General features: G+C 49.6%; 49 protein-coding genes and 1 riboswitch (2 of these 50 only partly in view). Of the genes, 14 read left to right on the top strand and 35 right to left on the bottom strand.

The window, feature by feature from the left end:
• The 3 genes from DFR27_RS02370 to DFR27_RS02360 all read left to right on the top strand — a co-directional run.
• On the top strand, positions 1–565 hold the 3' portion of the coding sequence (locus DFR27_RS02370) for a helix-turn-helix domain-containing protein (RefSeq protein WP_121875849.1). 263 nt of this gene lie to the left of the window's left edge; 565 of the gene's 828 nt are visible here — the last part of the coding sequence; its start codon lies off the left edge, out of view; it ends in the stop codon at positions 563–565.
• Positions 566–778: 213 nt separating this feature from the next.
• The gene (locus DFR27_RS02365) at positions 779–2,383 is read left to right on the top strand and encodes an AMP-binding protein (RefSeq protein WP_121875848.1); all 1,605 of its coding nucleotides are present in this window, start codon (positions 779–781) and stop codon (positions 2,381–2,383) included.
• A gap of 2 nt (positions 2,384–2,385) precedes the next feature.
• Complete coding sequence (locus tag DFR27_RS02360; protein ID WP_121875847.1) at positions 2,386–3,450, top strand: SMP-30/gluconolactonase/LRE family protein; 1,065 nt, start codon at positions 2,386–2,388, stop codon at positions 3,448–3,450.
• Positions 3,451–3,494: 44 nt separating this feature from the next.
• On the opposite strand, the gene DFR27_RS02355 is transcribed toward DFR27_RS02360, so the two are convergent.
• From DFR27_RS02355 to murQ, 4 genes are all read right to left on the bottom strand, one after another.
• A complete protein-coding gene (locus tag DFR27_RS02355) occupies positions 3,495–4,418 on the bottom strand; it encodes a DUF808 domain-containing protein (RefSeq protein ID WP_121875846.1) in 924 nt (307 codons plus the stop codon).
• Between the two features lie 145 nt (positions 4,419–4,563).
• On the bottom strand, positions 4,564–5,226 hold the full coding sequence (gene trhA, locus DFR27_RS02350; RefSeq protein ID WP_121875845.1) for a PAQR family membrane homeostasis protein TrhA: 663 nt from the start codon (positions 5,224–5,226) through the stop codon (positions 4,564–4,566).
• A 95-nt stretch (positions 5,227–5,321) separates the two neighbouring features.
• Complete coding sequence (locus tag DFR27_RS02345; protein ID WP_121875844.1) at positions 5,322–6,707, bottom strand: Na+/H+ antiporter NhaC family protein; 1,386 nt, start codon at positions 6,705–6,707, stop codon at positions 5,322–5,324.
• A gap of 36 nt (positions 6,708–6,743) precedes the next feature.
• A complete protein-coding gene (murQ, locus tag DFR27_RS02340; RefSeq protein WP_211327536.1) occupies positions 6,744–7,676 on the bottom strand; it encodes an N-acetylmuramic acid 6-phosphate etherase in 933 nt (310 codons plus the stop codon).
• Between the two features lie 94 nt (positions 7,677–7,770).
• Here murQ and DFR27_RS02335 point away from each other — a divergent pair, with 94 nt between their 5' ends.
• The gene (locus DFR27_RS02335; protein ID WP_121875843.1) at positions 7,771–8,979 is read left to right on the top strand and encodes a dipeptidase; all 1,209 of its coding nucleotides are present in this window, start codon (positions 7,771–7,773) and stop codon (positions 8,977–8,979) included.
• 143 nt (positions 8,980–9,122) lie between these two features.
• On the opposite strand, the gene DFR27_RS02330 is transcribed toward DFR27_RS02335, so the two are convergent.
• A complete protein-coding gene (locus DFR27_RS02330) occupies positions 9,123–9,965 on the bottom strand; it encodes a hypothetical protein (RefSeq protein ID WP_147434500.1) in 843 nt (280 codons plus the stop codon).
• Positions 9,966–10,112: 147 nt separating this feature from the next.
• Here DFR27_RS02330 and DFR27_RS02325 point away from each other — a divergent pair, with 147 nt between their 5' ends.
• On the top strand, positions 10,113–10,724 hold the full coding sequence (locus DFR27_RS02325) for a LysE family translocator (protein WP_281269002.1): 612 nt from the start codon (positions 10,113–10,115) through the stop codon (positions 10,722–10,724).
• Positions 10,725–10,827: 103 nt separating this feature from the next.
• Here the strand turns inward: DFR27_RS02325 and DFR27_RS02320 are convergent, their stop codons facing one another.
• From DFR27_RS02320 to DFR27_RS02305, 4 genes are all read right to left on the bottom strand, one after another.
• On the bottom strand, positions 10,828–12,537 hold the full coding sequence (locus tag DFR27_RS02320) for a SulP family inorganic anion transporter (protein ID WP_121875840.1): 1,710 nt from the start codon (positions 12,535–12,537) through the stop codon (positions 10,828–10,830).
• A 3-nt stretch (positions 12,538–12,540) separates the two neighbouring features.
• Positions 12,541–14,142 carry a bifunctional protein tyrosine phosphatase family protein/NAD(P)/FAD-dependent oxidoreductase gene (locus DFR27_RS02315; RefSeq protein WP_121875839.1) on the bottom strand — a complete coding sequence of 534 codons (1,602 nt, stop codon included), beginning with the start codon at positions 14,140–14,142 and terminating at the stop codon, positions 12,541–12,543.
• Between the two features lie 13 nt (positions 14,143–14,155).
• On the bottom strand, positions 14,156–15,037 hold the full coding sequence (locus DFR27_RS02310; protein ID WP_121875838.1) for an MBL fold metallo-hydrolase: 882 nt from the start codon (positions 15,035–15,037) through the stop codon (positions 14,156–14,158).
• 140 nt (positions 15,038–15,177) lie between these two features.
• Complete coding sequence (locus DFR27_RS02305) at positions 15,178–16,188, bottom strand: alpha/beta hydrolase family protein (RefSeq protein WP_121875837.1); 1,011 nt, start codon at positions 16,186–16,188, stop codon at positions 15,178–15,180.
• A 91-nt stretch (positions 16,189–16,279) separates the two neighbouring features.
• Here DFR27_RS02305 and DFR27_RS02300 point away from each other — a divergent pair, with 91 nt between their 5' ends.
• A complete protein-coding gene (locus DFR27_RS02300) occupies positions 16,280–17,281 on the top strand; it encodes a nuclear transport factor 2 family protein (RefSeq protein ID WP_121875836.1) in 1,002 nt (333 codons plus the stop codon).
• 134 nt (positions 17,282–17,415) lie between these two features.
• Here DFR27_RS02300 and DFR27_RS02295 read toward each other — a convergent pair whose 3' ends face one another.
• The 6 genes from DFR27_RS02295 to DFR27_RS02270 form a co-directional block, all read right to left on the bottom strand.
• The gene (locus DFR27_RS02295; protein WP_121875835.1) at positions 17,416–17,940 is read right to left on the bottom strand and encodes a hypothetical protein; all 525 of its coding nucleotides are present in this window, start codon (positions 17,938–17,940) and stop codon (positions 17,416–17,418) included.
• A 45-nt stretch (positions 17,941–17,985) separates the two neighbouring features.
• Entirely contained in the window at positions 17,986–19,503 is a 1,518-nt protein-coding gene (locus tag DFR27_RS02290) for a S10 family peptidase (RefSeq protein ID WP_121875834.1), read from the bottom strand.
• A gap of 63 nt (positions 19,504–19,566) precedes the next feature.
• Positions 19,567–20,409: a mechanosensitive ion channel family protein gene (locus DFR27_RS02285; protein ID WP_245962584.1), complete on the bottom strand. Its 843-nt coding sequence runs from the start codon at positions 20,407–20,409 to the stop codon at positions 19,567–19,569.
• 126 nt (positions 20,410–20,535) lie between these two features.
• Positions 20,536–22,557: a PKD domain-containing protein gene (locus DFR27_RS02280; RefSeq protein WP_121875833.1), complete on the bottom strand. Its 2,022-nt coding sequence runs from the start codon at positions 22,555–22,557 to the stop codon at positions 20,536–20,538.
• A gap of 285 nt (positions 22,558–22,842) precedes the next feature.
• The gene (locus DFR27_RS02275; protein WP_121875832.1) at positions 22,843–24,804 is read right to left on the bottom strand and encodes an amidohydrolase; all 1,962 of its coding nucleotides are present in this window, start codon (positions 24,802–24,804) and stop codon (positions 22,843–22,845) included.
• Between the two features lie 62 nt (positions 24,805–24,866).
• Complete coding sequence (locus tag DFR27_RS02270) at positions 24,867–26,228, bottom strand: APC family permease (RefSeq protein ID WP_121875831.1); 1,362 nt, start codon at positions 26,226–26,228, stop codon at positions 24,867–24,869.
• An 82-nt stretch (positions 26,229–26,310) separates the two neighbouring features.
• Between DFR27_RS02270 and speB the strand changes: the two genes are divergently transcribed.
• Positions 26,311–27,240 carry an agmatinase gene (gene speB, locus DFR27_RS02265; protein WP_121875830.1) on the top strand — a complete coding sequence of 310 codons (930 nt, stop codon included), beginning with the start codon at positions 26,311–26,313 and terminating at the stop codon, positions 27,238–27,240.
• A 66-nt stretch (positions 27,241–27,306) separates the two neighbouring features.
• On the opposite strand, the gene DFR27_RS02260 is transcribed toward speB, so the two are convergent.
• Both DFR27_RS02260 and DFR27_RS02255 read right to left on the bottom strand, forming a co-directional pair.
• The gene (locus tag DFR27_RS02260; protein ID WP_121875829.1) at positions 27,307–28,002 is read right to left on the bottom strand and encodes a hypothetical protein; all 696 of its coding nucleotides are present in this window, start codon (positions 28,000–28,002) and stop codon (positions 27,307–27,309) included.
• Positions 28,003–28,404: 402 nt separating this feature from the next.
• A complete protein-coding gene (locus DFR27_RS02255) occupies positions 28,405–30,729 on the bottom strand; it encodes a TonB-dependent receptor (RefSeq protein ID WP_170150751.1) in 2,325 nt (774 codons plus the stop codon).
• A gap of 336 nt (positions 30,730–31,065) precedes the next feature.
• Between DFR27_RS02255 and DFR27_RS02250 the strand changes: the two genes are divergently transcribed.
• The 4 genes from DFR27_RS02250 (at position 31,066) to DFR27_RS02235 (ending at position 34,823) form a co-directional block, all read left to right on the top strand.
• Entirely contained in the window at positions 31,066–31,743 is a 678-nt protein-coding gene (locus tag DFR27_RS02250; protein ID WP_121875827.1) for a GntR family transcriptional regulator, read from the top strand.
• Between the two features lie 128 nt (positions 31,744–31,871).
• Positions 31,872–33,245, top strand: coding sequence for an aspartate aminotransferase family protein (locus DFR27_RS02245; RefSeq protein ID WP_211327535.1), 1,374 nt, complete (start codon positions 31,872–31,874; stop codon positions 33,243–33,245).
• A 79-nt stretch (positions 33,246–33,324) separates the two neighbouring features.
• On the top strand, positions 33,325–33,468 hold the full coding sequence (locus DFR27_RS02240) for a hypothetical protein (protein ID WP_211327534.1): 144 nt from the start codon (positions 33,325–33,327) through the stop codon (positions 33,466–33,468).
• The gene (locus DFR27_RS02235) at positions 33,465–34,823 is read left to right on the top strand and encodes a Na+/H+ antiporter NhaC family protein (RefSeq protein ID WP_121875826.1); all 1,359 of its coding nucleotides are present in this window, start codon (positions 33,465–33,467) and stop codon (positions 34,821–34,823) included. Before DFR27_RS02240 ends, DFR27_RS02235 begins: the two co-directional genes overlap by 4 nt.
• On the opposite strand, the gene DFR27_RS02230 is transcribed toward DFR27_RS02235, so the two are convergent.
• Together DFR27_RS02230 and DFR27_RS02225 are read right to left on the bottom strand one after the other, a co-directional pair.
• Positions 34,816–36,057 (bottom strand): sterol desaturase family protein, encoded by a 1,242-nt coding sequence (locus tag DFR27_RS02230; RefSeq protein ID WP_121875825.1) that lies wholly within the window; start codon positions 36,055–36,057, stop codon positions 34,816–34,818. The genes DFR27_RS02235 and DFR27_RS02230 overlap by 8 nt on opposite strands.
• Positions 36,058–36,210: 153 nt before the next feature.
• Positions 36,211–36,561, bottom strand: a complete 351-nt coding sequence (locus tag DFR27_RS02225) for a hypothetical protein (protein WP_121875824.1) — start codon at positions 36,559–36,561, stop codon at positions 36,211–36,213.
• 50 nt (positions 36,562–36,611) lie between these two features.
• A riboswitch (SAM-I-IV-variant riboswitch) is annotated at positions 36,612–36,717 on the bottom strand.
• Positions 36,718–36,825: 108 nt separating this feature from the next.
• Between DFR27_RS02225 and DFR27_RS02220 the strand changes: the two genes are divergently transcribed.
• Positions 36,826–38,649, top strand: a complete 1,824-nt coding sequence (locus tag DFR27_RS02220; RefSeq protein WP_121875823.1) for a DUF885 domain-containing protein — start codon at positions 36,826–36,828, stop codon at positions 38,647–38,649.
• Between the two features lie 123 nt (positions 38,650–38,772).
• On the opposite strand, the gene DFR27_RS02215 is transcribed toward DFR27_RS02220, so the two are convergent.
• On the bottom strand, positions 38,773–40,680 hold the full coding sequence (locus DFR27_RS02215) for an autotransporter domain-containing protein (RefSeq protein ID WP_121875822.1): 1,908 nt from the start codon (positions 40,678–40,680) through the stop codon (positions 38,773–38,775).
• Positions 40,681–40,924: 244 nt separating this feature from the next.
• On the opposite strand from DFR27_RS02215, the gene DFR27_RS02210 reads away from it, so the two are divergent.
• Both DFR27_RS02210 and DFR27_RS02205 read left to right on the top strand, forming a co-directional pair.
• On the top strand, positions 40,925–41,455 hold the full coding sequence (locus tag DFR27_RS02210) for an NADPH-dependent FMN reductase (RefSeq protein WP_121875821.1): 531 nt from the start codon (positions 40,925–40,927) through the stop codon (positions 41,453–41,455).
• 236 nt (positions 41,456–41,691) lie between these two features.
• Complete coding sequence (locus DFR27_RS02205) at positions 41,692–42,993, top strand: NAD(P)/FAD-dependent oxidoreductase (RefSeq protein WP_211327533.1); 1,302 nt, start codon at positions 41,692–41,694, stop codon at positions 42,991–42,993.
• A gap of 96 nt (positions 42,994–43,089) precedes the next feature.
• Here the strand turns inward: DFR27_RS02205 and DFR27_RS02200 are convergent, their stop codons facing one another.
• The 15 genes from DFR27_RS02200 to DFR27_RS02130 form a co-directional block, all read right to left on the bottom strand.
• Positions 43,090–44,181, bottom strand: coding sequence for an alkane 1-monooxygenase (locus DFR27_RS02200; protein WP_211327532.1), 1,092 nt, complete (start codon positions 44,179–44,181; stop codon positions 43,090–43,092).
• A gap of 10 nt (positions 44,182–44,191) precedes the next feature.
• Positions 44,192–44,749: an acyloxyacyl hydrolase gene (locus tag DFR27_RS02195; protein ID WP_121875819.1), complete on the bottom strand. Its 558-nt coding sequence runs from the start codon at positions 44,747–44,749 to the stop codon at positions 44,192–44,194.
• Positions 44,736–45,965, bottom strand: a complete 1,230-nt coding sequence (locus tag DFR27_RS02190) for a beta-ketoacyl-ACP synthase (RefSeq protein ID WP_121875818.1) — start codon at positions 45,963–45,965, stop codon at positions 44,736–44,738. The genes DFR27_RS02195 and DFR27_RS02190 overlap by 14 nt, the downstream gene beginning before the upstream one ends.
• Positions 45,965–46,690 carry a 3-ketoacyl-ACP reductase FabG2 gene (locus DFR27_RS02185; RefSeq protein WP_121875817.1) on the bottom strand — a complete coding sequence of 242 codons (726 nt, stop codon included), beginning with the start codon at positions 46,688–46,690 and terminating at the stop codon, positions 45,965–45,967. Before DFR27_RS02185 ends, DFR27_RS02190 begins: the two co-directional genes overlap by 1 nt.
• A gap of 1 nt (position 46,691) precedes the next feature.
• Positions 46,692–47,126, bottom strand: coding sequence for a hotdog family protein (locus DFR27_RS02180; protein ID WP_121875816.1), 435 nt, complete (start codon positions 47,124–47,126; stop codon positions 46,692–46,694).
• Positions 47,126–48,295, bottom strand: a complete 1,170-nt coding sequence (locus tag DFR27_RS02175) for a beta-ketoacyl-ACP synthase (protein ID WP_170150750.1) — start codon at positions 48,293–48,295, stop codon at positions 47,126–47,128. The genes DFR27_RS02180 and DFR27_RS02175 overlap by 1 nt, the downstream gene beginning before the upstream one ends.
• A 64-nt stretch (positions 48,296–48,359) precedes the next feature.
• A complete protein-coding gene (locus DFR27_RS02170) occupies positions 48,360–48,878 on the bottom strand; it encodes a hypothetical protein (RefSeq protein WP_147434499.1) in 519 nt (172 codons plus the stop codon).
• The gene (locus tag DFR27_RS02165) at positions 48,865–50,115 is read right to left on the bottom strand and encodes an NAD(P)/FAD-dependent oxidoreductase (protein WP_121875813.1); all 1,251 of its coding nucleotides are present in this window, start codon (positions 50,113–50,115) and stop codon (positions 48,865–48,867) included. The genes DFR27_RS02170 and DFR27_RS02165 overlap by 14 nt, the downstream gene beginning before the upstream one ends.
• Complete coding sequence (locus tag DFR27_RS02160) at positions 50,105–52,363, bottom strand: MMPL family transporter (RefSeq protein WP_121875812.1); 2,259 nt, start codon at positions 52,361–52,363, stop codon at positions 50,105–50,107. The genes DFR27_RS02165 and DFR27_RS02160 overlap by 11 nt, the downstream gene beginning before the upstream one ends.
• On the bottom strand, positions 52,360–52,905 hold the full coding sequence (locus tag DFR27_RS02155) for a LolA family protein (protein WP_121875811.1): 546 nt from the start codon (positions 52,903–52,905) through the stop codon (positions 52,360–52,362). Before DFR27_RS02155 ends, DFR27_RS02160 begins: the two co-directional genes overlap by 4 nt.
• On the bottom strand, positions 52,898–53,332 hold the full coding sequence (locus DFR27_RS02150; RefSeq protein ID WP_121875810.1) for an acyl-CoA thioesterase: 435 nt from the start codon (positions 53,330–53,332) through the stop codon (positions 52,898–52,900). The genes DFR27_RS02155 and DFR27_RS02150 overlap by 8 nt, the downstream gene beginning before the upstream one ends.
• Positions 53,332–54,876, bottom strand: a complete 1,545-nt coding sequence (locus DFR27_RS02145; RefSeq protein ID WP_121875809.1) for an HAL/PAL/TAL family ammonia-lyase — start codon at positions 54,874–54,876, stop codon at positions 53,332–53,334. Before DFR27_RS02145 ends, DFR27_RS02150 begins: the two co-directional genes overlap by 1 nt.
• Position 54,877: 1 nt before the next feature.
• Entirely contained in the window at positions 54,878–55,786 is a 909-nt protein-coding gene (locus DFR27_RS02140) for a lysophospholipid acyltransferase family protein (protein ID WP_121875808.1), read from the bottom strand.
• Entirely contained in the window at positions 55,786–56,514 is a 729-nt protein-coding gene (locus tag DFR27_RS02135; protein ID WP_211327531.1) for a glycosyltransferase family 2 protein, read from the bottom strand. The genes DFR27_RS02140 and DFR27_RS02135 overlap by 1 nt, the downstream gene beginning before the upstream one ends.
• 4 nt (positions 56,515–56,518) lie before the next feature.
• A protein-coding gene (locus DFR27_RS02130; RefSeq protein WP_121875806.1) for an ApeI family dehydratase crosses the window boundary here: on the bottom strand, positions 56,519–57,671 show its 3' portion. The gene runs 419 nt beyond the window's last position; only the last 1,153 of its 1,572 coding nucleotides appear in the window; the start codon falls outside the window, past its right edge — the gene reads right to left on this strand; it ends in the stop codon at positions 56,519–56,521.

Here is a 57,671-nt window from a genome sequence, read left to right as displayed (position 1 = left end):
CTACAAATGGCTTCGCAGCGCCATGCATCGTTCCGTTACGGCTCTAGATCCGCACCCCGCCGCGCTGATAAATCGTTATGGCGAAATATTGATGGTTAATCGTGCTTGGGTGGGATTGTATCGGCAGCTGTTCAGTGAAGAAGACCTTAATCATCAAGCTAATCACTACGATCTGCTGTTTGCAGGACAAGCTAAGGCCGGAAAATCAGCCCTGGGCGACAACGCTATGGCGCTGGTCATTATGGCACTTCAACAGGAGGCGCTTATCAGTGGCGATGTGCGCTACCAACCGGTTCTCCAGCGCCTTGTGGAAAATCAAAATACACCTGCCAACTGGGCCGAATTGGCAGCAAAACTGGACCCCATGGCCAGTTATCGTATTCAGCTTCCTGTTGGCGCCGAGCTTGCTACCTTCTTCGCGGTCAATCAAACGGTTGGCGCTACCGGTCCCGCGAGCTATGTATCAGAACCTCGTTTAACCATCGTCACGTTGTATCCAGAAAACCTCAATACGGACATTTCGGGTTTCGGCAGCCATTGCTACAGCCACCCGCTTCTCAGTTAAATGCCGCTATCCGAGATCAACCACGCCCCCTTTTTAGCGGCCATTTAACCGTCACGATCCAGGCCGTTGTCTCCCCAGAGACAAGATGGAAGTGTCGCGCTTGCTATGGTGCGATGATAGACAATAATAACGATATCTGTGTATTTTTAGTGCAGCAAGACAAAGCTTCTTCAGCTACCTTCACAGTATCAAACTGGGATTAAGATTCGCATTATGAAAAACGCCATTCCTTCATACAGCCAAGCACAGCTTGATCAAATCAATACTGAAGGCTATCGCAGCCTCGCCGATGTTTTTTCATTTGCCACGGCTACCTATCATGATCGCATTGCCTTTAGCTGCCATGGCGACGAACTTAGCTTCGCCGAGATCGCGTCCAAAAGCGCAGCACTTGGCGCCTATTTAATTAACAATCTGGGGCTCGTAGCCGGAGATAGGGTTGCCATTCAGATGCCCAATATCAACGCCTACCCTATTGCGGCCTGGGCCGCCCTGAGAACGGGCTTGATTATCGTCAACACCAACCCGCTCTACACCGCTCGTGAGTTAGTGCATCAGTTCAACGATTCCGGTGCCAAAGCGCTCGTCATAGCAGACAAATTAGCGGCCTCTACGGCGTCCATTTTAGACCAGACTTCCATTAAGCATGTGATTGTAGTGGGCGAAACCGACAACCCCACTTTTCATAGTTTTAGCGAAGCGTTGGAGCAAGGGGCTGAGCAGTTTATGCCTGCCGCTGAACTTAATATGAACTCCACGGCAGTGTTACAGTATACCGGTGGCACTACTGGCTTATCGAAGGGCGCTGTGCTTACTCACGGCAACCTCTTTGCGGCCATGAATATCACTCGGGATATGTTTCCGTTAGTTGATAATAATCAAGAAATCGTCATCGCCCCTATGCCGATCTATCATATTTACGGCTACCTCATGTCTGTGATTGCCACGTTCTTGAACGGCGGTCTTAGCGCTCTTATCCCAAATCCGCGCGATATCGGCAGTATGATAGGCGAAATGAAACGCTACTCTGGTACAGGGTTAGCGGGCGTCAATACCCTCTTCCAAGGCTTAATGGCCCACCCTGAATTCGATCAAGTTGACTTCTCTCGCTATAGCTCGATCATTGCTGGCGGCACGGCCCTCATCAAGGAAATAAGTGACGAGTGGAGCCAGCGCACCGGCACGCAAATTTTTGAGGGCTACGGTCTCTCGGAAACGGCTTCGGCGTTGACCGTCAACGCGCCAGGCAAACAAAAGCTAGGCACCGTAGGCCAGTCGGTAGATCACTCAGAAGTTAAAGTCATTGATGAAGCCGGCAAGATCCTGCAGCAAGGTGAATCGGGTGAAATCTGTGTACGTGGGCCTCATGTGATGGTCGGCTATTGGAATCGCCCAGAAGCAACCGCTGAAGTACTTGATTCGGATGGCTGGTTCCGAACTGGCGATATCGGCTTTGTTGACGAAGAAGGCTTCATTAAGATTGTCGATCGCCTCAAGGACATGATCATTGTATCAGGGTTTAATGTTTACCCTAATGAGGTGGAAGCGGTAGTCTACGGGCACCCTGAGGTAGTTGAATGTGCCGCGGTTGGCGTGCCAGATGAAAACACGGGCGAGGCTATTCGGTTGTATGTTGTCACAAAAGACTCTACCTTAGATGCAGCAGCGCTTCAGGCATTTTGCCGTGAGGGCTTAACCGCCTACAAGATCCCCAAGCAGATCTGTTTTGAAGCGGATCTACCAAAATCCAATGTCGGCAAGATTCTACGCCGCGAGTTAAGAGACCGAGCGCGAGCGGAGGTGTCAGGAGAAGCCTAGCTATGAAGACAGCATTGCAAGCAACGAGCCTAGCCATCATGATCATTGTAGTGCTAGGCATCACGCTCTTTGCTGTCTCTCCGGTTCGCCCTGAGCTATTCAAACCCGACGCTATCCAACCGCTCACGGGCGTCTATGCACCCCAACTTAGTCTAGATCAAGCAAATTTGGTTGACGTAGGTGCCGAGGGACCCGAGGCGGTAGCCATTGATCAACAGGGCCACCTTTACACCGGACTAGCTAATGGCGACATCGTTAAAGTAGCCCACCCCGACTTAGCGGTGACGATCCTTGCAAACACCGGCGGACGACCGCTAGGACTCACCTTCGATACCCAACAACGACTACTCATCGCCGACGCGGTAACCGGTCTACTTCGCCTTGAGTCGGATGGCACTATTACTACGCTCATTAATTCGCAGCAAAATCCCAATTTCGGTTTCTTAGACGACGTTGCTGTCTCAGAGGACGGCGTGATTTGGGTCACTCAAGCATCTCAACGCTTCCCTTTTGGTGAGCATATTCGTGATTTCTTTGAAGCGTCTATGACGGGCCGCCTACTGCGCTATGACCCAATATCTGAGGAAGTATTGGTGGCAATGGACGGGCTCTTTTTCGCCAACGGCGTGACCCTCTCACCCAACGAAGACTTCCTACTTATCAATGAAACCGGCAAGGCTCGTATCCTTCGCTACTGGTTACGCGGAGAGCAACTCGGCCAAAGCGAAGTGTTTATTGATAGCTTGCCGGCACTACCCGACAATATCCGTGCGGATCCACAATCTGGCTACTGGGTGGCGCTGGTCAGCTTGCGTACGCCCGAACTTAGCCAACTCTACAACAGCCCTACCCTGTTACGAATCTTAGGCGCCCTACCTCCCAAGTGGGTAGAACCTCCACAGCACTACGGTTTGATTGCCAGAATTGATGAGCGAGGAAGAGTTGTTGAAACACGACATTCGGCGAATAAGCTTACCCTTCTAACCAGTGTTATCCGGCGCGATCAGCAACTCATTATTGGCTCCCTAACCGGCAACGAGCTTGCGATCGTTGACCTGAACGAATGACGAGCACTTGGCGTTGGTGTTGGTGTTGGTGTTGAATTAGCTTGCTAGGAAGCTGGCCTCACTAAACGATAGACTTTTCTGGCGCTGGACATCAGCATCACAGCAACGGCACCAACAATCAGCCCCACTAACCCCTGCATCAGTGCATTACTGACCATTGATAGAGGCAGATCAAGGCCGTGTATCGCCTGCTCAATCATCGGAATACCGTGCGCAATGATGCCACCGCCAACGAGGAACATCGCAACGGTTCCAACCACAGATAACGACTTCATGAGCCATGGGCAGAAAGCTAAAATGGCCATTCCGACTTGCTTCTGTAAGCCGCCAAAGAAACCTTCGCTGGCCGAATTCACCATATGCAGGGCCATGTCATCGAGCTTAACGATAAAGGCCACTAATCCGTATACACCCACGGTCATAGCAATGGCGATTAGTGATAGGACGAGAGTTTTATTTAAGAGTGTGGCGGTGGCGACAGTACCAAGCACAATGACAATAATCTCAGCTGAAAGGATGAAGTCCGTGCGAATCGCTCCACGAATCTTCTCGCGTTCGAGGACCGCCAAGTCAATTTCCGGATGACGCAGTGCCGAAGAGAGAACCGCCTTGTCTTTTTTACGCTCATCGCGGTGAGCAAGAAAATGCCAAATCTTTTCCGACCCTTCGTAGCAGAGGTAGAGGCCCCCTAGCATCAATGCAGGCAGAATGAGTTGAGGTAGTAGGGCGCTGATAATTAGTGCCGTTGGCACGAGGATCAGTTTGTTCAGCATTGAACCTTTGGCGACCGCCCAGACTACAGGTAGCTCTCGCTCAGCTCGAACACCACTCACCTGTTCGGCATTCAAAGCCAAGTCATCGCCCAATACCCCGGCAGATTTTTTAGCGGCTACCTTAGTCATCATTGCCACGTCATCTAACACTGCTGCGATATCATCAAATAATGCAAAGAGGCTTGCGCTGGCCATATCATGTATTCCAAGACAAGAAGTTAATTTGACTATTTAAGCATGGTCCGATGCTGGGGGCTACCAGTGATCACATTAGCGGGCGAAGTATTACGCGCCACCATTGAGCGGCCGTGAATCTGTGAGCTAAACGGCTTCCATGACATTACGGCGTGATAAGAATGTATTCATAAACCGTTATGAATTGGAAAACCGTCCCGAGCACTACAAACACATGAAATAGTGCATGGTTGAGCGGCAAGCGCTTAACACTATAAAGCAATGCACCAACTGTGTAGCTAATCCCTCCCGCTACTAACCACTGTATGCCGGCTTCAGGTAGCCCCTCTGACAGCGGTTTAATGGCGAAGACAATAAGCCATCCCATGAGTACGTAGATAGCAGTTGAAATTTTATCGTAACGGCCAGTAAAGAAGATTTTTAGTATAACCCCCGCTAGGGCCATTCCCCACACAATGCCAAACAGGGTCCAACCTACCCACCCCTCAAGGACCACCAGCGTGAATGGCGTATAGCTCCCGGCTATTAATACATAGATAGCGGCGTGATCAAAAACCTTTAAGCGCCGGCGAGCAACCGGAGTAGTAGCTGAGTGATAGAGTGATGAGGCGGCATAGAGTATAACCATACTCGCCCCATAAACGCCGAAACTGACGATATGCACTGTGGAGCCAAAGCTCACGGCTTTGACGAGTAACAGTAACGTCCCAATGGCCGCAAGTAACACTCCCAGTGCATGGGACAGCACATTGAGGCGCTCCTCAACAATGCTATATTCGCTTACACGTTGTGTTTTTGGGGTCGCCATTCGTTATTACCTCTGCTCAGCGAATCGTTTAGATACGCTAATAGTAGTGGAGCACTGTTAACAAAACATGACCCAATGCGCCATAGAAGTCACTCTCAGATGGTGACAATACCTGCAACAATGTATGCCACAAATGCGGCAGCTCCGCTCGTTAGTGCATAGGGCATCTGCGTTTCAACATGCTCTAGCAGATCACAGCCCGATGCGACCGAACTGACGGCGGTGGTATCCGATATCGGCGACGCGTGATCGCCAAAGATGCCGCCGCCCAGAATGGCCGAAAGCACCAGTGCCGCATCAAGGTCTAAGTTAATGACCAAGGGCATGCCTATGGGCACAAGAATGGCGAAAGTTCCCCAAGACGTGCCGGTTGTGAAGGACATAACCGCCCCAGCAACAAACAACAGCGCTGGAATGATAAACAGTGGCAGGTTGGCCGAAATAATACCCGCGATAAACTCGCCAGTACCAAGCGCTCGAAGGCTAGCGCCTAAAGCCAGCGATAACAGGACAATCACCACTAACGGTAGCAATTCAGACATCCCGTCGAAAGCCATCTTCAGTAGCCCTTGGTGGCGGTAGCCGCCGCCAAAACGAAGCAGAATATAGGCCACCAGTAAGGCCAACAGGGTAGCATAAAGTACCGACTGAGAACCCGAGCCCTGGGTAATGTTGCCGTTCCCCGTCATGAGCATGAAGCCAATCATGCCGAAGATCATAGTAGCTAGCGGCAAAAGCATATAGCGCACTTTCGTGGCTTCAACTTGGAGAATCTCGGTGTTGTGATGAGTGCTCAGCTTCTGTTCTGACGTCTTCATTGGTCCATGCACGCGCCCAGTGATAACGGTGTAAAGCACTAGGATCAACGTGAACCACGCGTAGAAGTTGAGGGGAATGGTTCCGATTAATACGCTAACGGAAGATTCGCCTAGGTCGTAGCTACTAACCAGACCTAATACATAGGCCCCCCAAGCGTTGAGCAGAATCAGGATACAGATAGGGGCACTGGTACTGTCAATGATGTAGGCCAATCTTGCACGGCTCATTTTGAATCTATCAAACAATCCCCGCGAGATAATCCCCGCTGTTAATACACTAAGGTTAGACTCGATAAAAACGAACACGCCGGTGAAAAACGTTAGCAATCCAGTTCTACGAGGTGTAGAGGCAATTCCCCTGTTGACCAAAAGACTCACAAACGCACTCACCCCACCTGACTGACGCATAAACGCAAGTAATGCCCCCACCAACAGTGAGAACACTAAAATACGAGCGTTACCCGGTGAGCCCAGCACCTCAATAGTACTCTCGATGGACCCTAGTAGCCCGCCCAATAGCGACGTGATGGGCGACGAACCAGCAAGCAACAGGGCAATAACTTCGGAGCTGATCAATGCCGTCACCAGTGCCAAAATGACTTCTCGGCGCCAAAGGACAACAATGATTGCTAAGATAGGGGGTACAACACTAAACCAAGACATACTTCATCCACGGGCTCGAAGGCGCGTTAGTTATCATTATAGGTAAACAGCATCATTCAAGTGGCCGCTGCTTAATTCCAAGCGTGCTTCAGCGTCGTCAGCTGAAAGGTTGCAGAGTATCATTAATATGGCCACTTTAGCACGATAACCGCTAGCGAGCAGCGCCGCCTTAGCGACCTCGTACTCACATTCAGTTGCCAACATAACAATTCGTGCTGCACGAGCATAGAGCTTCTCGTTTGACGCCGACACATCAACCATCAAGTTTTGATAGACCTTGCCTAGTTTTACCATGGTTGCGGTGGATAGCATATTCAGAGCAAGCTTCTGTGCCGTTCCAGCTTTCAAACGTGTGGATCCCGTTAGTACTTCGGGCCCCACGTTCAGCGCAATGGCAACGTCTACCTGATGCAAAATAGGGCCATTAGGATTACAACTCATTGCCACGGTTTTGGCGCCAATCTCGTTCGCATAACTTAGCCCGCCTAACACGTAAGGAGTTCGGCCACTCGCGGCAATGCCCACCACGCAGTCCTTGGCAGTTAGTTTCAATTCGGCTAAATCGCGCGCTCCTAATTCAACACTATCCTCAGCACCCTCAACGGCTTTAAACATTGCGCCCTGTCCGCCAGCGAGTACGCCAACTACTAGGCCATGTGGTACCGAAAATGTAGGGGGACACTCTACTGCGTCTAACACCCCAAGACGGCCACTGGTGCCGGCACCAAGATAAATAAGCCGGCCACCCTGTTTGATAGCTGTTACGGCAGCATCAACTGCTTCGGCTACCGCTGGCAGAACCTTCGCAACCGCTGAGGCAACCGTTGCATCTTCACCATTTATGAGCGTCACGATATCCAAGCTGCTCAGCTGGTCTAAGTGGGCCGATTTATCATTGCGACGCTCGGACACCATGTTCTCCAGCTGCAAAATTAGCTCTTTTTCGCGTTGTTCGGTCAGTTGAATCATGTCACCTCGTTATAAGCTGGCGCCGTTGTGCTGCGAACCCTAACTGCGCTATGGTAGTTCTCATCATAATAACTACCTGCGAGTATGACGCAACATGAAAACCTCTTTAGCTTTAACTGCCGCTACGCTTTCTTTCGCTCTTATTGGTTGCCAGTCAGAGCAAACCGCCACCGAAACAACTGCTTCATCCAGCCCTGACCCCGTTGCGCTGGCACACGAGATGATTATTGCAGATACCCACGTAGACCTCCCCTATCGACTTGAGGCCCACTACGAGAATGTATTGGAATCCACCGTCACCGGCGATTTCGACTTCCCGCGCGCACGATCCGGTGGGTTGAACGCGCCCTTTATGTCCATCTATACGCCAGCGGGATTGGAATTTGAGGAAGTAGATACTTCTAAGCAGAATGCGGATCAGCTCATCGATATGATTGAATCCCTCGTGGCACAAGCACCTGAGCAGATGGCCATTGTTCGCTCTTGGTCCGAGCTCGAAGCAGCCGTTGACGAAGGTAAGCTAGCGCTGCCTTTAGGAATGGAAAATGGCTCACCAATTGAAGGCGATTTAGCCAACCTCCAGCACTTCTATAATCGAGGAATTCGCTATATCACACTTGCGCATTCTCGGAGTAATCACATCGCCGACTCAAGCTATGACTCGGAGAGGCCTGCCGGTGGTCTCACTGAATTTGGCGAGTTGCTAGTGTTAGAAATGAACAAGCTGGGTATTATGATTGATATCTCGCACGTCTCCGACGACGCCTTTTACGATGTGCTGCGCGTTACCAAGAAACCCGTCATTGCTAGCCACAGCTCTGCTCGACATTTTACCCCTGGTTTCGAACGCAATATGTCAGACGAGATGATCAAGGCGCTTGGTGATCAGGGTGGTGTTATTTTCATTAACTTTGGCAGCGCTTTCCTGACTGAAGCGGCGAACAACTATGGTCCTCAGCAACGCGAATTCCTTCGTGCTGCAGGTATGACTGATGCCGACTCTGAAGAGGCCAACGCGTTACTAGAAGAGTGGCGCCTAGCCAATCCCTATCCCTACGCTACGCTTGCTGATGTCCTAGATCACATTGATCACGCTGTTAGTCTGGCTGGTATTGACGCAGTAGGAATTGGCTCTGACTATGATGGCGTAGATGACACGCTACCAATAGGCTTAAAGGACGTCTCCAGCTATCCAAACCTCATCGAAGGCTTGCTGGGTCGTGGCTACAGCGTCGCCGATATTGAAAAGATTATGAGTGGCAATCTGAAGCGTGTTTGGCTTGAGGTAGAACAAGGGGAATAGCTTCTTAATCGCCATCGTTAGCAGCCGTTTGGGTACTAACGATAGTCAGCTACTCACGCAAGGCGCTAGGCATCTTCGCAGAGTTGACGCCTGGCATGTGCTAATAATAGGTGCCCAATACGCGAAGCCCCTTCGTGAGGAGCTTAAAAGGGTAAGTCAATGCCAAAGGTTAATGCCTTTACACCGCTTCCTCGTGTTATCCCTAGGTAGACTCGATCGAACTCGGAGCCCAAAATTTCCAATGGTTCTTCGAATCCAAAAGTAAGGCCCGCCTGATAGAGATTATCGACATTAATACCATTTCGATAGTCTCTGGTAAAAACCAGTTGGTTGGGGAAGTGCTGCCACATTACGTAAGTACTTAGGCCGACCTCTCTACCCCAGAGTTCGAAGCCAAGATCACGCCGAAAATCAAAGCCCAGCTGAATCAATGATAAACTCGAGGACTCCTCATCAGCTTTTTGATTTTCGTTCGCATAGACGAACTTCTGCGAACTACGAATATCCCAAACTTCATTGGGCTTCCATTCATTTTGGACCTTAAGACCAACCTGCCAGAATGTTACCATTTCATCACTACCGAAATCATAACCTACGCCGGCATTCATGAAGGGCCGCAGTCGAAATGTTTCACTGACTGGATAGACGTATTCAATTCCAGGGAGAAAGCTTAACGTTGCAAATTCCTTGGGAATCCACTCAGTTACGATGTCTTCACCCATACTCTTATAGCCAACCTGAAGTGGAAGTAGCAAACGCCAATTCGGTTCGGTACCCTCCCAATCAGTCAGATCTATTGAGAGCGGGACATTAACGACAACAACTCGCTCGTCATGAACCGAGTAGATGCCCGAGCCCAAGACCGTCGCATAGATATACTTTGCATCGATTTCTTTTTCCGCTGCCGGAGCAGGGTCAACATGATCGGGCTGGGGAGGCGCCTGAGCGAATAATGGTTGGGAGTTGACAGCCGATAATAGAGTCACTACACAAACACATAAAGTAATAAGCTTATTATTCATAATGTCTATTACAAACTATTCGAGCGCAGTTCGCTAGCACTTTTCGCCATCGACTTTTTGATGTTAATTATGGTAGTTTTGCCTCCATAAATTTCTCAAAGAGCATAAACTTTGGACTGGCAGATAGCTTTAGTATTTTTCCCTACTTTTTTCCTAGTCTCCATCACTCCAGGATTGTGCATGACGCTCGCGCTCACCTTGGGTATTCGCTACGGAGTGAGACGCACGCTGTGGATGATGTGGGGTGAATTATTAGGCGTTGCGCTGGTTGCTATCTCTTCCGTCATGGGCGTAGCGGCGTTACTTTTAAGCGTCCCAATTGCCTTTACTATTCTAAAAATACTAGGCGGCGGATACCTTATTTTCCTTGGGATAAAGAGCTGGCGTCAGTCGGCGACTGAATTTCATCTAGCCAGTACCTCAGTTAGTTCGGCTAAAGCACTTTTCAGCCAAGGATTTATTACCGCCATTGCCAACCCCAAGGGATGGGCCTTTATGGTAGCTTTGCTACCGCCCTTTATTAGCGAAACCAAGCCATTAGCACCGCAACTAACTACTCTAGTTTTGGTTATTTTTTGTACCGAGTTCATTTCGCTTCTTGCTTATGCTTCTGGCGGCCGCAGCTTGCGCAAGCTATTAGAGAAGCCCGGCAATGCTCAGCTACTGGAAAGGGTTTCCGGCACGGTCATGATTGCGCTGGGTATTTGGCTATTCGCCACCTAACCATTCCAAGTTACTTAGCTTTAACTTCGCGACCAAAAAACTATCGCTTTAACTTCGCGACCAGAAAACCATCACTTTTAACTTTCGATCAGAAGACACGATCCTAGCGAACCGTTCGTAGCGCCGAGAACGCCTCAAATTGGGTTAGGAAAATCTGCCCCGAGAGCTCTTCCACCAGCCCACTTGCCGTTAGCGTATCTAACACCGGGCCTTTCACTTCAGCTAAATGCAGCTTTATTCCCTGATCAAGTAGTGAATGGTTTAAGCTCTCTAGCATCTCAAGTGCGCTAAAATCTACCTCATTGACGGCGGAGCAAAACAGAATGACATGATGAATTTCGCCACGCTGATAAATAGCGTCGTTAATCATTTCATCAAGGTAGCTGGCATTTGCAAAGAACAGGCTTTCATCGGGTCGAACTGAGTAAATCGTTGGGTCCGTCATTACACGGTAACGATTGACGTTGCGAAAGTGCTCTGTACCCTCAACCAAACCCACCTCAGCCACGTGTGGCTTCGACGTCCGATAAAGATGCAGTGCAATTGAGATCACAACACCACTTGCAACCCCCACCTCAACACCCCAGACCAAGGTGATTAATACGGTTCCCAGCGCTGCCCAAAAGTCGCTCCTCGCGCAGCGCCAAGTCTTACGAAAAATACTAAAATCAATCAGACCTAGTACCGCTACGATAATGGTGGCCGCTAACGCCGCCTTGGGAAGGTAATAGAGTGTTGGTGTGAGTAACAGCGAGGCCAGCGCTATACCTAACGCTGTATAGAGACTCGCGGCTTGTGTTCTTGCGCCGGCATCGAAGTTCACGACAGAACGAGCAAACCCACCCGTGACGGGAAAACCTGATGAAATTGAACTAGCGACATTGGCCATTCCCAAGCCAATTAACTCCTGGTTTGGCGTAATCTTTTCGCGCCGCTTCGCCGCTAAAGTACGCCCCACTGAAACTGACTCCACATAGCCAATAATGGAGATCAACAAAGCGGGTAGCCACAACTGCTCCACCAACTCAAGCGAAGGAATGGTCAGGTTTAACGGCGGTAAACCACTCGGGATTTCGCCCGTAATAGCCACGCCATGCTGAGTTAATCCACCTAGAAACACCACAGCTATGCTACCAACCACAGCCAATATAGGCGTTGCTCTTGATACCGCTGCTGCCGAAGCTGAAGAAAGCCGAAAGAAACGCTGGAGTAACCTAGCCGTATGGGCTTTATTCCAATAAAGAAAGGCGATAACCGACACACCAATGGCCGCCGTCAACCAGTTGATATTGGCGAGTGAACTCCAAAGTGAAGGCAGAATGGCCGTTAAACTAGCGCCAGTGCCGTCAATGCCGAAAATATGCCGTGCCTGCCCAAAAGCTATAATAAGCCCTGACGCGGAAATAAATCCCGAGATGACCGCATGTGAGAGGAAGTGAGTCACCATCCCCAAGCGAAGCAGTCCCATAACAAGGAGAAAAATACCACTCAAAAGTGCTAGGGTGGCCGCCGCAACCAAGTAATGGGCCGTACCCGAGTCAGCCACTTCACCGAGTGTTGCGGCGGTCATTAAACTGACGACGGCAACTGGGCCCACGCTGAGCGTACTACTAGTTCCCCATAAACCGTAGGCTACCAAAGGAAGGATACTAGCGTAGAGCCCCACTTCCGGCGGAACACCGGCCAGCATTGCATACGCCAAACTTTGAGGGATCAGCAAGATAGTGACGATGACCGCAGCAATCATGTCGCCGCTAAAGTCGGCCCTACTGTAAGCAGAAATCCAGTGTCGAGCGGGAAGCCAATCCATCATTCGTTAGCGCTTTTCCGGGTTGGTTTTAGTGAGCCACTCTCGCCCCTTCACCATTAAATTCCAGTAAACCCAGGGCATAATTCGCTTCTTGAGTAACCAACCAAAGCGGGTTGCCGAGGTGGCCCTATTGAGCCACGCGGGGAATGTAGGTAACAGTCGACCTCCATAGCCAAACTCGGCTAGCACTACCTTGCCCTGAGCAACCGTGAGTGGACAGGCACCATAACCGTCATACAAAGTACTGCTCGAAGTCGCTGAGCGCCGCGCGATGATTTGATCTGCCACCACAACCACTTGCTTGCGAGCGGCCGCCATCGTTTTGGCATTCGCTGCACTAATGACATCTCCTGCGCCCCAGATATTTTCGTCTACGGTTGACTGTAGTGTTTCAGGATCAACGGACAACCAGCCTCCCGAATCGGCCAAGCCACTCTGCGCTACAAAGCTAGGGGCCATTTGTGGAGGGCAAACGTGAAGCATATCGAAGCGCTCTTCGCGCAGTCCCTTACCGCCCTCGCTGAGGTCTTCGAACCAAGCTATCTGCTGTTCTCCGTCAACTTTAACCAGCCTACTCTGGGTATTGACCTGCGCATCATACTGGGTGCAAAACCCCTTCAATGCGGGGACGAAGTCAGCGACGCCAAATAAACCAGGGGTTACGGTGTGAAATTGCACCCCAATTTGGGGCAAAACGCCGTTTCGACGCCAATGGTCTGCCGATAAATACATTGCCTTTTGCGGCGCTCCAGCACACTTAATAGGCATCGCCGGTTGCGTAAACAACGCTACACCCTGTTTTAGGCTGGAGACCAACTCCCAGGTATACGGGGCGAGGTCATAGCGGTAATTAGAGGTCACACCATTGCGTCCTAGGGCTGTGGCTAAACCTTCAACCCCATCCCAATCAAGTACCAAGCCAGGACAAACAACTAGCTGCTGGTAAGCCACTCGGCTACCGTCATCAAGCTCAACCACTTTTTCATCGGCGGTGATCTTAACGACCGCCTGTTTCCGCCAGGTAACACCTTTAGGAATCACATCCCTAGTCTCACGACGCGTGGACTCGGCACTCATCTCACCGGCTCCAACCAACGTCCAGCCCGGCTGATAAAAGTGTTCCGAAGCAGGGTCAATAATGGCGATACGCAACTGCGCCGAACGTTTCAACAAGCTTGCGGCGACACTAATTCCCGCCGAGCCTGCGCCGACAATAACCACATCATAGTGCGGCATTGCCGCTTGAGTCTGCGGCTGATTAGCAGCAGCGGTTTCAGCCATAACTCCCAAGGTTGCCTGAAAAAGATTCTGACAGCGATTACCCGTCCGACAGTACATATGCATTCGTTTTTCACTGGCCAAGATTGGCGCAAAGGCATCCACATGCGCTTTCGATAAGCCGCTACCCGAAAAAGGTATGTGGTGAATAGCGATACCATTATCACGCGCTACCGCCTCAATCTCCGCAAAGGGTGTTTGATCTGAAGACTCACTGTCAGGGCGGTTACAAACAATTATTTGCACGCCGTCGGCGGCGAGCTGTAACACATCAGCGGAGCTGATCTGACCGGATACGGTAACTGAATCACTCAAGTGTTTTGCTAACATCTACTGATCTCTACTAGTTGAATGCGTTAATGGGAATTTTTAGGTACACCAAGCCATTCGTCTCAGGCTCAGGCAAATCGCCTGCTCTCATATTAATCTGTAGTGATGGTAAGATTAAGCGAGGCATTGCTAAGCTCGCGTCACGAGTCTCTCTTGCCACAACAAAATCCGTCTTCAATTTGCCTTCACCTACATGGATATTATGGAGACGCTCAGCTTCGATAGTCGTTTCGAAACGGAGTTCTCTACCGTTTGGGCCATAGTCATGGCACATAAATACCCGGTAATTATCGGGAAGCGCTAGAATTTTTTGAATCGAATCGAAGAGTATTCCAGCGTCTCCGCCGGGGAAGTCAGCCCTTGCGGTGCCTGCATCGGGCATAAACAAGGTATCACCCACGAATACTGCATTACCTATCACATGGGTAAAACAGGCCGGCGTATGCCCGGGCGTATGCATTGCTGTAGCCATGAGATTACCAAGCTGATATTGCTCCCCATCAGAGAAAAGATGATCAAACTGAGTACCATCGCGATGGAAGTCTTGCCCCTCGTTAAAGATCGCTCCAAAGGTGTTCTGCACCGTAGTGATGTGTGCACCAATGGCAATCTTTCCGCCCAAAGCTTTCTTGAGATAAGGCGCTGCGGACAGGTGGTCTGCGTGGACATGAGTTTCGATAATCCAGTCAACCGAGAGATCCTGGTCACGTACAAACGCAATAATTTCATCCGCTCCACGGTAACTAATTGATCCCGATGCGTAGTCAAAGTCTAAGGCTGAGTCAATAATTGCACAACTTGACGAGCTCGGGTCTTGGACCACATAGCTGTAGGTATTTGAATCTGGCTCAAAAAAGTGTGTGACCACCGGCTTTAACATATTGCCTTTATTCATCTGAATCCCTCAAATCACTCCAATATATTAGATAATTCTAATATAATTTGCGTAGTTTGCCAAGCTAGCGTAGGCCGGACCCTCTGATTAAGGCCTTCGCTTAATTCCCAGTATATACCGTATAAAGTTTGAACATAAGCTTAGTGGTTCGCCTTGCGCCGGGCACGGATAAAGAAGGCCTGATCTCGTTCTATTGCGCGGTTAAAGGTTTCACCTCGAAAGAGATGATCGCTACCATTATAAAGATAGAGTTCATAGTCCTTATCCGCCTGGTAGAGACGGCCGGCTAAGTCGATACTATTTTCCACCGCGGTAGCTGGATCTAATCGCGCGTGCTGAATGATCAGCGGAGCATGAACCGCGGCAATCTGTGGCGCTACCTCAAGATCGCTGAACCGATAATCGCCATGATTTAGCTCTGCTAGTAATTCGTCGAAGAGTGGCTTGGACGCTAGATTAGAGTCAATGACTTCGCCATCGCCCAACGCTTCTGTCATCCAATAGCGACGAAAATCCTCGCCGGCGGTAGACCAAATGGAAGCAGCAGCTAGGCGATCTCCAAGCACGAGTGCAGCTCGCTGAGTAATTCCGCCCCCCATGGAGTGGCCGGCCATTACAACCTGTCGCGGGTTAACATTAGGCAACTTCATTGCCGCCCAATATGCTGCTATCACATCTCTAGTATAGTAATGCGCTGCGTAAGCTCGGCGAGTATACTCCGCTCCCTCAGAGCGGTTATGGCCCCGATAATCCGCCGCCACCACTAGATAGCCGAGGTTTGCATAGGCCGACACCAGTGCCCGATAATAATCTCCAGGCCGACTTACCGTGCCATCCGCTGAGACGCCATACTGAGGTGGGTTGGGGTGATAGCCGTGGTTAAAAATAAGCACCGGCCAGCCTGAAGCTGGCGCTTGATGGCTAGGATGAACAATCAATGCGAACTGGTTGAGCCCGTCTGCACTGTACGTTACCGCTTGATAACTTAAACCGTCCCGCTCGCTCGCAGGAGAGCTAAACTCGAACGACGAACCGCTTGATTCATCAACCCAAGTTTGCAGTTCAATTAGTGAAATACCATCGTTTGCTTGAGCCAATGCTGAAATCATACTCAGCGACAAAAGCCACCTAACGAACCAACGAGTCATCATAACTTTACTTCTCTTCTATTATCTAATTATTGGAATACCCTGTATTAATGTATATCCTAGGCCAAATGACTTCGAATGCAAAAGGTAATTTATGAACCGAGAACAACTCAAAGCAACCATTCAACCTTTTCGTGAAGCCGGCTACAGCGGTGGTTTGACGGCACTGCATGACGCCATTGACAAAGTATTCCTTCCATCGGCACTACTTCAGCTTGCCTTTCCCTTCGAAACCCTCGCTGACACCACGGCACTAAAAAACGTATACAGTGATCTTTATGCCGCCATACCTGATCTAGAACGGCGCGACACGATTGTCATGGCTGGCACGAACTCCGACGGCAGTGAGTGGGTTGGCTGCTGTGGCTATTATTGCGGTAGCTTTGAAGCCGACTGGTTAGATATACCAGCCACCGGCCACATGGTCGCAATGCGTTTCCACGAATTCTATCGAATCATCGATGGTCAAGTCAGTGAACTTCAAGCCTTATGGGACATCCCGGAGGTCATGATGCAGGCTAAGTCTTGGCCAATGTCTCCGAGTTTAGGTCGTGAATGGCATGTCCCAGGACCGGCAACGCAGGACGGTCTGGCTATTGTTAACCACTCCGAGGAACACGCTAACCAGTCCGCTACCACCGTACTGGATATGTGTAACGCGTTAGGAAATTATGCCAGCGGAGGTGTTGCCGCCATGCGTCTTAACGACTATTGGCATAAACGCTGCAGCTGGTACGGACCGGCGGGAATCGGCACGGCTCGGACGATTCAAAACTTCCGTAACTGGCACCAAATCCCTTTCCTCAACGGCTTACCTGACCGAGTTGGTGATGCGGCCAAAGGTTATTTGTTGGGTGATGGCAACTATGTAGGCTTTACCGCTTGGCCCGGTATGCACATGAGTGTTAGCGGAGATGGCTGGCTAGGGATTGCGCCCTCAGGTCAGAAGATAACCATGAGGAGTCTTGATTTTTGGCGCTGCGAAGGCAATTTGATTCGAGAGAACTGGGTGCTCGTGGATATTCTTCACGTGTACCACCAACTGGGCGTTGATGTTTTCCAGCGCTTACGTGAATTCAACAAAGCGCGGCGATAAGCTGCTGCGGCAACGAGAGCGACACACTAAGGAGCGCTCCACTGCGCGTAATTTTCGATATGTCAGCTTCGGCTGACATTCGAGAGCCCGTACTCGCGACGGCTACCGCTAGCACGAGCGAGAGTTCACTATTACTACTCGAGTTTAGCCTCAACGGCTGCAAGGATCTGGTTAATCTGCGCTTCAGAAAGTGTTGCGCGTTCAATCAGGCTAACGATTAAATCTGCCTCACTACCCTTATCGGCATCGCCAATCATCACTACCTTGTGCTCAAACACATTGTCATCAGCGCCTTCCTCAATCCACACTAGCTCATGAACTTCCGTTTGCTCACTATCAACCTCCACTGAGATATCAAGGTCCAACTGCGACATCTCTGCAGCCAGCCTTCCCAACTCCCTACCGAGAACCGCCTGAAGAGACGGCGGCAAGTCCGCCATCAAGGCGTCTCGTCCCGTTTGTGTTTCAAGCATTTCAGGAGTAAATGTTAACTCTGCCTCTTCGCCATCTACCGCGAGGTTAAGATGAATTTCTTTGGCGTTGTTAGCCTCCGCAGACTCATCAATTTCGATAATAATTTCTTGTGTTTGCGTAACCTCTGCCTGAACGGGAATGATCCACATCATTAACAGGCTAAGTAATACAATTGACAGCTTCACAGCTAGCTCCTTTTTTAGTTCATTATTTTTATTAGGCTGCCGCGATTAGTCATACTTCGCGGCCTCACCCGGTGCTGGCAGTGAATTCAAGATGAACTGCCTAAGGTCTTCGTTAGAGCGCTCTAAGTCTTCTCGGCGCAAATACATCATATGTCCGCTCTCATATCCTGCGAAACTCATTCTATCGCGCATCCGCCCGCTGGGGTCTAACTGCCACATCGTGTACTTCGCATCAAAATAATTCGTTGCGCCGTCGTAATAGCCGGACTGAATAAGGACATTTAAATAAGGGTTCTGTGCCATAGCCTGACGAAGATCTTCACCTGCTTGGTTACCTTCGCGATTCCAAGGATGCACCGGACCAAACATATTGTATTTAACGTTGGTCTGGTAACCGAGCTCTTCACGGAGATAGTAGTTGATTGCCGGAGTGAAGGAATGAAGCCAACTTGTGAGCTCCGCCCAGTAATCTGGTCGATCGCCCGCAAGACGACGATCAATACCTTTATAGCGGGAGTCCAATCGGCCAACGGTAAAGCCCTCGTCTCTTAGCAGAGACTTCCAGAATACACTATTGGCAATATCCAAGTTATTCCGTTGTACTTCAAGCTCGCTCAAACCTGAATAGGCCGCAACCTGTGCAGCCACGCGCGCGCGCTCATCTGCGCCTAAAAATGCGCCTTTGGCCACAGCCGGAAGGTACTCGTTTACCGCGTACTCCTCTACTTCCTCAAGGAACTCGAGTAACCCAAGACCTTGATAGCGCTCATCAAGTTGGTTGTGGTACCAAGCCGTGGCGGCAAAATAGGGGAGTCGATTGGCCACTTCCACTGGTCCATTTCGCTCTATCCCGATATCCGTAGGTGAAACCAGAATCACGCCATTGAGGTACATCCATTCATTGTTTTGCAGCGCTAACGCTAAGCCAGAAACTCGGGTTGTTCCATAGCTCTCTCCGATCAAGAATTTCGGCGAACGCCAACGATCTTTACGGGTTACGAACGTTTCCACCCAACCAGCCAGATAACTGATATCTTCATTCACCCCAAAGAACATCGCCTGCTGTTCATCTCTACTTGGCATGGTGCCATCAGCCGAAGGCAACACTCTAGAAAAGCCGGTATTCACTGGATTCACAAAGACAATATCTGCGACATCAAGCACCGAGAACGGATTTTCCTGTACTCCGTAGGGTTGGACTGGATAGCCCTCTTCGTCAATATTCAGAACCTTTGGGCCGGTGTAGGCAACATGCATCCAGACTGACGCTGAACCAGGACCTCCATTGAAGGAAATCAACAGCGGACGATTGGGATCATCACCCACATCGGTTCGCTGGTAGTAGGTGTAGAATAAGGTTGCTGTGGGGTGACCACTGTCATCGTAGACGGGCTGTGTACCCACCTCGGCACGGTAGCGAATCCGCTCGCCATTCACTCTAATTCGGTGCTCGGATACGGACGAACTATCTGCCTCAATTAACGCCGAATCGGCAACTTGCGCCTGGCTTGCTTGAACACCGAATACCGCGCCCAGCGCCAAGGTAGCTATTATCTTTAACACGTCTCTTACCCCATTAAAAAATTTGTGCGCTGTGGAAAGTTATCCGCAGCGCCCAATCGTGACTTAACCCTTGTCGAAATGGACATCCATTTGCGGGAATGGAATGGTAATGTCATTATCGTCTAAGGCACGCTTCACGTCCTCGATGATCGCGAAACGAGCCATCCAATAGTCGGCAGTGTTAACCCAAGGCCTAACCACTAGGTTTACTGAACTATCTGCCAATTCTGACACGGCCACCACCGGCTCGGGCTCATTCAGCACAAAATCATTTGCCTTCAATGCCGTCATAATAACAGACTTGGCGTCGCGCATATCTGACTCATAACTAATACCAACAACTATATCAACCCGTCGCGTGGGTAGGGCTGAATAATTAGTGATCTCAGATGCGTACACGGTTGAATTAGGCAAAATAATTACTTTGTTGTCGGGAGTTACCAACTTAGTAGAAAACAATTCAATGGTTTTGACCACCCCTACAATCCCCGAGGCTTCAATGAAGTCTCCAGAGCGAAAGGGCTTGAGCACAATAATCATGACGCCCGAGGAGAAATTTGAAAGTGAGTCCTTCAACGCCAGACCAATTGCTAAACCCGCAGCACCCAGCACCGCAACCAACGAGGTTGTTTCAACGCCTATTTCATTTAGCGTTGCAACCAGTACGGCACCCACAATGGTAATCTGAATAATCTTGGCCACAAAGCCGCTTACCGCCGGGTCTACACCACGAGATTTGAGGCGCTTATCTGTTTGGCGCCGAACTACGCCTGCAACATAAGTACCAATAAGAAAAATCAGCAGTGCAAAGAGTGCTTTCAAACCAATCTCTACGATAAGTTCGTGGTAATCTTGAAACCACGTTGTCACGTCAGCAACGATGACTTCAGCCTCTGTCATTTCCATTATTATTTCCTCGTTAGTTTCGTTAGTAACGATTCAATGTGATGAGTAGCCACCACGATTAGCTCAAAAAAAAGGGGTGACTCACGTCACCCCTTAAAACTAGCACAATGTCTCAAACTTCAGCTACTAAAAATCAACGCTCAGTGGATTCGAACATACTGAACCACCCACCTCACAGATCTGATAGGTGAAGGAAGTACCACTTACACCGGAATCCGTATCCTTGTAGTTTCCGTCGTTAGCGGTAGTTGCTCTAAGGCTACCATCACGATAAACCTCAACATTCGTTCCGACGGCTCCCGACCAGTTAAGCTGAACGGTCAAACGGCCGCGGCGGAGGTTCTGTGACCAGACACTGGCAGAAATCTCTCCGCCACCGGTGGTATCCGAAACGGTAAGCTGCTGATTCGCAGAGGCTGAGGTGCCCTCGTTATCTTCAACTAACAAGCTTACGGTGTAATCACCAGCAACAGCATAACTATGAGTAGGATTCTGTTGCGTGGAGGAATTGCCGTCCCCAAAGTCCCAATTCCACGCAACCACACTTCCATCTGAGTCGGAGCTAGTATCCGTGAATGATACGCTCAATTGATCAACCACTGAGCTGAAGTCAGCGGTAGGTGCGGCATTATTGGGCGGATTACCTACCAGTGCCATGCGCACATTATCCACTTCAATCGTTCCGGCTTCGGCGATGATATAGCTATAAACGGTCCAAATTCCGGCTGCCGACGTTGAGTAGTGGGTATAATCCGCCCACTCAGAAGTCAGTGCGAAGCTAGTTTCTTGGAAGGTAGAAGGGTCATCATCGTGAGTGTAGATTTCCTGCCCTTGGAAGTGCGTTGAGATCTTCGCCGTTGCCCCTGGGGTTGCGGCTCTCATCGATAGCGTAAATGCGTAGCTCTCGCCGCCTACTGTCGCGCCAGGTAATTGATCACCGGTTGCGTCAATAGGCTGATGGACTTCTTCACCCTGCTCTAAGCGGAGGTAGTAATCCCCATCCACCGCTTCCGCAGTATTCTGGATTCGCTCAACGCCACCATCAAAATAGCGCCAGCCAAAACCACCAAACGGCGCTACGTGCTCAAAGCTACCATTGGCAACGTCCCCACCGCGACCAAAGCCGTCAATGAAGTCGTTAGGCTGAATCCTGCTCCAAGCGGGGTTAATAGACTCTAAATGATCCACCAGCATATGAGCTTCGCCAGAATGCTCCCATTGTGAGCCATGAAATTGCTCCCACAGCCAGGAATACTTGAGTGCAGACAGATTGCCACCCACCTCAGCAACCACGTCATCAACATAATTGGCCGGCTCGTTCAAATCCCAACCGTAGGCATTCATCAAGACGATATGAACCGCATCACCATAAACTGAACGCAGATCGGCAATAACCGTTTTATAGCGGCCTTTAATTTTGTTTACCGGAGCGCCAACATCATTTGCGCCAGCGTTGACAACGATGATATGCGGATCAAAACCGCTTCGATAGCTGGCGTCCTGATTATAGTAGTCATCTGAGAAGATAAACGACGTGACATCGTTATCCTGACCGCCATCAAGCTTCGCACCACCAACGGCGGCCAAATGCATCTCCGCACCTAACATGCGACTCACCATTGCTGGGAAGGCATAATAGGTACCCGAATCACCGGAATCTCGCTCGCTGTAATTTGAGGTCCCATCCATATTGGAATCGCCAAAGAACTCAATGCGAAGGTCTGGTCTTGCGGGTGGAGCAAGGATCGTTCCATCTAGATCAAAACCATAAACAGTTAAGTTGGTGTTGTAGAAAGTTTCCTTAAACAACTCAACTGTATGTATGCCCGGGGATAGCCCTTCTGCCAGAACATACTCGGCGCGCTCGGGGTCCATGTATAAACGTGGCTCTGAAGGCACACCGTCAATAATGACACGAAATTGTTCAGTACCATCTCCTGGGTCAAAGTCGCCAGCAAGACGAGTACCATCAAAGCGAATCTTGATGCTTGATCCTTGCCATGCTACCCATGGCTCGGAGGGGTTATCAAAATTCCAGCGCCCGGTGTACTGGATATTGGTATTGCTTGGATCTACAAACGCTGCAAGGCTTGGCATTGATAATGCGGCCAGCAATGAACAAGTCCCAATTGTTTTAAGCAGTTTCATATTCTATTCCTTATGCGAAATGATGAGCCCGTTGTTATAGTTATTTAGAAGGCTCCCAATCACCAAACGTAGTAATTACCTGGTTGAGTGATTATTCATTTTGGCGTGATGTGATCACAACAGGCAAGAAATTGATCAAAAAACAAACAAGACCGTTTTTCATCTTCTCGTGAATTTATTTCAAGAGGTCGAAGAATACTGGGCTGGACGGCACAAATTTAGAGATGAAAGGTTAACGACAACGCACCTTCATTCAGTGCGTCATCGTTGAATTAGCGGTTCACTTTAAAAAACGCGAGCGCCATTAATGTAGGTTGCAATGACTTCGGTGGTGCAGTAACTGTCATCGTAAAGCTTATCGCAGGCGTTGTAGATTGACTCAGCCGTTTCCTCATCACTCGGATCGAATACCGAAGCAAGGGCTAATAAATCATTATTAAGAATGATGAAGTCAGCGTGCTTTCCTACTTCAAGTGAGCCAGTCTGCTGCGCATGTCTCATGGCTTTTGCCCCGTTGATTGTATAAGCATCCAAGACGTCTTTCATCGAGAGTCGTTCGGCAGCGTTCATCACCACCCATTGCCATTCACTTTCTTCGTCTAAGGCATTCTCAGCAACCCAATCGGCCCTTAAGAATGCCCCAACGATATTGGTAAACGGTCTAGGACCTTGAAAGTCTACTGGCGCATCACTACCGAAGGACAGCATCCCACCGGCGCTGCGAATAGACTCGGCCGGATATACATTGCGCAGGTATTCACTATCTTCACGATAGAGGTCATCCACATCATAGATATTAGCCACCTTGGAGATAAACGGTATAACCGATTGGTCATAGGCCTGCCAAGGCGTGAACCAAGATGGCGTAGGGGTGGCAAAGACCTCTAACTCGGCAAAACGAGGTATATCTTCACGCTGAACCAACTGCAAGTGGGAAATATTGTGAGGCAGCTTACTGTCTCGCTCGGATCTTGCCACCGCGACAGCATCTAGCGCAATACTCACCGCCCTATCCCCAATGGCATGGAAGTGCATAACTAAGCCTTCTTGGTCTGCGCGGTTAACTAGGCGACCAACAGCCTCTGGCTGGAGCTCAAGATAGCCACGAGCGATGCTGGTGTGATCGTCATAATGCGTATCCCCATTCGCTGCTATCTCCGCCGATTTATAGGGCTCAAATAGCGCCGCGGTTTGCGTAGGATATTCAATGACTCCGTCTACGAATAGTTTGATTCCTTCAATGCTCAGTCTGTCGAAGGCGGCTAATGCTGTTTGAGCTTCCCGCACATCATCAATAAGCATATCTAGTTCAAGCTCCCCACTCTCGTTCACGTGAACGTCTTTTTTCAGCCCATAGGAAAGGCTGACGCGAGGGGCTAAGTCGTTAGCCTCAGCGAGGGCGGAATATACAGCTATATCCCGCTCAGCCGCCCACGCCTCACTTAGCGCGGTAATACCATTACTTAGGAAGTATTGATTAATTTCGTCGGCACGGGCGATGAACTGCTCTACGGTAGTAGTTTCATACTTGAATAGGTCCCAGGCTGCCTGACTGCGGAGCTGCCCCTTAGGCTTACCCGCTTCGTTCAAGGGGATGAGTTCTCTATAGCTGCTTAGCTCGTTACTAAGCGTGTCTGCATTGATGACAATAGCCTCTCCTTGAAAGGTTGCTGCACGTTGCAGCGCATAGTGGTTGACCGCGTAGGCGTGTCCATCATTGCCAATGAGAATGATTTTGTGTTTTGAAGAAACTTCATCTAAGCCCGTGGCGATATCGGGGTAATCTCCCAGGAATACCGGGCTATCAGAACCGTAGCCATTAAACTGACTCACTGTTATCCACCCGCCTTCATCAGGCAGGCTAGGATGCTCTGTCACGCATGTTTGCAGTGTGCCGACGAGCTCAGCCAGATCAAACTCGTTTTGATCTGGCAAGACGCAAGTAGTTTGCTCTAGCGCAAGTAGTGGGTGAATATGACTATCGTGGATACCGGGCATTAAAAATTGATTCGCTAAATCAATTTGTTCAGTCTGATCAGTAACAAATACACTCACCTCTTCGACAGAGCCAACGGCAAGAATCTTATCGCCCTTCAGCGCCATGGCCTCAACAACACTCTGATCGGCATCGGCCGTATAGATGGTTCCGTTAAAGAAGTATTTATCTGCCGATGGTCGTTCGGGTGTGCACCCCATTACTAGTACAAGGCCAGATAGAACTAAGGCTAACGTTCGCTTCGTGGACATAAAATTCTTACTCGCTAATTATTTTTGTGATCACATTATTATGAACGCCGTACACGAGTCAATTATTTCCCTTCCGAAGATCGGATAAATACCTCTCCAACTAAACACGTGACAATAACACCCAACAATACCGCCCACTGAACACCTTCTCCTGGCACATACATGAAAAGTATCTTAGTGAGTGCGAGCACTAGCACACAGCCAAATCCACACAGCAAGGCTATTGGATAGCCTCCAGGTATTTTAAACGGACGCGTTCGTTCAGCGTCCACTCGGCGCAACTTCAAAAAAGCCAAGAAGAGTCCCTGATACGGTAAGAGAAAGATGACCGCACTAAAGGCAAATAGCGTCCAGAAGAGATCTTCGTTATTGCCAGCCATGAAGCCATAAAGCAGCAATAGCAATGTGCTCACAACACCCATCGCGATGGCAGCACCCACTGGCGCTCCCTTTGACTTGGAACTGATCGCAAAAAAGTTAGGTAGCTCTCCACCCACCGCAGCTTCCTGCGCAGCACGGTTAGAACCCATACCCCAGGTAACGCCATTGGAGAAAAAAGTGAAGAGCGCTAAGACCCCAAGAACCATCACTAACACACCACCGAAGGCGAAATCGCTAAAGAACGCGTTGAGGGTATCAACTAATCCTTCTACAAGATTGATTTCACCACTTGGTATAGCCACCAGAACAGCTAGGGTTCCGAGAATATAAAATCCGATGATCAGAATACCGGAAACAAAAATGGACCACGGAACATCTCGCTTAGGATCCTTCATTTCCGCACTACTCGCACTAATCAATTCAAAGCCCAACATCCCATAAATAATGGCCGGTAAATATTGTGAGCCGGAATCAATGCTGATGGCTAAACTGTCCCAGTTAATTGGATTCGCGATAGTAGTACCCTGCGCAAACTGCCAAGCACCCAAGATGACGGCGCTGAAGATCAGGATTTTAAAAATACCGCCTAGGTTAGGCACCCATTTGCCAATATTGAGCGCGATACAATTGCTTAGCATTGCTATCCATGTGAGCACTATGCCAATCCCTATTTGCCAGTTTAAGGACAGATCTGGCATAAAGAGTTGCGAGAAGATTCCTGCAAATAGGATGTAAATGGCGGGAATCCATACCGCGGTATTCACCCAATAGCACCAAGATGCTCGTGAGGCCCAACGCTTACCGTAAGCATCTCTAATCCAAGCATAAATCCCCCCCTGCTCCGGATAAGCACAACCCATTTCAGCGCAAATCAATGCAAAGGGGAGATAGAAAACGAATCCAAGTAGTACCCACCAGGTCAAACTAGATACGCCCACAGAAGCTGCCGCGGCCAGTGTATCTAAGAGGAGGATTGCCGATACGGTAAATAGCACCATATCGCGTCGGTCCAAGGTTTTTATGTGTGAAATGGTGTCTGTCATTGTAATTCCATTATGCTTTATTATTATCAATACCAAGCGGCCTTTTAAGCCGCCTTTAACACCAATCTACACGGAGATGGCTATGAGTCATAGCGATGATAATACCTTTTTACGCGAAGACTATTCGATGTTTGCCAACCAATTTAGTTTCATGGGTTTTCCGCTGAGCCGAAAATTGGATGCTTCGTGTGACACGGTCATTATGGGAGTACCATACGATCTCGCCACCTCGGGCCGAGCGGGCGCTCGAAGCGGTCCCAATGCGGTTCGCCAAGCAAGTGGCAACTTGAAGTGGGAGGGTTATCGTTGGCCCTGGGATTTTTCCGTCGATGAGGTGCTATCCCCAATCGATTATGGCGATGTGCAATTCTACTTTGGTGATAGTGAGCATATGCTTAGTCAAGTTGAAGAGGCTGCCTTCAAGATTGTCAGTGCCGGTAAGACCTTAGTCAGCTTTGGCGGCGATCATTTTGTGACGCTTCCGCTGTTGCGCGGGCATGCCAAGCATCATGGAAAGCTCAGCTTGATTCACTTTGATGCGCATACGGACAGCTACAAAGAGGACGAACGCTACTCGCACGGTTCAATGTTCTACCACGCGCCTAACGAGGGTTTGATTGATCCCGCTTCGTCAATTCAAGTTGGCATTCGCACAAGCTACCACCGAGCGGGTCATCCCTTTGAAGTGATCGATGCACACGATGCCAACAATTCCACGGTGGAAGATATTGTGCAGCGGATCAAAGACCGCGTTGGCGACAACAAGGTGTATTTGAGCTTTGATATCGACTGTCTGGACCCCGCCTATGCGCCGGGTACCGGAACCCCAGTTGTTGGAGGATTGAGCACCAACAAGATCCTGCAGGTACTGCAAGGCTTGAGAGATATAAACTTGGTGGGTTGCGATTTGGTTGAAGTTTCTCCGGCCTACGACCAATCGGAAATTACGGCACTAGCGGGCGCTACCATTGCCTTGCAGTTTTTGTACATGATAGCGTCCAAGGCGCGCTAAATAGCCACCAGCATAACAACAAGGCTAGCACTGCGATTTCGCAGCAATAGCCTGGTTGTTGCTAAATTAAAACTTCCACATCAAACTCAACTGACTGAAGTCAGCATCACTATCAGTGCCAAGCTTGTATTCCAGCTCCATGCTCTCGAAAAGGAGTACTCCCACGCCTACCGTTGTCTCGCTCGCGTCTTGCGGCCCCAGTGAACGTCGCCCACCTTCTGATATCGTTGGCGGAGTACCATCCCCTCTGTCAACGCTAGACCAATATTGATAGGTGTAGCTATGATGGCTCTTACCTACTGATATAAACGGCGAGAAGGCGTCAAACTCAAACTCATAACGAAGCCCATATTCAAAGGCTGAATCTGTCGTCCGAGTGAAGCGCTCGGTAGTAGTGATTGGTGACGGCGGAGGTAGGCTCGGATCAATAAACAAATAATTCTGTGAGGTGTTAGCAACCACGTATTCGTTGCCATAGCCACCCATTCCCGCGGCGTAGAAACGGAGCCCCTCATAGATCTTTACATCAAGTCCTAGCGACCAACCGTAATCACTCTCTGTGACACTAATACTGGAACAACACACATCACCCGACCAGATTTCGTTCTGGGTGTACGTTGAGGTTTCATAAACCGCTCCCACGCCAAGCCTGACGTCTTCTGAGAACCACTGTCCAACACCATCAGCCAAGGTGGTTGACGATGCAGTCAGAACGACCAACGCTCCACCCAAGCTTAAGGAAATACGTTTCTTACTATTCATAAATTTCGGTTCCTTGAAATACTACAAATCCTTACGAGCAATCACTCTAGCAACCCAATGTTGCACAATCAACTATCAGCTATCAGCTATCAGCTATCAGCTATCAGCTATCAGCTATCAGCTATCAGCTATCAGCTATCAGCTATCAAGTGTTGGGTAAATCGAAGGTTTAGTACAACGGAAATTTATCTACACAGCGGGCGTGACTAAAAGCGACAGATAATAAAAAGGCAGTCCCGAAGGACTGCCTCTCAAAGCACTCAGGGAAGTTCCCTGATTACCTTTAAAGTGAATGATTTGACGATAAGCACTGAAATCGATGAGCCTTAATTAACGGTACTCAAAAGGTACCAAACTGAATTAAGACTCAACGCTTAGCTGCGCGTAACGCAAACAATCTCTTTAGTTGAACGACATACCGAAGCTAACGCCTACAGTACGTGGCTTGGAAGGCCATACGTACGCGTTAGGAAGACCGTAGCCATACTCGTTGTTTTCGTCCGCGTTCTCCCAGCCACGCTCGAAGTAAGTCTCGTCAGTGACGTTCTCAACGAACAGTGCTACGTTCCAATCGCTATTGCTATCGTAACCTAAACGGAAAGCAACTTCTGTCCAAGGCTGAACGGCAACGGATTCGAAGTTGTCTGGTCCGCCGAACATTTCGCTCTGATAGATCACTTCAGTAGTGAAGAACATGTCACCGTTAGAAAGCGGCTGAAGATAGGTCACAATTGCCGACGCACTTAGCTCAGGCGCGAACGGAAGCGTATTACCTTCACAACCGCCACAGGCACCAACGTTGACCATATCTTCGTCTTCAGTAATCTCCGTGCTCAAGTAAGCACCGGCAAGGAAGATATCCCAGTTCTCGCTTGGCAAGTAACGTAGATCCATTTCAAGACCTGCGCCCGTTGCTTCACCAACGTTCGCAACCTGAGTAGAACCTTCGTCGAAGTAAGCAAGCTGAAGGTCATCGTAGGTGTAAGTGAACAAGGCAACGTTGAACTGCATAGAGTTGTCAAGAAGACGCGTCTTCATACCAACTTCGTAGCTCATTACTGTCTCAGGCTCAAACTGCATCGGGACGGCTTCGCCTGGGCTCAACACATAGTCATCACCATCAAGATCGTTACCGAAGATTTCGAAACCGAATGATGCGAAGCCGCCAGACTTGTAGCCTTTCGCAGCATTTGCATACAACGCAACATCATCATTGATGTCATAGTTCATTGCGATACGCGGCGTGAACTCACTCCATTCTGCTTCGTTTGAGAGCGCTCCGTCAGTCATGAACTCATAGTTGAAGTGGTTGTAAAGTGCACCGCCACTATCAAGAACTTCATTCATCATTTCTTTCTTGTCGAGCGTATAGCGAGCACCAGCGGTGATATCAAGACGTTCGGTTACAGAGTAGGTCAAGTCACCGTAGACAGCGTAACCCGAGTTCGCGACATCTACATAGCTCTGCTCAGCTTTGCCCATCACTTGATCCGCAGGATCAATTTGCTCACCCCAGTAGTCCGCAAAACCAGGCGAAGAACAGTCGGTAACAGGGCCGAGTGACGAATCAAAATCACCTGCATCGGTCATCGCAATAGCGCGACACATTGCGTCTTCGTCATAGATGTACTCAAAGAAGCCATCAATGTCTTCTTGGTATGCAGAGATACCCGCAAAACCAGAGAGTGGGCCATCGTCTGCGAAGGTTAGACGGAACTCTTGGCTAGTGTATTCTACGTCGTTCTTTTGACGGTAGTTGTTCACTAACTCAGGACCGGCGTCATAGTCTTCGAGGTAATCAAAGTCGTAAGTCTTGTACGCGGTAATAGAGCTAAGCGTTAGCGCTTCACTCAAGGCGAAATCTGCGTGTAATGTGATTAAATCGATATCAGCAGTGTCGAAACCCTCACCACCTTTCAGGTCGATATCAACCTTATCGGTAGGTAGGCCAGCGTCTGGATTCCAGTATACTGATGGATCCTGATCACGGCTTTCGGTTTGATACATTAAGGTCGCGTCAACGAAATCATCAACGTAACGCATTGCCAAACGAGCAGACTTGTTATCATGGAAACCTAAATCGTCTCCACCTTGCACGTTCTCAAGATAACCGTCGTTTTTCATACCGTACACGCTGGCACGGAAGTAAAGGTTGTCGGTCAACGGCTGGTTGATCGTTGCGGTACCTTCAAGGTGATTGTACTGAGCAAGCGTGAAATCAACGCTAGCTTCAAATTCGTCGGTTGGCTTATTGGTAATAATTTCTACTGCACCGGCAATTGCGTTACGACCAAATAGCGTACCCTGAGGACCTTTTACAACTTCAGCACGTGAAATATCGTAAAACGACATCTGAACACCACCGGTACGGCCAGCCCAAACGCCATCTTGGAATACCGCTACTGATGGATCACCACCAATACCGAAATCGTTCGTTACAACGCCACGCATCGCTAGCGCATCAGTGAAGCTGTCCTCAGTACGACCACTGAAACCAGGTGTGAAATCAACAAGACCACGAACGTCAGTGATGTTCGCCTTCTTCATGAAATCGCCACCGAATGCAGATACTGCTACGGGGATGTCCTGTAGCGTCTGCTCACGTTTCTGTGCCGTTACGAGTACTTCTTCAATTTCAGGACCTTGTGCTTGAGCACCCGAGCTTAACGCTACCGATCCTACTACAGCCAATACAGCAGCTGACAACTTATTATAATTAAACGTCATTTTACTTCCCTTCAACATTCAACAAACTAAATATTTTTCTAATTTTGATGAGTTTGCGGACTCCATTTCACCCCTCCGAAGAGAGAACTCTCTTTCCATGCCGCCCTGTAACCAATGTGATCACAATAAACAGGTAAATCCTTTATAAAGCGCTATGATTTCCGTGTCAACTACGAGCACATCTTAGTGAGAACCACTTATAACACTATAGGGAGCGTCTTACATGCGTTACACCCTCAACGCAGGCTAATAAATTTTTTTTGTACACTGGACAATTTACTAACATTTGATCACTATCGTTGAATAATAAAAATTTAATTGACGAGGCCAGACACGATGTCCAACGAACGCCCCCGTTTTAAAACACAACAGGAAGCCGTTTACTTCGAGCTGCGCGAAGCCATTCTTAGAGGGAAGTTTCAGCCTGGTAATAGCGTGACACTGCGCGGGGTAGCAGAAATGCTCGATGTGAGTTTGATGCCTGTGCGTGAATCCTTGCGTCGCCTCACTGCCGAACGTGCCTTGCAGCTATTAGACAATCGTCGCATTGCCGTACCAACCATGAGCGAAACACGGCTCGAGGAAATTTACATTACTCGTTTCACACTCGAGTCCTTCGCCGCTGAAAAAGCCATGCCCAACATCGATGCGCAAGCAATGGAAAAACTGGAGACTATCAATACGCTCCATAACCGTGCTATCGCTGACAGAGATGTCGAAAACTATATTTACCTCAACTTTGAATTTCATCGTCAGCTATACAGTTACAGTGGGCTCGAGGTAATCCTTCCGTTAATAGAAAGTCTCTGGCTACAAATCGCCCCATTCATGAGAATGATTAGTAATCGCTTTGCTGAGGAAGGCGACTTCGATGAGTCAGAAGATAAACATCTGGAGATTTTAGAAGCTATCCGCAAACAGAACGGCACCCGCCTTAAACATTTAATTCAAGACGACATTCTAGATGGAGTGCGGATTCAGCAGGAAATGATGGGCTGGGAAGTCTCCAATTAGCCGAATTGTGATCACATTCATCGCATTTATCTTGACACCACAATTGAAAATGTGATCACATTAATCGTTTTTGAAAATCGATGAGCAGAATCCACAGAGATTCTCCACACTAACTGGGATTTATATTTATGAACAAGCCAATGAACTCTGCTGAACTCAAAGCAATAGATGGTGAGCATCACCTTCACCCATTTACTGACTTTAAAGACCTTAAAGAGCGCGGTACGCGAATTGTCACTAAGGCAGAGAATGTATACATCTACACGGACGAAGGCCAGAAGCTACTTGATGGTATGTCCGGCCTATGGTGCTGCAACCTTGGCTACTCTCAGCCATCTATCGTTGAAGCGGTTGCAAAGCAAATGGCTGAACTGCCTTACTACAACAACTTCTTCCAGTGCTCACACCCTCCAGCGATTCAACTTTCAAAAGAGTTGACTGACCTTGCCCCGGCGCACATTAACAACGTTTTCTTTACTAACTCTGGTTCGGAAGGCAATGATACGGTTATTCGTCTTGTAAACCGTTACTGGGACCTTAAAGGTCAGCCTGAAAAGTGCAATATCATTGCTCGTAAGAATGCCTACCATGGTTCGACCGTTGCCGCGGCTAGCTTGGGCGGCATGGGCTACATGCATAAGCAGTTCAACACGCTAGGAAACATCCACCACGTAGATCAGCCTTACTGGTTCGACGAAGGCGGCAATATGACGCCTGAAGAGTTTGGTCTAAAGGCGGCTAAGTCACTCGAAGACAAGATTTTAGAGTTGGGTCCGGAAACAGTTGGCGCCTTCATCGCAGAACCTATTCAAGGTGCTGGCGGCGTCATCATCCCACCTTCAACCTACTGGCCTGCGGTTCAAGAAATCCTTAATAAGTACGATATCCTGTTCATCTCAGATGAAGTGATCTTCGGCTTTGGTCGTACCGGCAAAATGTTCGGTTGTGACTACTACGGTACTAAGCCAGACATGATTAACTTTGCCAAAGCGGTGACTAACGGCTACCAGCCACTAGGCGGAGTATTAGTTGGCGACAAAGTAACTGACGTACTAAAAACTCAGGGCGGTGACTTCAACCACGGTTTCACTTACTCAGGTCACCCTGCTGCCGCAGCCGCAGCATTAGCAACGTTAAAAGTAATGCGCGATGAAAACATCGTGGAGAACGTTGAGAAAGAACTTGGCCCTTACCTCGCCGAGAAGTTGGCAGTCGTAGCGGAACACCCACTTGTAGGTGAAGTTCGCTCAGTTGGGCTTGTTGGCGCAATTGAGTTAGTTAAAGACAAGAAAACTCGCGCTCGCTGGGGATCGGATGGCGAAGCTGGCGGTGCTTGTCGTCAGGCGTCATTGAATAATGACCTAGTAATGCGTGCTACGGGTGATATTATGCTTGTTGCACCACCGCTGGTGATTACTAAGGCTCAGATTGACGAGTTGATTCAGAAAGCAATGAAAGCGCTCGACGAAGCACACGAGCAGCTGAAACGCGATTTCGCGTAAGCACTTCGAGCAATCAAAACACCGGCTAAACGCCGGTGTTTTTGTATCTGCTGGCAGCGAATTATTGATCTTCGTGCTAGTGATAGAACAACAAGAACAACAACAAGAACAACAAGAACAACAAGAACAACAAGAACAACAAGAACAACAAGAACAACAAGAACAACAAGAACAACAAGAACAACAAGAGCTTATTCACAAGGAAAGGATAAACAAGCTATGACCGAGCACTTTGGCATCCTCAGCCTAATCCCCACAGCCATCGTATTAATCATTGCCATTATCACTCGTAGGACGATTGCCGCGGTAATTTGCGGCGTTATTGCTGCATTCATTCTCATTGATGGTATTAACTTCCTACCGTCAATTTCAACCGCTGTATTGAATGTTATGCAGGCCGAAGACACTGGCTGGGTTCTATTGGTCTGTGGACTCTACGGTAGCTTCATCGCTCTGCTCGTTCGCGCAGGAGGTGCTCAGGCATTCGGCAATATGGTCACCAAGCGGGTAACCACTAAACAGGGATCATTATTGTGGACTTGGTTGCTAGGTCTCGTCATTTTCCTTGATGACTACCTCAACTCACTCACTGTGAGTTCATCAATGAAGAAGGTCACAGACAGTCACAAGACCTCTCGAGAAATGCTGAGTTACGTTGTAGATTCCACCGCAGCGCCGATTTGCCTGATTATTCCCATCTCCACGTGGGCAGTCTATTTTGCTAGCCTGCTAGAAAGTAATGGGGTTGCAGCGGACGGAGAAGGTATAAACATATTCATCCAGTCCATTCCCTATATGTTCTACCCATTTGTTGCCGTAGTGATGGTGCCGCTCGTCATTACCGGCGTCATCCCCTTGCTTGGAAAAATGAAGTTGGCTGAGGAACGCGCCGAGCGGACTGGACAGGTCATCCCGCCGGGCAGCGAGCATATTGAACTCGACGACCCCTATGAAGCAGGAACCAATGATTCACCAAGCATCAGCCTATTCTTTGTGCCAATTTTAGTATTGATAGGTTTTACCATCTGGTTTGATATTGACCTCCTAATTGGCGTGATCGCCGGCATCCTGATTACATTTCTTCAATATTGGATAATGGGAGCACTCAAACCCAGCGAGATGTGTGACAGTGTTATCGCGGGCCTTAAGACCATGCTGCCAGTGCTAACTATCCTTATTTCCGTCTTCACACTCATTGAGGCAAATAATGCTTTAGGATTCACCGCTTTCGTCATTGAGACTGTCTCGCCGTTGATGAGCGCCAAGATGCTGCCTATTGTGACGTTCATCACCATGGCCTTCATTTCCTTCACCACCGGATCGAATTGGGGTGTCTTTGGCTTGGCGATTCCGGTTGTTTTTCCGTTAGCCGAGGCCTTAGACGTCAACATCTACCTTGTTGCCGGGGCACTCTTTTCAGCAAGCGGTTTTGGTAGTCAGGCATGTTTCTATAGCGACTCTACCGTCTTAACGGCCCAGGGAGCAGGCTGCAGCAGTTATGACCATGCTATTACCCAGCTTCCTTACGCGTTAATTGCGGCAGGTATTTCCGCGCTTGGTTTCCTAGTGATTAGCTAGAGCTAGATGGGTACTGCTCGGAACCACGCATTGTGTGGCCGAGTAGTGCCAATGCCAGACAATTTATTATGAGATAGCTTAGGAGCAAGTGAATGTGGAGACTGAGTGGTAACGCCAGCACTACCATCACAGACACTAGTAGTCGCAAACACTCCCAGCGATAGCTATTGATTCGTCTCTCCATCAGTCTTGCGCACGTTACCAGCGGAGTGCTAATCAACAACCAGGTCAACCAAAGAGTAGGCTCATTATAGCTGGCCGAATTCAGCGCGAAGAAGGTTGCTAAAAGACTACACACCGTAAGTTGGAAGGCCGCATAGGCAATCATTGGCATTTCCACTGACGGCTGATAGCGAGAAAGCGTTCCACCGCGAGCCATCGTTTTCGCTAGTGGGAAGTCTTCCTGCATTGACTCAGAACGCCAACCAGTCCTGCCAAAAACCAGGCGAAATGCCTCTCGCCAGTTTGCGGCCCTAGGGATGTCACGAAGCATCTGCTTCCAAACCTGTAGGTTCGCCGCCAGCGGAGAGAGACTCCTTACAGGAACCGTAACGCCATACGCAATTTTCAAGCCAGGTATTTCGTCTTGGAAGGTCCCAAACAACCTATCCCAAACCACCAACACTCCGCCATGATTCTTATCAATGTACACATCATTCTGACCATGATGTACCCGATGATTGGACGGGGTTACAAACACGCGGTCCAACCAACCCAAACGATCAATATAGCGAGTGTGAACCCAGAATTGGTAGACGAGATTAATTGCGCCAACCGTAGCAATGACACTAGGACTGAAGCCGATGATATACAGTGGGAAATAGAAGAGAAAACCAAATAGACCGCTACTTGTCTGCCGTAGGGCGGTTGTCAGGTTGTACTCCTCGCTTTGATGATGAACAACATGACTCGCCCAAAAGAAGTTACATTCATGACTAATACGATGGAACCAGTAGTAGCAGAAGTCGTAAAGCACAAAGGCAACCAGCCACATCAGTGGTGTCATCGCTATGCTCGAAAATAGGGTTACGCCACTGAGCAGATCCAAGTATATCCAACCGCCAATACTGATTAAGATCACTTTGGTAGAGATACTCCAAACACCAAGGGCCAGCGAGCCAAAGGCGTCAGCAAAGGGCATATAGTGTTTGCCACTACGATGGTCTAACCACCATTCTACGCCAATCAGAATAAAGAAGATTGGAATCGCTGCAAACACGATCATACTTGTCATTATCTAACTCCATACTAAAACTATATTCCTTATCTTGGTCACACTATCATAGCTAGCCCAGCCTCCTCAAGAAACCTAGCAACAGCGGCTCGCATTCTCGCTAGGGCTCAGAGATTGCTATAGGACCACATAAACTTCGTTTCAGCGGCATGTTCACTGCGCTTCATATTCACCTAGCTTTCGCTCACCAAAAACGTCCAGAGCCCAATAGTGTTGCTGAGATATCACGGCGATAAGTCGGTTCCTACCCCAGCGTTTTGCTTCACCGCATGGCAGCATTTTTGTAAGTGTTCTCGCGATACGTTGGCGCTGTTGTTCATTATTTAAGTGGAGAAAATCCTTGCCAAGGGGCTGACGAAGCTGACTTTCAAATAGCACCACGCCACGCCGCCAGGGCGTCTCGGACACCGTAGCATCTATGCACTCAGACCAATAGAGATATGGCTGAAAAGTCTTAGATATTGGCTTATCTAAGGTAGTTCGAGAAGGATTAGTGACTGACATTTATACGCTCCTAAAGTTAATAAGAACGCATCAAGTAAAGTGAGCTACAAGGAAACCTGTTTGGTTACGCTATTGCGTCACATCCTCCCAGTTAGGAGTAACCACCTTGCTCAGGTAAGCAGGTTGGCGAGGGCATGCCCTCTCTTGATGCTCCGTCCAGTATACCCATATTCGTTGCCGTGTAAATAAACTAGGGGTAATTAGCGAAACGCGATAAGATCAGTGTTGATTAACAACAATAATACTCATAGAAGGAATCTAATCATGAAGAGATTCGCAAAGTATATTGGCCTCCTGCTGATCATAGTTATCGCAGGCGGAGGCACCTTTGCCGCGTACGAATGGAATGCAGACAAACCGTTCAGGTTCAGATCTTTACTGGACCGAGAAGTTGTTAAGCTAGCCTTCGAAGACCCCGAAACACTCACTTCACTTGGGTTTCTAGAGGGCCTGGGCATAAAGGATCATAACGCGCACCTTAGCGATGCAAGCCTGGCCCATGACCAGCGGCTGATGGCAAAAGCTATGGAGATTAAGGCGCTTATTGAAGCCTATTCCGATAGCGAGCTCAGTGAAAACGACTTGCTTTCCAAGCGTATCGCACTTTATCTATTAGACTACCTTGAGGCCGCCGCGCCCTACCAATACCATAATTACCCTGCTAACCAATTATTTGGTATTCAAAGTGCTTTCCCAAGTTTTATGCAAGCTCAGCATCAGGTTCATGATCTCGAAGATGCAGAAAACTATTTACATCGAATGACCGAATTACCGCGTAAGTTCAATCAGTACATGGAAGGCTTAACACTTCGAGAAGAGCGAAACATACTCCCTCCTAGGTTCGTTGTTCAGCGTGTCTTGGATGAGATGAACGCCTTTGTCGCAACACCGCCAACTGAAAACATTCTATACACCGCATTGGAAGAAAAACTATCTTCAGCCTCGGACATTAGCGACGAACAAAAGAGTGATTTACTCGCACGGGCAGTGGATCTTATCGAGACAGATGTTTACCCAGCGTACGATACCTTCATCGACTATTTCAATCGTGTTATCGATAAAACTAATTCGGATGACGGTATATGGCACCTTCCGCAGGGCGACGAAGTCTATGCGCTAGCGCTGCAGTTCTTTACTACTACCGATTATACGGCGGATGAAATCCACGAGATCGGCTTACGTGAAGTTGACCGCATCCAAGCTGAAATTCTGGCTATCTTAGCCGCCGAAGGCTATGACACTTCAGTTGGATTCACGGCGGCAATGGAAGTTCTGAGCGCCAACCCTGACTTCTACTACGAAGACAGTGATGCGGGCCGAGCACAAATCCTTGAGGACTATCAAATCATCCTGGATGAAATTGATGCAGGGATAGATAGCGCCTTCAACATCCGACCCATCGCCGGCATGGAAGTAGTTAGAATTCCAGAGTTCAAGGAGAAGACTTCACCGGGCGCTTATTATCAGCAACCAGCCATTGATGGCTCACGACCTGGTCGTTTCTTCGCCAATTTATATGATATCAAGGCAACACCAAAGTTCGGCATGCGCACATTAGCCTATCATGAAGGCATCCCCGGTCATCACTTCCAAATCGCGATAGCTATGGAACTTGAGGGCATGCCGCTGATTCGCCGCATGTCACCGTTTACAGCCTATACAGAAGGCTGGGCACTCTACGCAGAGCAAGTCGCTTGGGAGCAGGGATTCCAAAATGACCCTTACGATAATATCGGCCGCCTAGTGGCTGAGCTCTTCCGTGCCGTGCGCTTGGTAGTGGATACTGGTATTCACCATCAGCGCTGGACCCGCGAAGAAGCCATTGACTATATGCTGTCGAATACTGGGATGGCGGAAAGCGATGTCGTCTCAGAAATCGAGCGTTATATTGTTATGCCGGGGCAGGCCACAGCCTATAAGATTGGCATGATGAAGATTCTTGAGCTTCGTAGCAAAGCACAAAATGCCTTGGGTGATCGCTTCGATATTCGCGACTTCCATGACGTAGTACTGAAAAATGGCGCCGTTCCACTCGCCATCTTAGAAGAGCTCGTTGATCAGTATATTGCTGAACGTAACGCGCAATAAGGACAGACTTAAGCGGCGGCTTCACGCTGTCGCGACTGACCACAAAAAAGGCGACTCAGCAATGAGTCGCCTTTTTAATGTTTTGAACCGAGCGCTGCGAATGCCAGCGCTCGTTGATACATCTTAGAGCGCGAAGCTTAAGCCTAAGGTGTACATGTCGCCCTTGCCTTGGTTATCAATATCTTGGTAGCGATACTGACCCGAAACCGTGAAACCATCGATCTCGAAACCTACGGTAGCGTCAAGCTCAGTGGCTGAGCCCGCTCGTTCGATAGACGGAAGCCAGAAGCTGTTTTCCTTGATAGTGCTAACGCCCATACGAGTTTCCTCGCGACCTTCGTTATCCGACTCAAGTTGGCTAGCACGAACATCAAAGAACCAGTTCTCACCATTATATCCGGCGAATAAACCGTAGCCCGCTGTTGTTTCACTCCAGCTCTGACTGTCAACAAACATAGCATTGGCATTCAACTGCTTCTCTTCGAAGTTATCGACACTTGCCTTCTTGAAGCTCGATACAACAAATGGGCCAAGCTCAAAGCCTGAATCCGCGAAGAAGTTATAACCCGCCTCTAAGGTCACGCCGGCAGTGGTGTAATCTGCGCTAGCGGTCTGGATACGATCCAAAGATAGAATGCGTAGGTGACGCGATGTGTCCATAGAACCATAACTGAACTCAGGAGCAACCTCACCATACAAGCCGCCAGAAATGAAGTTAAGCGATAGCGCTAAACCGAAGCTATCCGCGTCAACCGATGCACTCTCAACGCCGCCACGCATGGTGCTGCCAACTGACTGACCAAAGCTCAACTCTGAACTCGAGCCAGTGAACGCAATACCCACACGCATAGACTCACCCATTGGCGCTTGGTAACCCACCTGGAGCTGTTCGGTGCTTCGCTCGCTATTGGTCATGAAATCAGTATTCCAATCCGTGGTGTTGTTCGACACGTTTAGAAGAACACTTGCCCCTTCATTACCAAAACGGAAACGAGACATTTGCGTGCGGAAGCTGGCCATTTGATCGCCCGAGCTCGCCAATGCCAATGCTGGCATTGAAGAGTAGACATCAGGAGCCGTGAAAATTGCCTCTAAGCCAACACCGAAGATTGCATGACCAGCACCCGTTGGGTGTACAAAGTCATTAAATGCGAAAAAGTCTGGGTTTGCGTTCGGGTTGACCGAACCATCTGGAAGAATAGCTTCGAAGCCACTCCAGTAGCCCGAGGCCGCCGAACAGCTGCCATCGAAGCAGGTTACGCCCAGCGCTGAGCCCGGAAGTGCGAAGCCATATGCACCCGGATTGTCAAACAATTCAACCATTGCTGTGTTCACATCTGGCATGATGATGTTTGCATTGCTACCGCCTACTAACAACGTTAGGGCCGTATTAAAACCATCTACACCAGCTTTGGTTAGCGCTTTAGTACCTGGCGCTACCGCTTCCGAGAAGTTAATTGCGGGAGAAAGGTCCAGCGCCACTAGGTTAGGAAGGACAATATAATTAGCGCCCATCATGTCTAAGGCTGCTGCAGCGGTGAAGACATTACCAGCCGCTATAGAGATGTCACCAGGACCAAAGGAACCATCACCGTCGTAGTCCGGCTGCTGAAGAAAATCATTACCACCTGCACTCACGTAGTAAATGGCATTTGAATCTGCTTGCCCCATAGAGTCCTGCGCATAGGAAGAAAGCGGCCCTAGGATAGGGTGTGGTTGACCAACTGGCGATGCAACCGACGCGAGGACTTGGTCAGAACGGAATCCACCAACGGCATAGTTAGTGCCGCCCATAGTCGCGGGCTTTGGCGCGTCTAATTTAAGTGACATTGCGAAGAGCTCGACGCCAAGATATTCGAACTCACCCATGGTGTAATCTGGACCAACACGGTTAGTGGCTTTACCGCCGAACATTCCCGTGTCACTCAAACTGTCACCAAAGACATATAACTTAGAGTAAGGAGAATCTGCAAAGGCAGCACCGGACATTAGCCCAAGCGCAATACTAGTAGCGATTAGTGATTTTTTCATGACATCCCTTTTTTGTTTTTATGGTTTGTAACACCAGTTTACGCCAAAAAAACCTCTCTAGACTAGTCAAAAGTCGGCTTTTTTAGCGAATATTGCTTATTTTTCGAATCTAATCAGGCGTTTTTACTGCAGCATTGGCCGCGCCCATGTCATCTACGTGACCACTTTAAGATTGATTAACGCTTGGTATAGGCGCGGATAGCAGCTTTAATATTAAGATGACGTTAAGCCAAAGGAAGAAGCCATGAAGATCCTCGCTTTTGGAGCCAGTTCAAGCTCCACATCAATTAACCAGCAATTCGCCTGCTTCACCGCTAGTGCTATCGCCGATTCGTTTACCGCGGTTTCGCTGAAAGACTTCGACTGCCCACTATATAGCGCCGACGAGGAAGCGGCTAACGGCATCCCCGAGAACGCCCTGCAATTTCTAGGTCTAATCAATGAAGCGGATCTGCTTATCATTAGCTTCGCTGAACATAATGGGAGCTACACGGCAGCCTACAAAAACCTATTTGACTGGATGTCTCGCCATCAGCAAAAGGTCTTTAGTGAGAAGCGAGTCGTTTTGCTAGCGACATCGCCCGGACCGGGTGGCGCTCAAAACGTACTCAAACAAGCCGAGGCTTCGATGCCGTTTTTCGGTGCGAGTGTACTCGCTAGCTTTTCGCTCCCGAGTTTTTATACCTCATTCTCCGCAGAAGCTTTTAAACTGGTTACCGACGAGCACTTCCAGCGCTTTGACGTCTTCACAACCAGTGTAATTGAGCAATTATGACCGAGCTTAGCCTTTAATCTGATGCCCTCGGGGACTTGAAATTTAGGTCTCCGTGGTCGCATAATAAAACCATGTTGAACCTAGTGATCAATCTAATCCTTTGGGATCATTTCTGTAGTACCTCAGCCGCCTGGCAAGACATCAGCAGCGGCGACGAGCCCGACCCTGACCTTCGTTAATTTGTTTTAAACGCCTGCGGGCGCTGTTATTCATTCAAATATTACGAAGGTACCTTTATGTTTCTAAAAGCAACAAAAGACGTGCGTGAGCACACCAATAGTTACTACGCTGCAACCATCAACAATCCTAGCAATTATCCCAGCCTTGAGGGCGAAATTACGACAGACGTCTGTGTGATTGGCGGCGGCTTTAGCGGCGTAAATACCGCGCTAGAATTGGCTGAACGCGGCTTTAGCGTAGTGCTACTCGAGGCGAACCGCATTGGCTGGGGGGCAACTGGCCGAAACGGCGGTCAAATCATTGGCGGTATTGGCCATAAACTACAGCAATTCAAGCGTCGTATCGGTGACGATGGCATAAAGACTATCCAACAAGCCGGTTGGGAGTGCTGCGAGATCATCCGCGAGCGCGTGGCGAAATACCATATCGATTGCGATCTTAGCTGGGGTTATGCCGATGTTGCCATCAAGCCGCGGCATATTGACGAACTCAAAGCGTTTCAAGCGGAACAGCAAGCCGCCGGCTACCCCTACAAACTCGAATGGGTAGAGGCTGAACAAATGCGTGAGCATCACGTCAATTCCAAAAGTTATCTTGGCGCATTGGTTAACAAAGACGGCTACGGTCATGTCCACCCCCTTAACCTCTGCCGCGGCGAGGCCGCTGCGGCTGCATCACTGGGCACGCAAATCTTTGAACAAAGCAAAGTAGTTCGCGTTATTGAGGGTGATAAACCAAGGGTTATTACCGAGAACGGTGCGGTGACTGCCAAGTTTGTGGTGCATTGTGGTAATGCCTATATGGGTGACTTACAGCCCAAACTCGCCAAGAAGATATTACCGGCTACAAGCTGTGTAATTGCTACGGAACCCCTTGGCGACCTGGCTAAAGATATTATGCCTGGCAACCTTGCCGTGTGTGACCCCAATACCGCACTTGACTATTTCCGTCTGTCGGCGGATGGCCGATTGCTGTTTGGCGGACTATCCAATTACACGGGGCTCGAACCGAAAAATCTTATCGGCACGATGCAGGCAAAAATGCTTAAAGTCTTCCCGGAGCTAGCATCGTCCACGGTTGATTTTGGCTGGTCTGGGAATATGGGGATTGGTATCAACCGAATGCCGCAGCTAGGCAGACTCAGCCACAATGTTTTTTATATTCAGGCCTATTCGGGCCATGGCGTAGCACCAACTCATCTCACCGCGAGGGTCACCGCAGATATGATTGCTCAGCAGGCTGAGCGTTTTGACGTGTTCGCCAAAATTCACCATTGGAACTGGCCCGGCGGAAAACTCCTGCGAAGACCGGGTATGGCTCTCGGTATGCTTTGGTTCAAACTACTCGACGAACTCTAGGCTCAATGGCGAATCGCTTCATCGAAAAGCCGCAGGCCCTCAGCTGCCGCGGCTTTTTTTAGTCTTACTCGTTAAGCAAAGCTAGCCGTTAGATGATTAGCTAGCTTGATCATAATAGCGTTCAACACGCGGGTTCATAATTCGAAACCACAGCGGTGGTATTAGGGCAATTAAGATCATGGTGGCATAACCTGCAGGTAACTGCGGGCTCTCATCATGATGCCTAAGTACCTGATACCGGCGCTGGGGAAAGGCATGATGATCCGAATGACGTTGTAGCTGAAACAAGAGCACGTTAGTCAAAAGAAAATTACTATTCCATGAGTGCGTGACGTTGGTCTTCTCATAGCGGCCGTTGTCTTGCTCTCTACGAGCGAGACCATAATGTTCAATGTAGTTAATCACCTCCAAAAAGCCGAAAGCGATTAAGCTCTGCACAAGGAAAAATAGTAGCCCATCAACCCCCCATATCATTAGCATGATCCCGCCAAGCACCGCACTGAGACTATACCAACCAATCAATTCATTTCGCCAGAAAGGTAATTGCCGACGACGAAGGCGTTGATGCTCTAGTCGCCATGCATTCATGGTATTGTGCCAAACCGCACGTGGCCAAAAGTGATATAACGACTGTCCAAAACGCGAAGATGACGGATCATTGGGTGTGGAAACCCAGACGTGATGCCCTCGGACATGCTCCACCTTGAAGCCCGCATAGCAAACCATCGCAAGCAGGCAACCTCCGGCAAAGCGCTCAAGTTTGGTATTTTTGTGAATAAGCTCATGGCCAACATTGATGGCAATCACCGCACCAGTTGTACCCATTGAAAACACCCATGCTAGCTGCGCCAGCCAACCCTCAATTTGAGTACTAAAGGCCCAGGCTCCAGCCGCTAAAGTGAGCAGGTATAGCGGTGCGCAGAGGATAATTAACCAACGATAGTAGCGCTGCTTAGAAAGGTCCTCAAACTGGGTTTCCTCATTGATATTGTCGCTGTCTCGGCCAATAAGTTGCTCTAAAACGGGAACGAGAATAAATACGATCGCAGGGGTTAGCCACAGCCAAAAATCATCTTGAGTGGTTCGCCACAGCGCATAGCTAGCAAGCATTGATAGCGGCGTGAGCAACACCAACAAGTAGGCATATTTTTTTAACATTAATAAGTGGTCGTTAGCTTTCCCTGTCATCGTCGTCATCCTAGAAGCGCCTCCCTATTGCCAAGTTAATAGGCGAATCCCATCCATCGTTCGTTCGGGACCAACCTGCATTTGAGATATGTTGATAGCTAAGCGAAATAATCCAGTCATTAGGCGTGACTATCCCAGCTGCTAAACGTGCATTAAACGCGAAATTGCGGCTTTGATGACGATCACCCAAAGCGTTTTCTGAGAGCCAACTTGGGCCGAGTGCCCGTACCTGAAAGAAGACTTTCCCTACCGGAAAATCCTGAGGGTAGTAGAGTGTTAGCTGCGGATAGATTGACACAACATTCACCACCTTCGCGCCCATATTCGCGTTGGTACGCCATTGCGCCACCGACGAGCCAATAGAAAGCGTTTGTCTGGGTGAACGATTCCAAGCCCACCACTCCACATCGAACGCAACGAGTTGGTTATCTTGAGACGCATCGAATTGCTTTCCACCGCCCACGTTCAACACCAGAGAGTGAACATCGAAGTTATTGGCGTGAACGAGCGCTGACGCTACCCAGAGAGGTAGTGTCAGAATGAACGTAAAGCGCCTAAGCGTCTTCATACCGCTTAAATATCAGCGAGGTATTGATGCCGCCAAAGGCAAAATTATTACTCATAATATAATTTGTGTTGAGCCAGCGAATTTCATCGCGAATAAAGTCTAGCGGCGCACACTTAGGGTCAACTTCACTTAAGTTAACGGTGGGGCAGAACCAGCCCTCGTTCATCATATTGATAGAAAAAATTGCCTCAAGCGCGCCACAGGCACCAAGTGTGTGCCCCATATAACTTTTGAGTGATGAAATGGGTACTGAGTCACCGAACACATTAAAGGTGGCGTGACTTTCAGCAATATCGCCGCGATCTGTAGCGGTGCCATGAGCGTTAACATAGCCGATATCGCCAGCTTTGAGTTGAGCGTCTTTTAGCGCCATTTCCATTGCAATTTGCATGGTCTCTTGGTTGGGCTGCGTAATGTGAGAACCATCGGAATTGGTGCCAAAACCAACAATTTCAGCATAAATTTTCGCCCCTCGGGCCTGTGCCGATTCTAAACTTTCTAGAATAAGTGAACCCGCGCCTTCGCCAGTAACTAAACCATCCCGATGCGCATCGAAGGGTTTTGGTGTCTCCGATGGTGCTTCATTCAGTGTACTTGCCGCATAGAGAGTATCAAATACCGCTGCGTAACTGGGCGAAATTTCCTCTGCGCCACCAGCGACCATCCAGCGCTGTTTGCCTTCACGCACCGCTTCGTAGGCATAGCCGATTCCCTGACTACCGGAAGTACAGGCTGAGCTCGTGGTAATTACGCGCCCCTTTAGCTTGAAGAATACGCCGATATTAACGGGCGCAGTGTGCGCCATCATACGAATATAGGAGCTGGCATTGAGCGTGCCGGTAGACTTAGTGACCAACATATTGCCGAAGTCCATGAGCCCCTGTTCAGCACCTGCTGAAGATCCAAAGGACACACCCATCGAGCCATCTTGGATCGCTTCGCTCTCTGCTAAGCCTGCATCTTCCAATGCTCTTTGCGTTGCGGCCACCGATAGTAACGCTACGCGGCCCATTCCTCGCATCTGCTTGCGGCTGAATCCTGGATCGCTAAAGATGGCTGGAGCGCCTAGCTGGGTGTATAAACCTTCGTATTCACTCCAACTCGGGAAATGTTGAATCGCATTTTCCACTGTTTTGAGCTTCTTGCTGATATCAAGCCAATCTTCACCGAGCGGCGAAACACTCGACATGCCTGTAATCACCACACGATGAGCCATTAACAGAGCCCTCCATTTACCGATATCACCTGACGAGTAATATAACTAGCGTCATCGCTGAGCAGGAACTCTACCGCCGCGGCAACTTCATGAACTTGGCCAACGCGCTGAGCAGGAATCATCTGTTTAACCACCTCTTTGGGAATGTCTTCGACCATATCGGTATCGATCATTCCCGGGGCAACACAGTTCACGGTAATTTTTCGTTTCGCCAATTCCACTGCAAGTGCTTTAGTGGCGCCAATAATTCCCGCTTTAGCGGCTGAGTAATTCACCTGTCCGCGGTTACCAATTAGGCCTGAGACGGAAGACATTGTGATGATTCGTGCCGGCTGACGGGTTCTCACCATGGGCATGATGCACGGCTTAACCACATTGTAAAAACCATCTAAGTTAGTCTCCATGACCGCATCCCAGTCTTCGTCACTCATCGCTGGAAAGGCATTATCTCTAGCGATTCCCGCGTTCGCCACAACGCCATAGTAAGCACCATGCTCCTCCATATCGGCTTCAAGCACTGCCTGCGTTGCCGACCGGTCCGACACATCAAAGCGCAGTAGGCGAGCCGTGGCACCTAACTGACGTATCTCCTCGACCACTGCCTCCGCTGAAGAGGCGCTTGCCACATAGTGCACCACGACATCGTAGCCCGCCTTGGCGAGCCTCAATGCGATGCCCTTGCCAATTCCTCGACTTGATCCCGTCACTAAAACCGTTTTAGTCATTTTATTCGTCTTCATCCGTTGGCTTGAATACATTTATGCGCGCACTGCAGATCAGTTGATCTTCAGCACGAATTTCACAGCAAAAGCTGGACAGCCCATTATGCCCGACTAAATCTTCCTTCACTCGGGTGTAGAGCGGCCTATTTGTAGGCAGATGATCTACCTCTGTCTGATAACGTCGCGTTCCCAAAAGGAACCCCCCTGTTGGTTTTACACCGGCGAGTTGATCTCGGTATCCACCCCAGAGGGCGACAGTTTGCGCCATCATTTCCATGCCAATATAGGCAGGAATTTCACCGTTTACGGCGGCAAAATGCGTTTCGTCCAGCGTGGTCACACTCACAGCAAAGTCGGCACCCATTTCCACCCCTTGATCAATAAAGATCATTGGCGCTTCATGGGGGAGCAATTGGGCCGTTTGCGCTTTACTTAACATCAGTTGCTTTCTCTCTTCGTTAGTACCACCGACACGTTTGAACCACCAAACGCGAAGGAATTAGACATCACGGCACCGAGGTCTGATTTTATTTTAGTTTCTCTTAGTAGACCAATATCTGCAAACTCTTCAGCCAGCACATCCGTTGTATTAGCTGGAAGTTGGTTAAGCTCTAGGCAGCTAAAACACAGCGCGCATTCGATTGCTCCCGCCGCGCCCAGTGTATGACCCATAACGCCCTTCGTTGAGCTGCAATCAACCTGACCAAAAACACTTCGTACGGCTTTTGATTCCATGGTGTCATTTTGCTCAGTCGCCGTGCCATGCAAGTTCAGATAACCGATATCTGCGGGGCCAAGTTGAGCCTGTTCAAGCGCCATTTTCATGGCATTCTTTGCGCCCAATGCTTCCGGGTGTGGTGCTGAAAAGTGATGCGCATCCGACGCTGAGCCCACCCCAGCAACTTGGATGCCCTTGCTATCTGCAGTCAGTAGGAATAATGCCCCACCTTCACCCAAATTGATCCCTGCACGCTGCGATGAAAACGGTAGGCAACGCTGATGGCTCATTGCGCCAAGCGAGTCAAACCCTTGAATCGTTAAGTCGCATAGGGTGTCAACACCTCCCGCAATCACAAGGTCACAGATATCATTTTCTAACCAGCGCTTGGCCGTACCTAGCGCATTGGCGCCCGATGAACAGGCCGTTGAAATAGAGAGGCAGGGGCCGGTTAAACCGAGATAGGTTGCCAAGCTCACTGACGGCGAAGAAATATCCTGTTGATCCAGATGAAACAGAGTGTCTTTCTCACTACCATCACCGGCTGCCAGGGCTTGGAAATACGGTTCACTCTCGGCAATTCCCGAGGTTGAAGTACCAATCACAACCCCAATACGGTGGGCTGGGACTTCCGCTATTAATGCCTGAAACTCATCCGCGATCTGGCAAAATAGCTGCCAGAGCATTGTATTGTTGCGAGAGTAATGATTCGCTGGCCAATCTTCTGGTAGCTGAGCATTAAGCGAGACCTCGCCAAAAAAACTACTAATTCCTGCTCGGGTTTTCGGCCGTAAACACAGTTGTGAGCCGACTACGCTGGCATAGCACTCCGCCAACGTAGTGCCAGCAGAAGATAGCGCTGCGGCAGCCACTATTCGACATTCAGACATTTGATTCCTATTTATCATTATTTGAATGGGTGTTCGACACGCCGTTTACTTCACTCTGATTACGCTAAAGCTGGCGAATGCTAAGCACCGTTTTCGTTGAGCCAATCGAAGCTTGAACCGTTACAGAGTCCTCATCCGTGTAGCGAATATCGATACGCTGTTGCGGTTGAGTGAAGCGTATTAATCGTGCCTCAGGTGACTCTTGGTAGGTCCCCCCTAGGGCTTCGACTTGCCGTTTCACGGCCGAACTTGACCCTCTCGTCCAGCTTATTAAATTGATGATAGCATGCATCGGTAATTCTTTTTTTGCCAAGCCGCTGAAGCGCCACTGTTCGCCATACCAGCTGGCCTCTGCAATCACCTTTGCTAAGGGGTCCATAAACACCACATGCTGCTCGCCTTTGCGCCAAGAGGTGGCCACCATTAGGCGGGTCTGCGTTGTTTCAACCATGACATCTACGTGGTCGATTCGTTCTCCGGCGCCCTCAAGAAGCATCCCGCCCGGCACCGGCCCCATGGAGGCGGGCGCTAGCGAGCAAGCGGATAGTAGTAAGATAACTATCAGTGTACTAAGTGGCTTCACGAACAATCTCAGCCGTTGTATTGAGCTTGCGCTCGGAATGCTTCACAAAAGGATTATTTAGATCCCAAGCATAGCCAGCAAGTACCGATGAAATCATAGTGGTAATTTTCTGCGCGTGGACATGATCGTTACGATAAAAAATGACATCTTGGAAACGCCCATCGTACCAACCCATCACATAGGTTTTGAACGCTCTTACACCCTGCAGCAAGCTGGTTTCAAAATCATTCGACCAATCAACGGTCTCTCCCGCTAGTTCTCGCTTTATGGCCTTGGCCGCTAGCGACGCAGACTTCATTGCGATGGTCACTCCGGAGGAAAAGACGGGATCCAAAAATTCGCCCGCGTTACCTAACACGCAATAACCATCGCCATAGAGCGATGATATATTAGTGGAATAGGATTCCAATGTTCGCGTGTCGCTATCCCAGTCAGCCTTTTCTAGCAAACCGCTAAGGTTTTCAACCTGGCTTACTTGGCGACGAAGTATTTCCGCCGGCGTGCCCTCTCCGAGTAAGTGGGCCTCCCCTACTACACCTATAGAGGCTCTGCCATCGGCGAAGGGTATTAACCAAAACCAAACGTCGCGATTATCTGGGTGAATGGTGACCAAGATTTTTTCACGGTCAAAATGCGAGGCCGAGATGTGATCCTCGATGTGAGTGAAACAGGCTTTCCGGCTTGGTAAGTCGCTTGGTTCGTCCAGAGAGAGTAAGCGAGGCAATACGCGCCCGTATCCCGACCCATCCACCACAAATCTAGCAGTTAGTGAGCGCTCACAACCCTGCACATCAACTAAGTTTAGGTGGGTAAGTGAGTCCGTTCGCTGATAGCCCGTTACACGGTGACCATAGCGGATGACAACGCCACTGCGCTCAACTTCATCGGCGAGGCACTTATCGAAGTCCCCGCGACGGACCTGCCAGGTCTCTCCATCGCCATCGCTAAACTTTTCTCGAAAGTCGATTTCACTGTACTTGCCAGCCCACTCGAAGGCGGCACCGTTCTTACGCTGGAAACCCAGCGCCTCAGCATTCTCCGCTACCGTTTCATAGAGTCCTGCTTCGCGAAGAATCATATTACATTGGGGTAGAAGCGATTCACCAATGACGAATCGCGGAAAAATTGCCGCCTCCACGATCTCAACCCTGAGGCCCTGATCATGAAGTAACTTTGCTGCCACCGTTCCCGAAGGCCCGGCGCCGATTACCACAACATCTAGTACGTCAGCTTCCATTGTTCGCTCCCTGCTCACTCAACATTAGCGCCGCTAAGAACGCCACCGATATTCCCACTGCAATGATTAAACCAATACTCGATAACACCGGTACTGCGCTGAGCGCCAATAGCCCAAACGCCAGGATTGACGTGACTGCCGAACACACTACGGCATTGACTGCATAGGTGGCTCTTGCTGCCACAAACAGGGCAAAATCCACCCCAAGCCCCAGTACGAGTAATAACGATAACACGCTAAACACGTTCAGCGCCAAATCCGCGGCATACAACGCTAACAATCCGGCTACTGCCCCTGTTGCGGCGGCCCCTAGGCGAAGTATTCCTGAGCGCCAGCCCTGCTTCCAGATTAATAACGCAGCGAGAAGAATTAAGGCAACGGCGAAGAGATAACTCGCAAACTCTCGCCCAAGCTTCAACGAGGCGGAAATGGCGTCAGCTCGATCAATCAATAGCACATCTTGGTGCCAATCTGCCGAAACGAGCCGCTCCCAAGCAGTGGCGCTGGCCGTAACGAAAATCGCCCCATAATGGGATGGTAACGCTCCGTCGTCCGTGAGCCTATGGTAATAGCTTAGCGCCCAAGGTTCGAGCAGCGGGTAACTCGATAAATCATCCAGACTTAGTACTTCGAGAGCGTTAACCCGTTCGTTGAGCGCTAAAATGTTGAGGTCTATACCCACCGCTGACTCAACAGCCGTTAGATTTTCCTCATGGGCTAACCAATTACGCAGCGCGTCAATACGCCGCTGCTGTTCGCGCCGCGGGAGAACAACATTCGCAAGGTTACTGACCACGGCAAAGTCCTCGTCTAGCGTTAACTGCTCGGCCCGACTTTGCGTTGCCTGAAGCAACGTCAACAACTCATCTTCCGACGGTGCCGACACGATGATAGCCCTTGGAGACATGTCAATGGACAGCCACTCACCCAAGGCGAGCTGTTCCTGCTGGAGCGCTTTATTTAGCGGTTGCAGCTTTCTAACATCGTCATCGGCTGGGGCGCTAATAATGATGACTAATAGTAGAAGAATAGCAGTTATGGCGGCCACCAGCGCTGTCTTCGGACTAAGAGAAGGGAACCGTTGCCAATTCACTCGCGGGAAGTGCGATGAGGTACTCGTCACAACACGCGGGAACATCACTATGACCACTAAACCAGCAACCGCTAGCCCAACTGCTGAGAATACTCCCATTTGCGCTAACGCTTCGTAGGGCGAGAGCGCCTGAGCGAGGAAGACTAAAATAGAACTCGCTGCGCTAAGTGCTAGTAACCCGCTAATACGCTGTTCACGCTGCTTAGACTTGGCAAAGAGCCAATGAAATGAATAGTCAACACTGACCCCAAGTAAACAGGCACCAAAAACCGTGGTGAGCAGATGAATCTGGCCGAAGATAAACTGCGTTACGAGCAATGCCACCCCGGTTCCCAATGCGAGAGGATAGAAAACTACGGCGATTAAGTACGGACGACGAAAGACGAGCAGTAAAAGACTTACTATCGCCAACAGGGAAGCCACCCCTATCGTACTAACTTCCCCCTTCGCCTGCTGCATGGCCGCAAACGCATAGCGCGGTGACCCTACTGCCAGCAGCTGATAGGCGCCGACTTCAGCCAGGGACTGTTCAGCTTCCAGCCAAGCATTGAAGTCCTGTTGCCACGGTATAGAGCCAGCAAGTCTGCCAGCATCAAGTTGCAACAGCGTTGCCCATTCTCCCGCACGTTGAAAATAGGGGGCGTTATTGACCATCTGCGCGTCGCCCAATTGCTTAGCAAAAAAATGATTGATGCCGGCATCGATCTGCAGCGGATCTTGCTGCAGGACACCAACGGGCGTCTCAAAACCGAACCATCGCGACAGGAGCCAGTTACCGTACTCCCCTTCGATAAATTGCTCAGCAGGCGAAAAGTTCAGCGCAATAGCTTGGAGTTGCTGATATTGAGTAGCTAGCGCTGTGGCGTCTCGCTGCCAAATAATTTCCTGAAATAACTGACTCCGCTGAGCACGCACTAACAAATTATTAGCCTGCTCTCCAACGTGCTCGCGCGTTACGCCGGCGATCAATACATAAACCGTTGATGACAGCTTCTCGCTCGGCCCAGACAATAAAGCACGGACCGGTTCGCTCATCGAATCGTCTGGGACCAACGCTAAAACATCGGTGTTAATCTTAGGGGGGAAAGTCCACAGAGCTGCCAAGATGAGTAGTGGCAGAACGCTCCACTTGAACAACTCTACCACCGTCTTCATGGGCAGCTAGTCCAGTTGATATCGGGACGTTCAGCCAGAACCCGAAGCTTAATCTCGGTGCTGTGTCCACCGACCTCTCGGTACACAATGCGTTCCAAATGTTGACTCCCAGAAACCTCCACGGCGCTGATTACTGCTGCAACCGCTTCGTTTAATGGCACTAGTCTGATTTTCCAAGCTTCGTCCTGCCATTGTGCGGTGACCTCAAAGAACCTCGAAAGCTTGGCAAAATCGCCCGCAAAAATAGCGCTCACCCAGTAACTTGCGGAGCTACTAGACGTACTATCCGCGGTCCAACATTGCTGAGATAAAAAGGGCTCTTCCGTTAGCCAAACCACACCTCGATGTTGTTCGAAAAGGAACTTTCCCGAAGCGTTAAGCGGACGAGATAACGATGCGATAGTTTTGCTTTGTTCAAATACCCCGTAGCTCTCTGCGGTACTTGCCAGGGTATCCTTAACCCGCTCCAGCGCTTCGTCGGCGTGGGCACTCGGCAGCAAAAGCAGGAGAGGGCCAACAACACTTGCCAGCCACTTAATCAAGTTGACACCCCGCCGCCACTAATCTGTCACGCAAGCCAACAGGGCTCCCGAAAGCCATTTCACCCGTATTGATATCAACCGGCACTTGAGTAGTTGAGGCTTTCGTTAGCTTTTCCCCCGTGTTCGCGTCGCGGATGGTATAGCGAATCACTAAACGGCACTCCCACTCCATCAACTCCGCCAAGATAGTAAGTTTGGAGCCGTAGCGAGCGGGACGCACGTAGCGCAATTTCAAATCGACAATTGGCCAACCGTAGCCATCTGCTTCCATTTCATTAATATCGTAGTTAATCCTGCGTATCAGCTCGGTTCGCGCAATTTCAAGGTACTTAACATAGTGTCCATGCCAAGCAATCCGCATGATATCCACATCATGAAATGGGACCTCTACTGAAGTCTCATGGGCAATCAACACCACTTTAGCCATCAGTGAAAACGACTCTGCACAATGGCATCTACCAAGTTACGCAAATCGAGCTCTAGCGCTCGATCGTCACTCAATGGCGGCGCGATAGCGAAAACTTGATCTAAAGTTCGCGCTACAGCCGCGGGAAGATCCTTGGCTCGATTACGGAGTGACACGCCCTGCGCCGCGCCGAATAAAACCGCCGCACACACTTGATCCAGAAGTTGCAGCACTCGACGACAGTCACGCGCCGCGATGGTTCCCATACTGACTTTATCCTGATTGTGGCACTCCGTGGAGCGACTGAAAACACTTGCAGGCATCGTCAGCTTAAGCGCTTCGGCCGTCCAGCTCGACACACCTATTTGCACGGCTTTCAAACCATGATTAATGACCGCGCGATCTCCCTCAGCGCCTGATAGATTACTGGGTAAACCATGATTGAACTTCACATCCACCGCCTGTGCCAGCTGTCGATCAAGAAGGTCGGCAATATTTGCCAGATTGGTCTTCAAGGAATCCATTGCGTGGGCAATATGGCCGCCGTAGAAATGTCCTCCGTGAAGGACAGACTGGGTTTCAGGGTCAATAATAGGGTTGTCATTCGAGCTGTTTAATTCGGTCTCAATCAGCTGTTCGTAATGACTTAGCGCATCCGCTAATACACCGATAACGTGCGGCGCGCAGCGCAGCGAATAGCGATCCTGTAATCTACTCGAGTGGGTAGGCGCCGATTTGGCCTCCAGGTCTTCGCGCAATTGACGCGCCACCGCATTTTGACCGAGATGCGCCTTAACGTTAAACAGGCGTTCATCGTAGTGGAAGTCATTACCGTCTAAGGCAATCGTATTAAGCGCGGTGATTCGTGTGGCAAGAAATTGCGCGTAGCGCGCGCGCTCTAAATTCAGGCACGCTAGAGCGGTCATCACCGCGGTACCATTCATAAGCGCCAACCCCTCTTTGGGGCGAAGACTAAGAGGCGTCAAATTACACGCGGAGAGCGCTTCACTTGCCGCCATCAACTGCCCCTCAAAAAAGACCTCACGCTCACCACAAAGCGAAGCGGCTACGTATGAGAGCGGAGTGAGGTCGCCGGAAGCGCCTACCGAACCCTCTTCAGGTATACGGGGCGATATCCCGTTATTAAGAAAAGCAACGAGCTGAGCTAGCAAGTCCCAACTTACGCCGGAGTAGCCACGTGCTAAAGAAACCAGCCTAGCAGCGAGGATAGCTCGACTTTCAACTTCCGAAAAAACAGCACCCATTCCACAGCCGTGAAAGGTGTAGATTTGACGAGGTAGCTCATAGGCAAGCGACTTACTCACCGTAACGGTACAGCTATCGCCATATCCCGTTGTCACGCCGTAAATGACGCCCTCTTTCTCTAACAGTTGATCTAATAATGCTGTGCCACGGTCAATCCATTCTCGATATTCCACAGACGTATCTAATTCAACCCGCACTTGATTGTGTGCAATGGCAACAATATCCTCCGCGGTCAGCGCTGTTCGTCCTACAACTATTGTTGACTTTTCAGCAGCTTGATCAAGATACTTTGAATACATATTAGTCCTTGCTAGATCCCCAAAAGGGATAAAAATTAAACCATTGTTCAGGCGCGCTTCGCACATGTTTCTCTAAGCTTAGCGAGTATTGGCGGCAAGCTTCAAGTAAACCTTGTTCTCTGTTACCACGCTCCAATACTAATCTTGAGTAGGCGTACTCGAAATTAATGCGGAAATGATCGCCTTGACGATAGCAAAACATAAAAAACACTGGGCACTTTAACAGTGCAGCCAACATGAATGGCCCCTGCGGAAACTCCGCCAAGTCACCCATAAACGGCATGGATAGTGTCCTACCGCCATGAATTGGCACACGATCCGCTGTGATCACCACAAGGTAACCTTGGGCAATCTTCTCGCTTAAAATAAAGGCGGTCTCAACACCTACGTCAGTCACCTGAATAAGCTCAATGGAATCCTTGGTGTAGGCCGCGACCGCGCGATTGAAGGTTTCTGCATGCTCAGTATGAACCAGCGCGCACACTTTTCGATTTGCCTTCCCCGCCATGGCTTTGCAAGCTTCTACGTTGCCGTGATGAGAACCGATGAGCAGGGCGCCCTGACCGCTATCAATAACTTCACGAAAGGCTTTTCTCCCGTGGATGTCCGTGGTTGATAAGTCGTACTGCCGGCTCAAGATCAACAGACGAAATAACATACTGTTCGCAAAAGCCCAGAACTGTTTGAACACACCCATTGCCAAGCGCCAGCGCGAGATACCAGGCTTTAACCGCCGCCAGTAATCCACAGCGCCGCGTCGCGCCAAAGGGTTGACCAAAATAGATACCAGCACAACGGGAAACAATACTATTCGAAACGGCCAAATACCGAAGTGACGATGCAGCCACAGCATGAAGTGGATACCGCGAACCCAGCCAAAGTCTTTATTATCTGTCCAGTGTGTTGCCATTACTTAAACCACCGAGACACGAGCTTGGGACTGCGTACCAACATCCCCAAAAACAGTCTCCAGTGTGTGGAGGCAATTTCGAGATTATCTTGTACCGCCCGAAAGTGACTCACGCCATCATCCGGGTAGGATACCTTCACTGGAACCCAAAGCATGGCAACTCCCTGCCAATGCAATCGAACTAAGATTTCAATATCGAAGCCCATTCGCCAGTGCATTTCGCCTTGGTCAACGGCGCGAAGTGTTGCGGTCAGTGGATACACTCGAAAACCACACATTGAGTCCTTGATAGCGAAGGATAGGCTATTCAACCACACCAAAAAGTGGGTGATATAGCGTCCATAAAGCCTTCGCCGAGGAATAGATTCATCAAATTGTGGTTGCCCAGCAATAAGCGCCTCGGGGTTCTCTGTAGCGGTACCTAGAAGTATCGGCAAGGCGTCTAAGTCATGCTGACCATCAGCGTCTACCTGGATAACATGGCTAAAGCCTAGCTGCTCGGCCCAGCGCAATCCTGAAACTACCGCTGCGCCCTTACCGCCGTTCTCTTCACGGTGTAGCACCTCAACCAATGCTAGCTCAGCCAACCTAGCAAGAACCTTGTCAGAATCAGCACTTGAGCCATCATTAACAATTAATACTGGTAGCCCATGGCTAATTATTTGCTCAACCACTGCGCCGATGGCGTTTGGATGATTATAGTAGGGAATTAGTACAGCTATTTTCACAGGGTTAATCTTCCACCAATAGTTTTGCCTGAGCAAAAACCGTTTCGTCATTCAAAATTTTGAGGTGATATTGCGCTTTCTCGGCAACATACTTTAACCGTATTTGGACCTCAGTTTCAGGCGCGATCACGGATTGAAACTTTACTGTGGACAGGGTTCTAATTGTACGTTCTTCATCAAACCAGCCGCGAATATATTGCTCCGCCATCCAAATCATCGCCACACCCGGCAACACTGGCTGTCCTGGGAAATGACCTTGGAACCACGGCAATTTCGGCACAATAGCAACCCCTAAAGCGAGCTCATGGGCAGACAGCCAATCCGCACTAATAGGTGACGGTATGCGCTTGTCGGTAGTAAGTAATTTGTGGCACAACGGGTCTGTCACTTTCGATCTCTCCGTAGTTGGCAGACTCCGAAGGAATCGCCATTTACGCGGTATGGTACTGGGTTCGAGAAACGAGGTACAGAAGAGACGTAATTCCGCCTTCAATGCCTGCCACGAGGCGTTCCGCGCAAGAATAGATTCATCGACTACCACAAACGCCGCTAGCCGCGAATGACTGTAGGGCACCACCCGAATTGACTTAACGACTTCGTGCCCCTGTAGCGCCTGCTCTATGGCCGTTAAGGATATTCGCTTTTCATTGACCTTAACAATTCGATCTACTCGGCCGGTCAGCTCAAAGGCCTGCCCCGAACCCGTAGCAGTTAAGGTATCGTCTAATTGACGGGCCTGGCACCATGGTGAAGAAACTTCGTTGCTAACGAAATCTATCGCCACACCCGCCAAGGGCTGCCAGCTAAGCTGCCCCGCCGACTGCGATCGCGTGGCAATACCGCCCGTTTCGGTACTCCCATAAAGCTCCAAAATAGGCGTCTGAAGCCAATTAGCAGCCGCTACGGCATCATTACAAGATAACGGGCCACCCGAGCTAACGACTAACGCGGCGGCGCGCTTAGGCGCCATTGTTGATGCTAGCCTAGCCAGTTGAGAGGGCGACGAAATTACAGCTAAGTCATCGCTCTCATTCAACGCCTGGGCGAGATCACTTGGGTACACCCAAGTTTCAGGCACTAGCTCTAAAGCTAAGTTAATAGGGACCATCAGACGGAACAGGAAGCCGTAGATATGTTGATGCGAAACGGTTCCGCCA

This window comes from Umboniibacter marinipuniceus, from assembly GCF_003688415.1.
GTDB lineage: Bacteria > Pseudomonadota > Gammaproteobacteria > Pseudomonadales > DSM-25080 > Umboniibacter > Umboniibacter marinipuniceus.
Note: the sequence above shows the minus strand (reverse complement) of the source record. Positions and strands in the feature narration are given on the sequence as shown.

Bases quoted from the DNA above. Each gene is read 5' to 3' on its own strand.
- DFR27_RS02245 (WP_211327535.1), top strand. From the start codon at position 31,872: ATGAACAAGCCAATGAACTCTGCTGAACTCAAAGCAATAGATGGTGAG.
- DFR27_RS02355 (WP_121875846.1), bottom strand. From the start codon at position 4,418: ATGGCCAGCGCAAGCCTCTTTGCATTATTTGATGATATCGCAGCAGTG.
- DFR27_RS02335 (WP_121875843.1), top strand. From the start codon at position 7,771: ATGAAAACCTCTTTAGCTTTAACTGCCGCTACGCTTTCTTTCGCTCTT.
- DFR27_RS02160 (WP_121875812.1), bottom strand. From the start codon at position 52,363: ATGAAGACGGTGGTAGAGTTGTTCAAGTGGAGCGTTCTGCCACTACTC.
- DFR27_RS02165 (WP_121875813.1), bottom strand. From the start codon at position 50,115: ATGGAAGCTGACGTACTAGATGTTGTGGTAATCGGCGCCGGGCCTTCG.
- DFR27_RS02260 (WP_121875829.1), bottom strand. From the start codon at position 28,002: ATGAATAGTAAGAAACGTATTTCCTTAAGCTTGGGTGGAGCGTTGGTC.
- DFR27_RS02310 (WP_121875838.1), bottom strand. From the start codon at position 15,037: ATGAATAAAGGCAATATGTTAAAGCCGGTGGTCACACACTTTTTTGAG.
- DFR27_RS02150 (WP_121875810.1), bottom strand. From the start codon at position 53,332: ATGGCTAAAGTGGTGTTGATTGCCCATGAGACTTCAGTAGAGGTCCCA.
- murQ (WP_211327536.1), bottom strand. From the start codon at position 7,676: ATGATTCAACTGACCGAACAACGCGAAAAAGAGCTAATTTTGCAGCTG.
- DFR27_RS02225 (WP_121875824.1), bottom strand. From the start codon at position 36,561: ATGTCAGTCACTAATCCTTCTCGAACTACCTTAGATAAGCCAATATCT.
- DFR27_RS02315 (WP_121875839.1), bottom strand. From the start codon at position 14,142: ATGTTAGCAAAACACTTGAGTGATTCAGTTACCGTATCCGGTCAGATC.
- DFR27_RS02305 (WP_121875837.1), bottom strand. From the start codon at position 16,188: ATGATGACTCGTTGGTTCGTTAGGTGGCTTTTGTCGCTGAGTATGATT.
- DFR27_RS02365 (WP_121875848.1), top strand. From the start codon at position 779: ATGAAAAACGCCATTCCTTCATACAGCCAAGCACAGCTTGATCAAATC.
- DFR27_RS02300 (WP_121875836.1), top strand. From the start codon at position 16,280: ATGAACCGAGAACAACTCAAAGCAACCATTCAACCTTTTCGTGAAGCC.
- DFR27_RS02270 (WP_121875831.1), bottom strand. From the start codon at position 26,228: ATGACAGACACCATTTCACACATAAAAACCTTGGACCGACGCGATATG.
- DFR27_RS02210 (WP_121875821.1), top strand. From the start codon at position 40,925: ATGAAGATCCTCGCTTTTGGAGCCAGTTCAAGCTCCACATCAATTAAC.
- DFR27_RS02285 (WP_245962584.1), bottom strand. From the start codon at position 20,409: ATGGAAATGACAGAGGCTGAAGTCATCGTTGCTGACGTGACAACGTGG.
- DFR27_RS02205 (WP_211327533.1), top strand. From the start codon at position 41,692: ATGTTTCTAAAAGCAACAAAAGACGTGCGTGAGCACACCAATAGTTAC.
- DFR27_RS02180 (WP_121875816.1), bottom strand. From the start codon at position 47,126: ATGTTAAGTAAAGCGCAAACGGCCCAATTGCTCCCCCATGAAGCGCCA.
- speB (WP_121875830.1), top strand. From the start codon at position 26,311: ATGAGTCATAGCGATGATAATACCTTTTTACGCGAAGACTATTCGATG.
- DFR27_RS02275 (WP_121875832.1), bottom strand. From the start codon at position 24,804: ATGTCCACGAAGCGAACGTTAGCCTTAGTTCTATCTGGCCTTGTACTA.
- DFR27_RS02175 (WP_170150750.1), bottom strand. From the start codon at position 48,295: ATGTCTGAATGTCGAATAGTGGCTGCCGCAGCGCTATCTTCTGCTGGC.
- DFR27_RS02255 (WP_170150751.1), bottom strand. From the start codon at position 30,729: ATGACGTTTAATTATAATAAGTTGTCAGCTGCTGTATTGGCTGTAGTA.
- DFR27_RS02185 (WP_121875817.1), bottom strand. From the start codon at position 46,690: ATGACTAAAACGGTTTTAGTGACGGGATCAAGTCGAGGAATTGGCAAG.
- DFR27_RS02215 (WP_121875822.1), bottom strand. From the start codon at position 40,680: ATGAAAAAATCACTAATCGCTACTAGTATTGCGCTTGGGCTAATGTCC.
- DFR27_RS02145 (WP_121875809.1), bottom strand. From the start codon at position 54,876: ATGTATTCAAAGTATCTTGATCAAGCTGCTGAAAAGTCAACAATAGTT.
- DFR27_RS02235 (WP_121875826.1), top strand. From the start codon at position 33,465: ATGACCGAGCACTTTGGCATCCTCAGCCTAATCCCCACAGCCATCGTA.
- DFR27_RS02230 (WP_121875825.1), bottom strand. From the start codon at position 36,057: ATGACAAGTATGATCGTGTTTGCAGCGATTCCAATCTTCTTTATTCTG.
- DFR27_RS02250 (WP_121875827.1), top strand. From the start codon at position 31,066: ATGTCCAACGAACGCCCCCGTTTTAAAACACAACAGGAAGCCGTTTAC.
- DFR27_RS02200 (WP_211327532.1), bottom strand. From the start codon at position 44,181: ATGACAGGGAAAGCTAACGACCACTTATTAATGTTAAAAAAATATGCC.
- DFR27_RS02220 (WP_121875823.1), top strand. From the start codon at position 36,826: ATGAAGAGATTCGCAAAGTATATTGGCCTCCTGCTGATCATAGTTATC.
- DFR27_RS02345 (WP_121875844.1), bottom strand. From the start codon at position 6,707: ATGTCTTGGTTTAGTGTTGTACCCCCTATCTTAGCAATCATTGTTGTC.
- DFR27_RS02280 (WP_121875833.1), bottom strand. From the start codon at position 22,557: ATGAAACTGCTTAAAACAATTGGGACTTGTTCATTGCTGGCCGCATTA.
- trhA (WP_121875845.1), bottom strand. From the start codon at position 5,226: ATGGCGACCCCAAAAACACAACGTGTAAGCGAATATAGCATTGTTGAG.
- DFR27_RS02190 (WP_121875818.1), bottom strand. From the start codon at position 45,965: ATGGCTCATCGTGTGGTGATTACAGGCATGTCGAGTGTTTCGCCGCTC.
- DFR27_RS02320 (WP_121875840.1), bottom strand. From the start codon at position 12,537: ATGATGGATTGGCTTCCCGCTCGACACTGGATTTCTGCTTACAGTAGG.
- DFR27_RS02195 (WP_121875819.1), bottom strand. From the start codon at position 44,749: ATGAAGACGCTTAGGCGCTTTACGTTCATTCTGACACTACCTCTCTGG.
- DFR27_RS02360 (WP_121875847.1), top strand. From the start codon at position 2,386: ATGAAGACAGCATTGCAAGCAACGAGCCTAGCCATCATGATCATTGTA.
- DFR27_RS02140 (WP_121875808.1), bottom strand. From the start codon at position 55,786: ATGGCAACACACTGGACAGATAATAAAGACTTTGGCTGGGTTCGCGGT.